At 65.7% G+C, this 55986-nt stretch carries 55 protein-coding genes (1 of these 55 only partly in view); 27 read left to right on the plus strand and 28 right to left on the minus strand.

The window, feature by feature from the left end; genetic code table 11:
• Positions 1-403: 403 nt before the first annotated feature.
• Complete coding sequence (locus tag ACV095_RS10090; protein ID WP_478223371.1) at positions 404-865, minus strand: GatB/YqeY domain-containing protein; 462 nt, start codon at positions 863-865, stop codon at positions 404-406.
• A gap of 298 nt (positions 866-1163) precedes the next feature.
• Between ACV095_RS10090 and ACV095_RS10095 the strand changes: the two genes are divergently transcribed.
• Together ACV095_RS10095 and ACV095_RS10100 are read left to right on the plus strand one after the other, a co-directional pair.
• Positions 1164-2762: a phospholipase D family protein gene (locus tag ACV095_RS10095; protein ID WP_478223440.1), complete on the plus strand. Its 1599-nt coding sequence runs from the start codon at positions 1164-1166 to the stop codon at positions 2760-2762.
• Positions 2763-2811: 49 nt separating this feature from the next.
• Positions 2812-3837: an NADPH:quinone reductase gene (locus ACV095_RS10100; RefSeq protein WP_478223441.1), complete on the plus strand. Its 1026-nt coding sequence runs from the start codon at positions 2812-2814 to the stop codon at positions 3835-3837.
• Between the two features lie 14 nt (positions 3838-3851).
• On the opposite strand, the gene ACV095_RS10105 is transcribed toward ACV095_RS10100, so the two are convergent.
• The 4 genes from ACV095_RS10105 to ACV095_RS10120 form a co-directional block, all read right to left on the minus strand.
• Positions 3852-4043 (minus strand): three-helix bundle dimerization domain-containing protein, encoded by a 192-nt coding sequence (locus ACV095_RS10105; RefSeq protein WP_018771136.1) that lies wholly within the window; start codon positions 4041-4043, stop codon positions 3852-3854.
• A gap of 152 nt (positions 4044-4195) precedes the next feature.
• A complete protein-coding gene (locus ACV095_RS10110) occupies positions 4196-4420 on the minus strand; it encodes a hypothetical protein (RefSeq protein ID WP_018771137.1) in 225 nt (74 codons plus the stop codon).
• Positions 4421-4494: 74 nt separating this feature from the next.
• Positions 4495-5466, minus strand: a complete 972-nt coding sequence (locus tag ACV095_RS10115) for a glycosyltransferase family 9 protein (RefSeq protein ID WP_478223372.1) — start codon at positions 5464-5466, stop codon at positions 4495-4497.
• Positions 5463-6605, minus strand: coding sequence for a glycosyltransferase family 9 protein (locus ACV095_RS10120; RefSeq protein ID WP_478223373.1), 1143 nt, complete (start codon positions 6603-6605; stop codon positions 5463-5465). Before ACV095_RS10120 ends, ACV095_RS10115 begins: the two co-directional genes overlap by 4 nt.
• Positions 6606-6809: 204 nt before the next feature.
• Between ACV095_RS10120 and ACV095_RS10125 the strand changes: the two genes are divergently transcribed.
• The 5 genes from ACV095_RS10125 to ACV095_RS10145 all read left to right on the plus strand — a co-directional run bounded on the left by ACV095_RS10125 (position 6810) and on the right by ACV095_RS10145 (position 11388).
• Positions 6810-7112 carry a DUF4193 domain-containing protein gene (locus tag ACV095_RS10125; protein WP_018761323.1) on the plus strand — a complete coding sequence of 101 codons (303 nt, stop codon included), beginning with the start codon at positions 6810-6812 and terminating at the stop codon, positions 7110-7112.
• Positions 7113-7262: 150 nt separating this feature from the next.
• A complete protein-coding gene (locus tag ACV095_RS10130) occupies positions 7263-8015 on the plus strand; it encodes a M50 family metallopeptidase (protein ID WP_478223374.1) in 753 nt (250 codons plus the stop codon).
• A 20-nt stretch (positions 8016-8035) separates the two neighbouring features.
• On the plus strand, positions 8036-9088 hold the full coding sequence (locus ACV095_RS10135) for a glutathione S-transferase family protein (RefSeq protein WP_478223375.1): 1053 nt from the start codon (positions 8036-8038) through the stop codon (positions 9086-9088).
• A gap of 44 nt (positions 9089-9132) precedes the next feature.
• Positions 9133-10242 carry a serine hydrolase domain-containing protein gene (locus ACV095_RS10140; RefSeq protein WP_478223376.1) on the plus strand — a complete coding sequence of 370 codons (1110 nt, stop codon included), beginning with the start codon at positions 9133-9135 and terminating at the stop codon, positions 10240-10242.
• Between the two features lie 93 nt (positions 10243-10335).
• A complete protein-coding gene (locus ACV095_RS10145; RefSeq protein WP_018771143.1) occupies positions 10336-11388 on the plus strand; it encodes an FUSC family protein in 1053 nt (350 codons plus the stop codon).
• A 24-nt stretch (positions 11389-11412) separates the two neighbouring features.
• Here ACV095_RS10145 and ACV095_RS10150 read toward each other — a convergent pair whose 3' ends face one another.
• Genes ACV095_RS10150 through ACV095_RS10160 form a run of 3 tightly spaced genes read right to left on the minus strand, consistent with a single transcriptional unit; the run spans position 11413 to position 15025 of the window.
• Entirely contained in the window at positions 11413-12324 is a 912-nt protein-coding gene (locus ACV095_RS10150) for a MaoC family dehydratase (RefSeq protein ID WP_018771144.1), read from the minus strand.
• Complete coding sequence (locus ACV095_RS10155) at positions 12321-13661, minus strand: 3-oxoacyl-ACP reductase (protein WP_478223377.1); 1341 nt, start codon at positions 13659-13661, stop codon at positions 12321-12323. The genes ACV095_RS10150 and ACV095_RS10155 overlap by 4 nt, the downstream gene beginning before the upstream one ends.
• 8 nt (positions 13662-13669) lie before the next feature.
• Entirely contained in the window at positions 13670-15025 is a 1356-nt protein-coding gene (locus ACV095_RS10160; protein WP_018771146.1) for an acetyl-CoA C-acetyltransferase, read from the minus strand.
• Between the two features lie 19 nt (positions 15026-15044).
• Here ACV095_RS10160 and ACV095_RS10165 point away from each other — a divergent pair, with 19 nt between their 5' ends.
• Positions 15045-15815: a TetR family transcriptional regulator gene (locus ACV095_RS10165; RefSeq protein WP_196804786.1), complete on the plus strand. Its 771-nt coding sequence runs from the start codon at positions 15045-15047 to the stop codon at positions 15813-15815.
• A gap of 1 nt (position 15816) precedes the next feature.
• The gene (locus ACV095_RS10170) at positions 15817-17931 is read left to right on the plus strand and encodes an acyl-CoA dehydrogenase family protein (protein WP_478223378.1); all 2115 of its coding nucleotides are present in this window, start codon (positions 15817-15819) and stop codon (positions 17929-17931) included.
• Positions 17932-18035: 104 nt separating this feature from the next.
• Here the strand turns inward: ACV095_RS10170 and glgA are convergent, their stop codons facing one another.
• A complete protein-coding gene (gene glgA / locus ACV095_RS10175) occupies positions 18036-19241 on the minus strand; it encodes a glycogen synthase (protein ID WP_043425351.1) in 1206 nt (401 codons plus the stop codon).
• A gap of 102 nt (positions 19242-19343) precedes the next feature.
• Between glgA and glgC the strand changes: the two genes are divergently transcribed.
• The 3 genes from glgC (at position 19344) to ACV095_RS10190 (ending at position 22780) form a co-directional block, all read left to right on the plus strand.
• Entirely contained in the window at positions 19344-20753 is a 1410-nt protein-coding gene (gene glgC / locus ACV095_RS10180; protein ID WP_018771150.1) for a glucose-1-phosphate adenylyltransferase, read from the plus strand.
• A gap of 86 nt (positions 20754-20839) precedes the next feature.
• On the plus strand, positions 20840-22291 hold the full coding sequence (locus ACV095_RS10185; protein WP_478223379.1) for an SDR family NAD(P)-dependent oxidoreductase: 1452 nt from the start codon (positions 20840-20842) through the stop codon (positions 22289-22291).
• Positions 22292-22309: 18 nt separating this feature from the next.
• Entirely contained in the window at positions 22310-22780 is a 471-nt protein-coding gene (locus ACV095_RS10190; RefSeq protein ID WP_478223380.1) for a pyridoxamine 5'-phosphate oxidase family protein, read from the plus strand.
• Between the two features lie 51 nt (positions 22781-22831).
• Here the strand turns inward: ACV095_RS10190 and ACV095_RS10195 are convergent, their stop codons facing one another.
• The 3 genes from ACV095_RS10195 to ACV095_RS10205 are packed head-to-tail and all read right to left on the minus strand — an operon-like array spanning position 22832 to position 26223.
• Positions 22832-23683, minus strand: coding sequence for a transglutaminase family protein (locus tag ACV095_RS10195; protein WP_018771153.1), 852 nt, complete (start codon positions 23681-23683; stop codon positions 22832-22834).
• Positions 23680-24606 (minus strand): alpha-E domain-containing protein, encoded by a 927-nt coding sequence (locus tag ACV095_RS10200; protein WP_013600945.1) that lies wholly within the window; start codon positions 24604-24606, stop codon positions 23680-23682. Before ACV095_RS10200 ends, ACV095_RS10195 begins: the two co-directional genes overlap by 4 nt.
• A gap of 60 nt (positions 24607-24666) precedes the next feature.
• Positions 24667-26223, minus strand: coding sequence for a circularly permuted type 2 ATP-grasp protein (locus ACV095_RS10205; protein WP_056390300.1), 1557 nt, complete (start codon positions 26221-26223; stop codon positions 24667-24669).
• A gap of 113 nt (positions 26224-26336) precedes the next feature.
• Between ACV095_RS10205 and ACV095_RS10210 the strand changes: the two genes are divergently transcribed.
• Together ACV095_RS10210 and pepN are read left to right on the plus strand one after the other, a co-directional pair.
• The gene (locus ACV095_RS10210) at positions 26337-27392 is read left to right on the plus strand and encodes a YeiH family protein (RefSeq protein ID WP_223995085.1); all 1056 of its coding nucleotides are present in this window, start codon (positions 26337-26339) and stop codon (positions 27390-27392) included.
• Positions 27393-27425: 33 nt separating this feature from the next.
• Entirely contained in the window at positions 27426-30044 is a 2619-nt protein-coding gene (gene pepN, locus ACV095_RS10215) for an aminopeptidase N (protein WP_478223381.1), read from the plus strand.
• Positions 30045-30154: 110 nt separating this feature from the next.
• Here the strand turns inward: pepN and ACV095_RS10220 are convergent, their stop codons facing one another.
• The 6 genes from ACV095_RS10220 to ACV095_RS10245 form a co-directional block, all read right to left on the minus strand.
• Complete coding sequence (locus ACV095_RS10220; protein WP_018771157.1) at positions 30155-31252, minus strand: lipoate-protein ligase LplAB; 1098 nt, start codon at positions 31250-31252, stop codon at positions 30155-30157.
• A gap of 97 nt (positions 31253-31349) precedes the next feature.
• Complete coding sequence (locus ACV095_RS10225) at positions 31350-31607, minus strand: type B 50S ribosomal protein L31 (protein WP_018771158.1); 258 nt, start codon at positions 31605-31607, stop codon at positions 31350-31352.
• Between the two features lie 167 nt (positions 31608-31774).
• Positions 31775-32581, minus strand: coding sequence for a TrmH family RNA methyltransferase (locus ACV095_RS10230; RefSeq protein ID WP_478223382.1), 807 nt, complete (start codon positions 32579-32581; stop codon positions 31775-31777).
• Positions 32582-32588: 7 nt separating this feature from the next.
• On the minus strand, positions 32589-33374 hold the full coding sequence (locus ACV095_RS10235; RefSeq protein ID WP_056390288.1) for a sulfite exporter TauE/SafE family protein: 786 nt from the start codon (positions 33372-33374) through the stop codon (positions 32589-32591).
• A 21-nt stretch (positions 33375-33395) separates the two neighbouring features.
• Positions 33396-34181 carry an ABC transporter ATP-binding protein gene (locus ACV095_RS10240; RefSeq protein WP_268003135.1) on the minus strand — a complete coding sequence of 262 codons (786 nt, stop codon included), beginning with the start codon at positions 34179-34181 and terminating at the stop codon, positions 33396-33398.
• A 91-nt stretch (positions 34182-34272) separates the two neighbouring features.
• Complete coding sequence (locus ACV095_RS10245; protein ID WP_478223383.1) at positions 34273-34935, minus strand: hypothetical protein; 663 nt, start codon at positions 34933-34935, stop codon at positions 34273-34275.
• Between the two features lie 136 nt (positions 34936-35071).
• On the opposite strand from ACV095_RS10245, the gene serB reads away from it, so the two are divergent.
• Positions 35072-35965, plus strand: coding sequence for a phosphoserine phosphatase SerB (serB, locus tag ACV095_RS10250; protein WP_478223384.1), 894 nt, complete (start codon positions 35072-35074; stop codon positions 35963-35965).
• 73 nt (positions 35966-36038) lie between these two features.
• Here serB and ACV095_RS10255 read toward each other — a convergent pair whose 3' ends face one another.
• Together ACV095_RS10255 and ACV095_RS10260 are read right to left on the minus strand one after the other, a co-directional pair.
• Positions 36039-36803 carry an SDR family oxidoreductase gene (locus ACV095_RS10255; RefSeq protein WP_018771164.1) on the minus strand — a complete coding sequence of 255 codons (765 nt, stop codon included), beginning with the start codon at positions 36801-36803 and terminating at the stop codon, positions 36039-36041.
• A 141-nt stretch (positions 36804-36944) separates the two neighbouring features.
• On the minus strand, positions 36945-37670 hold the full coding sequence (locus ACV095_RS10260; protein ID WP_018771165.1) for a beta-ketoacyl-ACP reductase: 726 nt from the start codon (positions 37668-37670) through the stop codon (positions 36945-36947).
• Between the two features lie 151 nt (positions 37671-37821).
• On the opposite strand from ACV095_RS10260, the gene ACV095_RS10265 reads away from it, so the two are divergent.
• Genes ACV095_RS10265 through ACV095_RS10280 form a run of 4 tightly spaced genes read left to right on the plus strand, consistent with a single transcriptional unit; the run spans position 37822 to position 39872 of the window.
• The gene (locus ACV095_RS10265) at positions 37822-38253 is read left to right on the plus strand and encodes a DUF3099 domain-containing protein (protein ID WP_018771166.1); all 432 of its coding nucleotides are present in this window, start codon (positions 37822-37824) and stop codon (positions 38251-38253) included.
• Positions 38250-38513: a hypothetical protein gene (locus ACV095_RS10270; RefSeq protein WP_134164754.1), complete on the plus strand. Its 264-nt coding sequence runs from the start codon at positions 38250-38252 to the stop codon at positions 38511-38513. The genes ACV095_RS10265 and ACV095_RS10270 overlap by 4 nt, the downstream gene beginning before the upstream one ends.
• Positions 38514-39392 (plus strand): SURF1 family cytochrome oxidase biogenesis protein, encoded by an 879-nt coding sequence (locus tag ACV095_RS10275; protein ID WP_018771168.1) that lies wholly within the window; start codon positions 38514-38516, stop codon positions 39390-39392.
• A 3-nt stretch (positions 39393-39395) separates the two neighbouring features.
• Positions 39396-39872: a YbaK/EbsC family protein gene (locus ACV095_RS10280; RefSeq protein ID WP_268003128.1), complete on the plus strand. Its 477-nt coding sequence runs from the start codon at positions 39396-39398 to the stop codon at positions 39870-39872.
• Here the strand turns inward: ACV095_RS10280 and ACV095_RS10285 are convergent.
• Positions 39869-41467 carry an ABC-F family ATP-binding cassette domain-containing protein gene (locus ACV095_RS10285; protein ID WP_056390270.1) on the minus strand — a complete coding sequence of 533 codons (1599 nt, stop codon included), beginning with the start codon at positions 41465-41467 and terminating at the stop codon, positions 39869-39871. The two genes, ACV095_RS10280 and ACV095_RS10285, sit on opposite strands and share 4 nt — an antisense overlap.
• 212 nt (positions 41468-41679) lie before the next feature.
• Between ACV095_RS10285 and ACV095_RS10290 the strand changes: the two genes are divergently transcribed.
• The gene (locus tag ACV095_RS10290; protein ID WP_018771171.1) at positions 41680-42744 is read left to right on the plus strand and encodes a spore photoproduct lyase family protein; all 1065 of its coding nucleotides are present in this window, start codon (positions 41680-41682) and stop codon (positions 42742-42744) included.
• Positions 42745-42772: 28 nt separating this feature from the next.
• Here the strand turns inward: ACV095_RS10290 and ACV095_RS10295 are convergent, their stop codons facing one another.
• The 3 genes from ACV095_RS10295 to ACV095_RS10305 all read right to left on the minus strand — a co-directional run bounded on the left by ACV095_RS10295 (position 42773) and on the right by ACV095_RS10305 (position 46617).
• Entirely contained in the window at positions 42773-43786 is a 1014-nt protein-coding gene (locus ACV095_RS10295) for a DUF808 domain-containing protein (protein WP_268003127.1), read from the minus strand.
• Positions 43787-43876: 90 nt separating this feature from the next.
• Positions 43877-44314: a VOC family protein gene (locus tag ACV095_RS10300; protein WP_134164756.1), complete on the minus strand. Its 438-nt coding sequence runs from the start codon at positions 44312-44314 to the stop codon at positions 43877-43879.
• 65 nt (positions 44315-44379) lie between these two features.
• Positions 44380-46617 (minus strand): Ig-like domain-containing protein, encoded by a 2238-nt coding sequence (locus ACV095_RS10305; protein WP_478223385.1) that lies wholly within the window; start codon positions 46615-46617, stop codon positions 44380-44382.
• Between the two features lie 486 nt (positions 46618-47103).
• On the opposite strand from ACV095_RS10305, the gene ACV095_RS10310 reads away from it, so the two are divergent.
• Positions 47104-47667: a dihydrofolate reductase family protein gene (locus ACV095_RS10310; protein ID WP_018771175.1), complete on the plus strand. Its 564-nt coding sequence runs from the start codon at positions 47104-47106 to the stop codon at positions 47665-47667.
• Positions 47668-47940: 273 nt separating this feature from the next.
• Here the strand turns inward: ACV095_RS10310 and ACV095_RS10315 are convergent, their stop codons facing one another.
• Together ACV095_RS10315 and ACV095_RS10320 are read right to left on the minus strand one after the other, a co-directional pair.
• On the minus strand, positions 47941-48231 hold the full coding sequence (locus tag ACV095_RS10315) for an antibiotic biosynthesis monooxygenase family protein (RefSeq protein ID WP_478223386.1): 291 nt from the start codon (positions 48229-48231) through the stop codon (positions 47941-47943).
• A 37-nt stretch (positions 48232-48268) separates the two neighbouring features.
• Positions 48269-48748 carry a GNAT family N-acetyltransferase gene (locus tag ACV095_RS10320; protein WP_018771177.1) on the minus strand — a complete coding sequence of 160 codons (480 nt, stop codon included), beginning with the start codon at positions 48746-48748 and terminating at the stop codon, positions 48269-48271.
• A gap of 394 nt (positions 48749-49142) precedes the next feature.
• Here ACV095_RS10320 and ACV095_RS10325 point away from each other — a divergent pair, with 394 nt between their 5' ends.
• Positions 49143-49559, plus strand: a complete 417-nt coding sequence (locus ACV095_RS10325) for a hypothetical protein (RefSeq protein WP_134166166.1) — start codon at positions 49143-49145, stop codon at positions 49557-49559.
• Between the two features lie 55 nt (positions 49560-49614).
• On the opposite strand, the gene ACV095_RS10330 is transcribed toward ACV095_RS10325, so the two are convergent.
• Positions 49615-50451, minus strand: coding sequence for an IS30 family transposase (locus ACV095_RS10330; RefSeq protein ID WP_478223387.1), 837 nt, complete (start codon positions 50449-50451; stop codon positions 49615-49617).
• Between the two features lie 116 nt (positions 50452-50567).
• On the opposite strand from ACV095_RS10330, the gene istA reads away from it, so the two are divergent.
• The gene (gene istA / locus ACV095_RS10335; RefSeq protein ID WP_223993174.1) at positions 50568-52100 is read left to right on the plus strand and encodes an IS21 family transposase; all 1533 of its coding nucleotides are present in this window, start codon (positions 50568-50570) and stop codon (positions 52098-52100) included.
• The gene (istB, locus tag ACV095_RS10340) at positions 52097-52885 is read left to right on the plus strand and encodes an IS21-like element helper ATPase IstB (RefSeq protein WP_223917527.1); all 789 of its coding nucleotides are present in this window, start codon (positions 52097-52099) and stop codon (positions 52883-52885) included. The genes istA and istB overlap by 4 nt, the downstream gene beginning before the upstream one ends.
• A gap of 94 nt (positions 52886-52979) precedes the next feature.
• Here the strand turns inward: istB and ACV095_RS10345 are convergent, their stop codons facing one another.
• On the minus strand, positions 52980-53996 hold the full coding sequence (locus ACV095_RS10345) for a helix-turn-helix domain-containing protein (RefSeq protein ID WP_478223388.1): 1017 nt from the start codon (positions 53994-53996) through the stop codon (positions 52980-52982).
• 553 nt (positions 53997-54549) lie between these two features.
• Between ACV095_RS10345 and ACV095_RS10350 the strand changes: the two genes are divergently transcribed.
• The 3 genes in view from ACV095_RS10350 to ACV095_RS10360 are tightly spaced (at most 11 nt apart) and all read left to right on the plus strand, a layout consistent with a single transcriptional unit that may run on beyond the window.
• Positions 54550-55194 carry a biotin transporter BioY gene (locus ACV095_RS10350; protein ID WP_478223389.1) on the plus strand — a complete coding sequence of 215 codons (645 nt, stop codon included), beginning with the start codon at positions 54550-54552 and terminating at the stop codon, positions 55192-55194.
• 11 nt (positions 55195-55205) lie between these two features.
• A complete protein-coding gene (locus ACV095_RS10355) occupies positions 55206-55937 on the plus strand; it encodes an energy-coupling factor ABC transporter ATP-binding protein (protein ID WP_478223390.1) in 732 nt (243 codons plus the stop codon).
• A protein-coding gene (locus ACV095_RS10360) for an energy-coupling factor transporter transmembrane component T family protein (protein ID WP_056390257.1) crosses the window boundary here: on the plus strand, positions 55934-55986 show its start. Its footprint extends 571 nt past the window's final position; the window shows 53 of its 624 coding nt (coding positions 1-53); its start codon is at positions 55934-55936; the stop codon falls past the right edge of the window. Before ACV095_RS10355 ends, ACV095_RS10360 begins: the two co-directional genes overlap by 4 nt.

Raw genomic sequence — 55986 nt, forward strand, 5'->3', positions numbered from 1 at the left:
CCGTAAACACCCTGGTCTTCGGACCGGGGTGTTTTTCTTTGCCCTGTTTCCGGGCCGGAGCTTCGGGCCGAAGGCGTTTGCCGCACTGACCGCGCAGGGGCGTTCCGGAAGTTATAACCGCGGCGGCTACTGCGTGCCAGTCTTGAGCGAAACTTGCGGCCAACGTGGGCTGTCATTTAGGAACGGGTTTTACCGTTAAGGACAAGATCCTGCCGCTGGGGCAGGGTCTTAGACATGGGGACAGGGCCGGCGGCCATGGCATCTCTGAGACCGGATGCCGCCCCCCAACCGCCGCCGGCCCATACCCCCTGCAGGGCGTCAGGCGCGCGCTGTAACCCAACGCGGCGCCCGATGACTTTCCAGGGACGGCAGGCCGTTCGGGGAAACGCCCAGGGGAATGCCATCACGCCAAACGGGCCTTCACGATCTCGCCGATGGCCTTGCCGTCGAAGCGGCCGCCGATTTTGGGGGTTACTAATTTCATCACTGTGCCCATGGAGCGCATCGTCAGTTCGGTTCCGTCCGCCTTCAGGCCGGCGATAACCTCGTCCACTATGGCTTCGGCTTCCTGGCGGGTCAGCGCTTTGGGCAGGTAGGCCTCAATGACCTCAGCCTCGGCGATCTCTGCCTGCGCCCGGTCATCGTGACCGGCCGCCGAATACGTGGCGGCGGTGTCCCGGCGCTTGGCCGCTTCCTTTTGCAGCAGCGCCGTGACCTGCAGGTCGTCGAGCTCGACCGGCGTTTTGCCGGACTTCTCCCGCGTTTCGATTTCGCCCAGGACGTTGCGCACAGTGGTCAGGCCCAGCTTGTTGCCGGCCTTCATGTGGACGATGACATCGCCCTTCAGTTTTTCCTTCAGTGACATGGACCTGACTCATTCCTTCGTTGGTTATGGAGCTGGTTGGTGATTGAGCTGTAGGTACGGCGTGGCTCTTGGAGCAGCCTTATCCCGCCCTGCGCATGGCGCCGGTGCTTGCCGCCGCCGAGTGGACTGCAGCAGGGAGGATCTTGCCCAAGCCTATTCCCGACGTGGCAGTGGAGCGTTGCTGGTTTCAATCTGTCTGGAGCCGTCTGCACGGGGCGGAGGTAAACGCACGGGCGTAGGTTAGTTTGGAAACGCAGTGGCCTGCCCCGGGCCCCGGAAGGAGCGCCACGTGGACAGCATGGTTGGCAAGTGGTTTCTGAATCAGGCTGAGCGGGGAAACCCTGCCTCCGACGTCCAAGGGGCTGGTACGGAATCCGGCCCCTGGTCTGAAGGAAACCTGGTACGTCCCCTGATTCATGGAGCAACATACTTCTCCAGGCTGCATGAGGAGCTGTCTGCGCTGCAGGCGGGAGACCAGGTATGGTTCACCGACTGGCGTGGCGATGCCGATGAGCAGTTGGAGGCGAACGGTACGACCATTGGCGCGAAGCTCGCCGGGCTGGCCCGGTCCGGCGTGGAGGTACGGGGCCTCGTCTGGAGATCCCATGGTGAGCGCGTGTCGGCCCCTATCAGTGGCCGCTCCAACGAACTTCTCAGCCGGAAGATCAACGACTCCGGCGGGGAGGCACTGTTGGATCAGCGCGTCCGCCTCTTCGGCTCGCACCATCAGAAACTGGTGGTCATCCGCCGGCGTACCGATCCTTCCCTCGATGTGGCGTTCGTGGGGGGACTGGACCTCTCACACAGCCGCCGTGATGACGCCGGCCATGCGGGAGACCCCCAGGCAGTGGAGATGGATTCCCGTTACGGGCAGAGGCCCCCATGGCACGACGCCGCACTTGAGCTGCGCGGCCCGGTCGTTGCAGATGTGCTGGCCGTATTCGCTGAACGGTGGAACGATCCCCACCCGCTGGACCGGCGGACCCCGTACCGGATGCTGTTGCAGCGCCTGGCCCGGATGCCCAGGCACCCCAAGCCGCTCCCCGAGTCCGCTCCTCCCCCACCTCCGGCAGGCCCGCACGCCGTGCAGCTGCTGCGCACTTACGGCCTGAAGCATCCGCCATTCCCCTTCGCCCCACACGGAGAACGGACCATAGCGAAGGCTTATGCAAAGGCGTTCGCCCAGGCCCGTTCGCTCATCTACATCGAGGACCAGTATCTGTGGTCAACAGAGGTGGCAGCGGGGATCGCAGCCGCCCTGCAACACAACCCCGGGCTGAACGTGATCATCGTGGTTCCCAGGTACCCCGACACTGATGGCTTTCTCAGTGGACCGCCCAAGCGCTTGGGGCAACTGCGCGCCATCGGCATGCTCCGCCGGGCCGCGCCGGACAGGGTGGGCATATTCGACCTGGAAAACAGCCAGGGAACCCCGATTTACGTCCACGCCAAGATCTGCATCATCGACGACACCTGGTTCACCTGCGGATCAGACAACTTGAACCGGCGCTCCTGGACCACTGACAGTGAGCTCACCTGCGCCGTGATGGACGCATCCGCCGACGGCATGCTGCCTGCAGGCTCCGGCACCCTGCCCACCCGGCCACTCGCCACGGAGCTGAGGCTCCAGCTCTGGGCCGAACACCTGGGCCTGGAGCTGGACGACCCACAGCTCCAGGCCACCACCGCAGGACTGGAGCTGTGGAACAGCACCGCCGATGCCCTGGACCAGTGGCACCGGGCCGGCCGCAGTACGCCCCGACCGCCAGGGCAGGTGCGCCACCATGCCACGCAACCCGTCCGGCCACTCCATCGCCTCTGGGCGGATCCGGTCTACCGCTTCATCGTCGATCCGGACGGCCGCCCCCGGGGTCTCCGCGGCACGGACCGCTTCTAGCGGTTAGGTTGGAGCGGTAAGGGATGAGCATCCGGACATGGGAGAAGACGTGAAGGCAATCGTGTACCAGGCAACGGGTCCCTCCTCGGTGCTGCAGCTCCAGGACAGGCCATTGACGGAGCCAGGTCCCGGTGAGGTCCGGGTCCGGCTGGTGGTGTCCGGCGTGAACCCCACGGACTGGAAGTCTCGTGCCGGAACGGGTGGCAGGAAACTGGACGTCACCAAGGTTCCCAACCAGGACGGAGCCGGCGTTATCGACCAAGTGGGCGCAGAGGTGGCGGGTTTCAGCCACGGCGACCGTGTCTGGCTCTGGGACGTGGCGTGGGGCAGCAACGAAGGTACGGCGCAGGAGTACGTCGTGGTGCCGGCCCACAAAGTTGTGGCACTTCCCGACGCCGAATCCTTTGACACCGGCGCCTCGCTCGGGATTCCGGCCCTCACGGCCCACCGTGCCCTGACATCGAATGAGGACGGTCCGGCCACGCTCTCGCCCGGCGCCCTGGCGGGTCGAACCGTGCTGGTCACCGGCGGTGCAGGCGCCGTGGGCCATGCTGCCATCCAGCTGGCGCGGTGGGCCGGTGCTACCGTCATCACAACCGTCAGCGGAGAACGGAAAGCCGAACTCGCCCGCCGCGCAGGCGCCGGGACGGTCATCAACTATCGGAAGGACGACGTCGTCCGCGCCGTTCAGGAGGCAGCGCCCGGTGGGGTGGACATCATCGTGGACGTCAACGCGCCGGCGAACATCGATGCCGACCTGCACGTTCTCAAGCCTGGCGGGACCATCTCGATTTACGCGGCCAACCCCGGAGAATCGCTCACGGTTCCGATCCGCGAAAGCATGACCAAGAACGTCCGCTACCAATTCATCCTCACCTACACGGTCACGGACGGGCAGAAAGAGAAGGCAGTAGCCGGCGTTGCCGAGGCACTCGCAGCAGGTGCCCTTCGGGTAGGCGAGGAACATGGGCTGCCTCTTACCCGGTTCACCCTTGAGGACACTGCGGCGGCCCACGATGCCGTGGAGCAGGGAACCATCGGAAAAGTGCTTATCGACGTCGCGCCGGCACCCTGAAAAGCCCCTGCGCCTTACCTGGCCAGGCGGTCCCTGGCAGCATGTTCAACCAGGACCGGTACGAACGCGCGGACCCTGCCTGCATCCAGCAGGCTGTGCTCCTGCTGCACCACATCCTCGATGCGTTCGCGGGGCAGTGCGGGAAACCTTGCCGCAAGCCGGTCCACCACGTCAGTCAGTGCCCGCAACTCTTCGCTTACTCCCATCGGGAAAGTGTCAGGGTTCCGAAGAAGCCCGTCAAGACTTGACTGGCAGGCAGCAGCGCAACACCGTCAACGGACGACGGCGGGCGCCAGGCCGGGTGCGGTATGCCGGCCGGGTGCTCCACGCCGATGCACCCGGGCACGTCCCGCCGTCGTCAATGCGGGTGCAGCCTACGCGAGTGCCGGTCCCGTCCTTGGGGATGGGAACCCGCCGCGACGGGGCGATACTCGATCCGCCGCTTCTCCGTCCGGAGGTCGCGCCGTTCCTGCCGGCGCGCCTTCCTTTCGGGGCGGTCAATGGCAGACAGGATGGTCAGCGCCACGATGACCCACAACAACGCCGTCCCCAACACCAAGGCAATTTCCAGCTCAGTGCTCATGCACACAATTTTAGGCCCCCGGGACCCAAGCCGACCCCTGCAGACCCACACTATGGGTCGCAAATCCGCAGCGCTTACAGCAGGCCCAGCTCCCTGACCGCAGCCATGACGTCGGGCACCTGGATTGCCAGCAGCGCGGGGTCCGGCTGCGCCGCGAACGTGTCCCCGCGCCGCAGCTCCGTGCGGGTCAGGACCACATGGGGCCCAGGGGGCGGACCCCAGATTTCGGGTGGGGCCGGACCAAAAAGCACCACGGAAGGAGTGCCGTAAGCGGATGCCAGGTGGGCGGCGCCCGTGTCGGCGGAAACCACCAGGCGTGCGGCGGCGATGGTGGCCGCGAACTCTCCGAGGCCCAGGACGCCGGCCAAGACGGTGGTCCCCGGGAGCCCCGCAAGGCGGCACACTTCGTCAGCGCGTTCCCTCTCCCCTGCGCCGCCGGTGAAAACCACCTGGTGGCCGGCTTCCGCGAGGGCCGCTGCCACCGCCGCGAAGCGGTCCGCCGGCCACAGCCTGCTGCCATAGGCGGCCCCGACATGCAGGACTGTCGCACCGGGGACGGGGCTGGGGACGTGCGGCGTATTCAGCTTTACGTCCAGTGGATCCGCCTCGATGCCATGCCACTCCAGGAGCTTTACCCAGCGTTCGCGTTCGTGCAGTTCCGGCCGCCACGGCGGGCCGTCCCGGTGGGCGCTTCGGTGGCCAACCGTATGCCTGGCTTTCAGCGCCTCAATCCTTCCCTGGCTCTCCGGGCCGCTGCCGTGCAGGTTGACGGCAACGTCCACTACGCCGGGTTCCATCGCCAGCGGCTCGTCCAGCCCATGCGTAGGGAACAGCTCATAACCGCCCACCAGCCCCAAAGCTTCTGCCAGCCATCCCTGCGCCGCATAGCGCAGCCGGTGTTCGGGAAACGCCCGCCGGATACCCTTCAGGGCAGGTACGGCCACCAGCAGGTCGCCAAGCTTCAGGGCGCGCAGGACCAGTAATTCCGGTTTGCCGTCAGCGGGAAGCGGATCGGTGGCAACGCCCGCCGTCCCGGTGCCGCTCATGCGTCCTGCTTTGCGTAGGCCGTGGCGGTGAGGCTGCGGACATCCTCGTACACCTCCGGCACCCCGATGCCCGCTACCGCAGAATCGTCATGGGCGCAGCGGGGTGCCGTCCAGCCAACCTGGGTCACGTCTATCCCGCACGTGGGGCATGCTGTCACCCAGGAGGCATGCACGCGGTGCAGGCTCCTGCCCAGCGCTCCGGCGTTGATCACGTTCCCGGCCCAAAAGATGCCGACCGTGGGAACGCCCAGGGCCTGGGCAAGGTGCCGTGGACCGCTGTCGTTTGCCACCACAACGCCGGCTTCCGCCAGCAGGGCCACAAGCCCTGCCATGTCCAGTGCGCCGGCTGCGGAATCGACGGCCGCCGATCCGGCCCGGGCCGCGATCGCCTCCGCGAGGTCCTGCTCGCTGCTGTCACCGATAATGACCACCCGCGAGCCGTCCGCTGCGCAGGCAGCGGCAAGTTCGGCGAACTTGTCAGCAGGCCAACGACGGCGGGGGTCGGTGGCGCCGGGATGGATCACCACCAGCGGCTGGCCGGCGGCGCCGTCTAGGGCTTCGTGTGCGGCTCCCCCGCCGGCGGGCGCCAGCCGGGCTTCGAGATCGACCGGGAAGGCACCAGCGAACCCGGCCACTTCCAAAGCCCTGAGTGGTTCGTGCTGGTAGTAAAGGTAGGGGACGGTGCGCTCGAGGCTGGCTGCATCGGCAGTCCGTGTCCCGACGGTATGACGGGCGCCGAGCCTTAGCAGGAAGGGGTTTGAATAGCGGCCGCCGCCATGAAGCTGGACAGCCAGGTCGAAGGTGCGGCCCCGCATGTCCGTAAAGAAACGGTCCAGTTCAGCTGCCTCTTCCTGCCCAGGCCTGACTCCTTCGGCGAAAGGCAGGACCACCACCTCATCCACGGGGCTTTTCACCGCCTCCAGCAGCGCCTTGTGGATTGGTGTTCCCAGCAACGTGATGGTTGATCCCGGATAAGCCACCTTCAGTGCTGCCATGGCCGGGATGGCGAAAATCAGGTCGCCCAATCCTCCGCCGCGCAGGATGACAATCCTGGACACGTCGGTGAACTTCTCCAGCACAGGACCGACGCCCACGCCGATTTGTCCTGCACCGCCGAACTCTGCGGTGAGTTGTTCCACACACTGCCCCTTCCGTCATGCAGGGGGACCAGTACCCTGTCCCCCCACTGCCCACGCGGCCGCAATGCGCTCCTGGAACGTGCGGCTGCTCCTTAGGACCTTTACCCAATAGGCGGCGGATTCACGCTCACTGTTGGGGAATACCCTCCCGATGCTGTACGTTTCATACCCGACAGCCAATCAAAGAAAAGAGAAGCACCTAAAGTGGCAACCGATTACGATGAACTGCGTTCCGACGTGAAGGAATCGCAGGACAACTCACTCGAGCAGCTCCAGTCAGCAAATGCTCCCGACGCCCGCAGTGTTGTGCAGGAGTTGGACGAGGCTGACGGACTGGACGGCGCCGGCGTCCCTGGCGGCGAATTCGTCGCTGAGGAGCTCGTAGTCCAGGTCATCCCGCAGGCTGAGGATGAGTTCACCTGCTATTCCTGCTTCCTGGTCCGCCACCGGTCCCAGATCGCCCGTCAAAAAGACGGCCACAGCTACTGCACTGAGTGCGAAGGCTAGTCGGGAACCTTTCGGGCAGCGATTCGCACGTCCCACCAACGCCGAAGGCACGCCGCAACGGGCGTGCCTTTCGACTTTAAGCCTTCGCCCAGCTGGGGTGCGTAGCGTTGGAGTAGGACATTTACGACGCCAACCGGCAGCCAGGAGGCAATGTTGGACAGCTCCGCGAGCTTGTGGAACACCTTCAGTGCGGCGTTCGCGCAGGCAAACGTACCCAACGTCACCTGGATCGAGATGCTGTTGTCCGTGGCGGCAGCCGTCGGTCTGTCCATACCCCGCCGCAGCTGGCGCTACTTCGGGCTCCTCGCTACCACCACCCATGAGCTGGGTCACGCGTTCGCGGCCTTGACGTCCGGTCAGCGGCTGTCGGGAATCCGCCTCAGGCTTGACCATTCCGGAACCACCACCACTTACAGCAGGAGCCGGCTTGCAGCAGCATGGTCCTGCTTCTGGGGATATCCGGTACCGGCTATGGTCGGTGCCGCTTTCGTCTGCTGCGGCCTTGGCGGGTGGGGCCCGGCTGCCATGGCCGTGAGCCTGTTGGTCCTGGCCGCGTCGCTGATCTTCCTCCGCAACCTTGCCGGTTTCATCATCACTGCCGCCGCCATCGCCGGCGCGGCTGCCCTTACCTTCCTTGCACCGGCGCCAGTCGTGGGGCATGTGGCCGTCATCTTCGGTCTTGCACTCCTGGTGGCTGCTGTGCGTGACCTGCTCAAACTCACGAACGTCCACATCCGGCGTCGCGGAAGCCTTGGCAGCTCCGACGCCTACCTTCTGTACCGCGCCACCTCCGTCCCCTCCGGAGTCTGGATTGCTTTGTTCACCCTCCTGGTTGCCGGAGCGTGGCTGGTTGCCTGGCAGCCCGTCTCGGCGATCCTGGCGGAAGGTGCCTGGATCGGTTAGCCGGCACATAGGCTTGTGGCATGAGCCAGGAAACGCACAGCACCCGTGGAGCCTATGTGACCGGCGGCACGGAGTTCACCCGGGACACCAATTACATCGAGGACCGGATCACCAGGGATGCCTCCCCAGGCAGCAAGGGCGAACCGGGGTGGCCGGTGGAAGCCGGGCGCTACCGCCTCATCGCCGCCCGTGCCTGCCCGTGGGCAAACCGCACCGTCGTTGTCCGCAGGCTGCTGGGCCTGGAAGAAGCGATTTCCCTGGGCCAGCCCGGCCCTACCCACGACGCTCGCTCCTGGACGTTCGACCTGGATCCCGGCGGAGTGGACCCCGTCCTCGGCATAGAGCGCCTCCAGGGGGCCTACTTCAAACGGTTCCCCGGCTATCCGCGGGGAATTACCGTACCTGCCATCGTGGATGTACGCAGCGGTGAAGTCGTGACCAACAACTTCCCCCAGATCACCCTCGACTTCTCGACCGAGTGGACGGAGTTCCACCGGGCAGGAGCGCCGCTGCTCTACCCTGGACACCTCCGCGACGAAATCGACCAGGTAAACAAGCGCGTCTTCACGGAGGTCAACAACGGCGTCTACCGCTGCGGTTTCGCGGGTTCCCAGGAAGCCTATGAATCAGCTTACGACCGGCTGTGGACTGCGCTGGACTGGCTTGAAGACCGCCTGTCCCGGCAGCGCTATCTGGTGGGCGACACCATCACCGAGGCGGATGTGCGCCTGTTCACCACGCTTGCCAGGTTCGACCCCGTGTACCACGGCCACTTCAAGTGCAACCGGCAGAAACTCAGTGAGATGCCGCATCTGTGGGGCTATGCACGGGACCTGTTCCAGACGCCGGGTTTCGGGGACACTATCGACTTCGTGCAAATCAAGCAGCACTACTACATCGTGCACGAGGACATTAATCCCACGGGCATTGTTCCGGCCGGTCCGGACCTGGGCGGTTGGCTGCAGGACCACGGCAGGGAATCGCTGGGGGGCCGGCCGTTTGGAGACGGCACGCCGCCCGGGCCGGTCCGGCCAGGCGAAGAGGTTGCGCCGGGACACGGCGCGTTGCGCTAAGCAAACCTCGGGCAGGAAATCGCTTTCCTGCCTACACTGAGGGCATGCAGACATCTCTTGGTTCCGTGGCACCAGGGTACGAAAACGTCCTGGCCCTGTTTGAGTCGTTCCTCGCTGAGGACTCCCGGTACAGCGCACAACTCGCCTGCTACCACAACGGGATGCCGGTGGTGCGCCTGACGGGCGGCCCCGACATGGCTTCGGAAACCGTGACCGGGGCCTATTCCTGCTCCAAGGGCGTTGCCGCCATGGTCATCGCCCTGATGGTCCAGGATGGCGTCCTTGACCTGGATAGGGCAATGGTCCATTACTGGCCGGAATTCGGTGGCCACGGAAAGGACAGGCTGCTGGTCCGGGAAGCGCTGTCGCATCAGGCAGGACTGATGGGCGTTGAGGGGGGATTCCGCCTGGATGAATTCACCACGTCCGCGGCCGCGGCGCGCCTTGCCGCTGCCGCTCCCGCCTGGGAGCCCGGGCGGCAGTTCGGCTACCACGCCCTGACCATCGGAATCCTTATGGAGGAGTTGTGCCGCCGCGTCGCGGGCGAGTCGCTGCAGGCCATCTACGACCGCAGGATCCGGCAGCCGCAGGACGTGGATTTCTTCCTGGGGCTCCCGGAGGAGCTGGAGCCACGGTACAGGGACGTCCTCTATGAAGAAGATCCCGGCCAGGGCTGGGTTGATCCACTCAGCCTCGAAGGCATGAACAGCAATGCGCCGGTCAGCACCGTCATGGAACTGCCGAACATCCGCGCCGTCCGGGCGGCCGGAATGTCCGCCGCCGGCGGTGTGGGCTCCGCTGAGGGCCTGGCGCGGTTGTACGCCGCTGCGACCACAGGCGTCGACGGGGACAAACCGTTCCTGGCGGCCCGGACGGTGGAGGCCATGACCCGGGAACAGGTGTGGGGCCTGGACCGCTCTTCCGGCCTGGACAACGCGTTTGCGGTCGTCTTCATGAAGCCCCACCCTTCCCGGAACTTTGGCAGCCACCGGGCCTTTGGACACGAGGGTGCCAACGCGGCGCTCGGTTTTGCGGATCCGGCCTACGGGCTTGGCTTTGGCTACATTCCACGCCGCCAGGAGGAGGGCCGGACGCCGGGAAGGGCGCATCGCCTGGCCGCCGAAGTGCGGCGTTCCGCAGCCGGCTTGTCCTGACGGGCGCCCGGCCCTACTGTGGTCCGGATGGGCAACACTCAAGCACGACCGGATGCACGGTGGGCTCGGGGGACCCAACTTCTCAAACAATCGGTGGCGGGGCTCTCCGCTGCCTTTGCGGCGCAGCGCCTGCAGTTGGCTGCCAAAGCCGCGCTTGCCGCGGGCCTGGCGTTCGCCATCGCTCCGCTAATGCCGGGCGCGGCCTCGCACTATGCGTACTATGCGCCGCTGGGGGCCCTGGTGGCCATGTACCACAACGTCGCGGGCTCAGTGAAGCAGGGGGCGCAGGCCCTCGCCGGGCTGGCAATGGGAATCGGCCTTGCTTTCATTCTGGTCAGCCTTGCCCAACCCTCCCCGTTGACGGTGGCCCTGTTCATGGGGGTCGGCGTGCTCCTGGGCGGCTTGCCGGGTATCGGTTCGGGCCGTGACTGGATTCCGACGGCGGCCCTGCTGGTCCTGCTGGTGGGCGGAAGCAACGCGGACGATTTCTCCTTTGGCTACCTGGTCCAGATGGGTGCGGGCGTGGGCGTGGGGATCGCAGTCAATTTTCTGATCTTCCCGCCGCTGCACTTTGATGCAGCGGCTTCAAGCCTCGATGATCTTCGCCTCGCCCTTGGGCGGCAACTTACGGACATGGGGGCGGCGATTACCGAGAAGTGGCCTCCGGAGCACGAGGACTGGGCGCGCCGGTCGGACGAACTGGCCGAAGCAGCTCGATCGGTGCGGCATCTGGTCAAGGAAGCCGATGCCAGCCGCCGCGCCAATCCCAGGCGGAAGCTGCACCCCAGGGACGTGGACAGGGACTACCGCGACCTGCGGGAACTGGAGCGGGTCACTTTCCACATCCAGGACATGACGGACGTGCTCTCGGACGTCATCTGGGAAAGCGACGCCCCCTACGATATCCCCCTGCAGGACAGTGAACCGCTTGCTGCCGCCATCACGGCCACCGGAGAGCTGCTGGCGTCCTACAGCGAAGCTGACGAACAGACCCAGAAACACCGCTTCGCCGCCGCGAAAGAGGCGGTGGACGCCTGCATGGCGGCCGCTGCAGGCAGGGAGGCAACCCAAGGCACCGTCCCTGCCTCCGAATCGGTCCTCCTCAGCCTCCACCGGATCCTGCGGGCAGTCCGCCCGCAGGACTAGTCCTGGCGCCGGGAACCGGGCTGGCTAGAGCGCGGCAACCGTCCCGCTGAAATGGCGGCGCCCGGAGCGGGGGCTCCAGGCGACAAAGCGCGAGTGTTTCCATGCCCCTGATCCGCTTTGTTCGGTGGCGATTTCCAGGGCAACCCGGGAGGGCAGGAACACCGGAGCCTCGAACTCCACGTCCCACGTGAAGGAGTCACCGCGGGCAGGGCCGACATCTGCGAGCGCACGCGAGGCCAAGTACATCCCGTGTGCTATCGAACGCCGCATGCCCAGCGCTTTTGCCGACAGCACGCTCAGGTGGATCGGGTTGAAATCCCCGGATACCGCGGCGTAGGCCCGCCCCGTGTCAACGCCCAGGTGCCACAGGGCCGTCGGGTCCGGCGGCGTGAAATCGGCCTTCGGTGGCAGCGCAGTAGGTTTGTCGATTCCGGGCAGGAACACGCCCTTGGCCAGGTAAGTGGAGACGCCCCGCCAATGCACATCCGGCGAGCCGGCAGGGCGCACTTCCGCTACCACGTCCACCTGCGTGCCGGAACGGTGCCCACGGAGGTTTTGCACCCAAGCGGTCATGTCCAGAACGTCCGTGAAGACCAATGGGGACCTTTGTTCGACGCTGTTGTGCAGGTGGATCATGCCCAGCAGGGGCAGCGGGAAGTCGTCGCGGTTAAGGACGCTCATGGCCAGCGGGAATGCGATCGCGTGGATGAAACCGGCAGGCAGGACATCGCTTGCCGTCTCACCGATCAGGTGCTGGTAGGCCGTGAGGTTTTCCACCCCCACCACCACCCCCCTGACTTCATGGCTCTCGGCCGGGAGGACGGCGGAGTCATGTGTGCCCAGGAGCCTGCGCCGTGCCGCCTGGGCGGCGGCGTTGACGTAGAGCTTGGACAAGGACGGCATCTCGGCCAGGATCACCGGCTGTGCGAGCGTCATGCCCCCACCAGGTTTTGCCCGCACACCCGCAGCACCTCCCCGTTGATTCCGCCTGCGGCGTCGCTGGCGAGGAACGCTATGGTCTCGGCGACGTCGGAGGGCAGGCCGCCCTGCTGGAGTGAGTTCAACCGTCGTGCCACTTCACGGACGGCGAAGGGGATGCGCGCGGTCATGTCGGTTTCGATGAATCCGGGTGCCACCGCATTGATGGTGCCGCTCCGGGACGCGAGCAGCGGGGCGCTGGCACGGACCATTCCCACAACTCCCCCCTTGGATGCGGCGTAGTTGGTTTGTCCCCGGTTCCCGGCGATGCCGCTGGTGGAGGCAACAGAAACGATACGCGGCGAAGACCGGAAGTGTTCTGAGGCCATCAGGGCCTCGTTGATCCGGAGTTGGGCGGCGATATTGATGTTGATGACCAGGTTCCACCGCGCCTGGTCCATGTTGGCCAGCAGCTTGTCCCGCGTAACCCCGGCATTGTGCACCACGATGTCCAGACGTCCGTACCGCTGTATGGCGTGGTCGATGATCCGCCGGCCCGCGTCCGCTGCGGTGATGTCGAGCTGCAATGCCGTCGCGCGTACCTCATTGGCTACGGCCGCCAGCTGGTCTCCCGCTGCCGGAATGTCCACCAGGACCAGCGTGGCACCATCGCGGTGCAGCGTCCGGGCAATCTGCGCGCCGATGCCGCGGGCTGCGCCGGTAACTACTGCCACTTTTCCTGCAAGTGGCTCTTTCGGGTCGGCGGGCAGTGCGCCGTCCTCCGTTGAAACCGTGAGGAACTGTCCGTCCACGAACGCTGAACGGCCGGAGAGGAAGAACGTGATGGCACCGAGCGTGCTGGGGCTGGTGGAAGTGGTGCCATCAGCGAGGAGCACACCATTTCCGGTTGCTCCGGCACGCAGTTCCTTGGCAAGGGATCGCAGGAAGCCATCCACCCCCTGGCGTGCTGCTGCAGCGTCGGGAGTGGCAGCTTCCGCCGCCGGGCGGGACAAGGTGATGATCCGGCCCCCGGCCCGCAGGTCGCGGAGGGAACCCGCGGCCGCCAACACAGGCTTTTCCAGGTCCGCCGGGTGCCCGAGCTCATCGAGGACCAGGATGATGGCACCCAGTTTTTCGGCCGGAACGGCGTGCCGCCTGACATCGAGGTCCCAGGACAGCAGCTCGGCGGCAAGTTTGTCCGCGCCGGGGGTGTCGCCCAGGACAACGACAGGCCCGGTCACCAGGGGCTGCCCCGGCTCGTAGCGGCGCAGGACAGCGGGCTGCGGAAGGCCGAGTTTCTTTGCGAGGTTGCGGCCTACGCCGCTGTTGACCAGTTGTGCATATGTGTCAGCCATGCCGTCCCCTACAGAGATTCCAGGATCGCGACGACGCCCTGGCCGCCGGCTGCGCAGACGGACACCAGGCCGCGCGAAGGACGACCTGTGGACGCCGACTTAGCGTGGAGCATCTTGGCAAGCGTGCCGACAATGCGGCCGCCGGTCGCCGCAAACGGGTGGCCCGCTGCCAGCGAGGACCCGTTGACGTTCAGGCGCGAGCGGTCGATGCTGCCAAGAGCACCGTCCAGGCCGAGGCGGGTACGGCCGAATTCCTCGTCCTCCCACGCGGCCAGGGTGCTGAGGACAGTGGCGGCGAATGCTTCGTGGATTTCGAAGAAGTCGAAGTCCGCCAGCGTAAGGCCTTGGCGGGCAAGGAGCCTGGGCACAGCGAACACGGGGGCCATCAGCAGCCCGTCCTTGCCGTGGACAAAGTCCACGGCCGCAGCTTCAGCGTCCACCACTGCTGCCAGCTTCGGCAGGTCGCGGGCATCTGCCCACTCGTCGGACGCCAGCAGCACTGTGGAGGCACCATCGGTCAGTGGGGTCGAGTTTCCTGCCGTCATGGTTGCATCTGCCCCGAGGTTCCGGCCAAACACCGGCTTCAGGGACGCAAGCTTTTCCAGCGATGTATCGGCCCGCAGGTTGGCGTCCCGCGTCAGTCCGCGGTAGGGGGTCATGAGGTCATCGAAGAAGCCGGACTCGTAGGCGGCAGCCAGATTGTGGTGGCTGTTCAGCGCCAGTTCGTCCTGGGCTTCGCGGGAGATCTTCCATTGTGCCGTTGTGAGGGCCTGGTGTTCACCCATGCTCAGGCCGGTGCGGGGTTCTGCCGTGCCCGGGGCCAGCGGTGCCAGGTCCTTGGGCCGGAGGCGGCTCAGGATCTGCAGGCGCTGGGGAAGTGTCTTGGCGCGGTGAAGGTCCAGGATGACCTCGCGCAGCCCTTCGCTGACTACCACCGGCGCGTCGGAGGCTGAGTCCACGCCACCGGCAATGGCCGAGTCGATCTGCCCGAGCTTGATCTTGTTCGCCAGGCCCACCACCGTTTCAAGTCCCGTGGCGCAGGCCTGCTGGAGATCGTAGACCGGGGTCTCGGCGGAAAGTGCCGAGCCCAGCACGGCCTCCCGGGTGAGGTTGAAATCCCTGGAGTGCTTGAGTACGGCGCCGGCGGCCACCTGGCCCATCCGTTCGTCCTGGAGCCCAAAGCGTGCGATCAGTCCGTCCAGGGCAGCTGTAAGCATGTCCTGGTTGGAGGATTTTGCATAAGCGCCGCCGGCACGGGCGAACGGGATCCGGTTGGCCCCTACGATCACTGCCCTCCTGGTTGCCGGGACCCCGGCCGCGATTGATCCGTCGGGTGTGGGGGTGGACTGTCCGTCTGTGGACATGGATGGCTCCTCTGGTCACATGTGGTTACCGATACCCAGCGTACCTGATACGCTGGGTATCGTGAACTTTCAGGACACGCGCTTTCCAGCGACGGTTGAGCTGCCGTCTTCCGCCAGCTCTGACGGCCGTTCGGCGCGCTGGCAGAGCCACCGGGAGGAACGGCGCCGCGAACTCATCAAGCAGGCCCGCCGCGCTGTGCACGCACTGGGCAGCGACGCCTCCATGGAGGACATTGCAACGGCGGCAGGAACCTCGAAGTCGGTCTTTTACCGGTATTTCGGGGACAAGGCCGGACTGCAGCAGGCCGTGGGCGAAGTGGTCCTCAGCCAGATGCAGCACCGCATCCAGGAAGCAGCGCAAAGCGCTGTGACCCCCCGGGAAGGTTTACTGGCCATGGTCTCGGCCTACCTGCAAATGGCGGACACCAGTCCCAACGTGTACACGTTCGTCACGAGCTATGCCCCCGGCGACCCCGCCAACCCGCCGCACCCGTCGGCGGCAGGCGGCCCGCTGGGCCACTTCTTTGACGCAATTGCGGACATGATCGCCACCCCCATGCGGTCGCACCTGGGCGACGACAGGGAAACCGTCATCGGCTACTGGCCCAAGGCGGCAATCGGCCTGGTGCGGAACGCCGGCGAACAATGGCTCAGCACTCCGGACTCCCCCTCCAAACCAAGCCAGGAGACCATGGCGCGCCAGATAACCGCCTGGCTGTGCGTGGGCATAGCCCCCGAACTCACTCCCGCCCCACCGACCACCAAGTTATCCGCCAAAGAAGGACTGTGACATGACTGACGTAGTGGACCGCCCCGCCCGCAAGGGGCTTCGCCCCGCGGCGACCCCTGCAGCCAAACCCGCAGGCAGCAGCCCTGCCCCCGCCGTCGACGTCGAGGCACTGGGCCGGCAGCTCCTGGGCAAGTGGGCCGACGTGCGGCTCCAGGCAAGGGACCTGGCCGCCATGCCGGAACTGCACAAGACCGAGGGCCTGACGCACACCGAACACCGCGCCCGCGTGTTCGACCAGCTCAAATACCTTGTGGACAATGAAGCCGTGCACCGCGCCTTCCCGGCGGCACTGGGCGGTTCCGACGACCACGGCGGAAACATCGCCGGGTTCGAGGAGCTGGTGGTGGCTGACCCGTCCCTGCAGATCAAAGCCGGCGTCCAGTGGGGACTCTTTGGATCCGCGGTGATGCACCTGGGCACCGCAGACCACCACGCCAAATGGCTGCCGGGAATCATGAACCTCGAAATCCCCGGCTGCTTCGCCATGACAGAGACGGGCCATGGTTCGGACGTGGCCAGCATTGCCACCACCGCAACCTATGACCCCGCCGCCGGGGAATTCATCATCCACACCCCCTTCCGCGCCGCCTGGAAGGACTACATCGGCAACGCCGCCATCGATGGCCTGGGCGCCGTGGTGTTCGCCCAGCTGGTTACCCGCGGGGTTAACCACGGGGTGCATGCCTTCTACGTTGACCTGAGGGACCCCGCCACCAGGGAATTCCTGCCCGGGATCGGCGGGGAGGACGACGGCATCAAGGGCGGCCTGAACGGAATCGACAACGGCCGGCTGCACTTCACCAACGTCCGCATCCCGCGGACGAACCTCCTGAACCGGTACGGCAACGTCGATGCCGACGGGACCTACACGTCGCCCATCGCCAGCCCCGGCCGGCGCTTCTTCACCATGCTGGGAACGCTGGTGCAGGGCCGGGTGTCACTGGACGGTGCCGCCGTCGCAGCGTCCAAAGTGGCCCTGAAAGCAGCCATCCAGTACGCCACCGAACGCCGCCAGTTCAACGCCTCGTCGCACACGGAGGAAGAGGTCCTGCTCGACTACCAGCGGCACCAGCGGCGCCTCTTCACCCGGCTTGCCACCACTTACGCGGCCGGCTTTGCCCACGAGCAGCTCCTGCAGAAGTTCGACGATGTCTTCTCCGGTGCCCACGATACCGACGCGGACCGACAGGACCTGGAAACCCTGGCCGCAGCGCTGAAGCCGCTGAGCACCTGGCACGCCCTGGACACCTTGCAGGAATGCCGGGAAGCCTGCGGCGGCGCCGGCTTCCTGATTGAGAACCGGTTCGCATCACTGCGCGCCGACCTGGACGTGTATGCCACCTTCGAGGGCGACAACACGGTGTTGCTCCAACTGGTGGCCAAGCGTCTGCTGGCCGACTACGCCAAGGAATTCCGCAGCGTGGACTTCGGCGTGCTGGCCCGGTACGTGGTGAACCAGGCTGCCGGCGCAGCTGTCCACCGCACCGGACTGCGCCAGGTGGCCCAGTTCGTGGCCGACACCGGTTCGGTCCAAAAGGCTGCCATCGCGCTGCGGGACGAGGAAGGCCAGCGCGCCCTCCTTACCGACAGGGTGCAGACCATGGTGGCCGAGGCCGCGGCTGCTTTGAAGGGCAGCAAACGGCTGCCGCAGGACCAGGGCGCCGCCTTGTTCAACCGGCACCAGAACGAACTTATTGATGCCGCCCAGGCGCACGCCGAACTGCTGCAGTGGGAGGCGTTCACGGACGCCCTGCAGCAGGTGGACGACCCCGGAACCAGGAAGGTGCTGACCTGGCTGCGGGACCTATTCGGCCTGTCCCTGATCGAGAAGAACCTGGCCTGGTACCTCATGAACGGCCGGCTCTCCATGCAGCGGGCACGCACCGTGGGCGGGTACATCAACCGGCTGCTGGAGAGGATCCGGCCCCATGCCCTGGACCTGGTGGACGCCTTCGGGTACGGCGGGGATCACGTGCGGGCGGCCATCGCAACGGGCGCCGAGAAAACCCGGCAGGACGAGGCCCGGGCCTACTTCCGTAATGAAAGGGCAAGCGGGCAGTCGCCCGTGGACGAGAAAGTCCTGATTGCCAGGACGGCAGCGGCCCGGAAGGCCTGATCAGCCGCCGGCGCGCAGGCCCGGAAAGCACGACGGCGCCGCTCCCCCTGGCTGGGGAGCGGCGCCGTCGTTGTTGCCGTCCTTAAGCGTCCGTGGCGGTACGCTCAGCGGGCCGCAGGCAGCACCGAGCGGTAGACCTCAAGGGTGGTCTCCGTGATGGACTCCCAGGAGAAGTGCTTTTCGGCGCGCTCCCGGCCTGCCTCTCCCATTGCGCGGGCCCGTGCGGGATCGGATACCACCTCGGTGAGGGCCTCAGCGAACTCCTTGACGAACTTTTCAGGATCCAGGGGCGTGCCGGTGCCGTCGGTCACCTGCTCCAGGTCCACCAGGAGTCCGGTCCGGCCGTGCTCAACCACCTCGGGGATACCGCCCGTGGCGCTGGCCACCACGGCTGCCCCGCAGGCCATGGCTTCGAGGTTGACGATGCCCAGCGGTTCATAGATGGACGGGCACGCGAAGGCGGTGGCATGGCTGAGCACCTGGATCAGCTCATGGCGCGGCAGCATCCGTTCGATCAGGACAACGCCTGTGCGCTGCTTCTGCAGCTCTTCGATGAGCGCTGCGGTTTCGGCTGCCAGTTCGGGGGTGTCGGCGGCGCCGAGGCACAGGACCAACTGGACATCGGCGGGAAGCTTCGCCGCCGCCCGCAGGAGGTAGGGGACGCCCTTCTGCCGTGTGTTTCTTCCCACAAAGACGACGCTTGGCTTGGCGGGGTCGATGCCCAGGGCGCGGACGGCGTCGTCGTTTTCATCACGCTGCCAAAGCTCCACGTCGATGCCGTTGTGGACCACGCGGACCTTTGTGGGATCCACGTTGGGGTAGCTGCGCAGGATGTCCTGGCGCATGCCCTCGGAGACGGCGATGATCGCCGCAGCCGCTTCATAGGCCGTCTTTTCCACCCAGGAGGACAGGGCGTAGCCGCCGCCGAGCTGCTCAGCCTTCCAGGGCCGCAGCGGCTCAAGGCTGTGCGCGCTGAGAACGTGCGGGATACCGTGCAGCAGGGAGGCCAGGTGCCCGGCCATGTTGGCGTACCAGGTGTGCGAATGGACCAGGTCCGCGCCTTGGACGTCGGGCACGATTCGCAGGTCCACGCCCAGGGTCTGCACCGCTGCGTTCGCCCCGCCCAGGTCCTCCGGGACCTGGTAGGACGTCACGGTCGCGCCATGGTAGTCGGCGTCGCGGGGAGCCCCAAAAGCACGAACCTGCAGGTCAACGTGCTTGCTAAGCACCCTGCTCAATTCGGCTACATGCACCCCGGCGCCACCGTAGATCTCCGGCGGGAACTCTTTAGTCACAATGTCTATTCGCACAAGACCCAAGGTAGTCCTTCACGCATAACTGTTCTAGTGTGAAGGAGTCCGGGCCTACCGGACTGTCTTGGGGAGTTACGAAGGCGTACAGGAGCGACCATCATGCCGTTAACGAAAAAAGTCCTGGCCATTGTCCTCGCAGGTGGCGAGGGAAACAGGCTGATGCCATTGACGGCAGACCGGGCAAAGCCCGCCGTGCCCTTCGCCGGCAGCTACCGCCTCATCGACTTCGCGCTGTCCAACTTGGTCAATTCCCGCTACCTCCAGATCGTGGTGCTGACGCAGTACAAGTCGCACAGCCTCGACCGGCACATCTCCGAGACGTGGCGGATGTCCACCCAGCTGGGCAACTACATCGCTTCGGTTCCCGCCCAGCAGCGCGTAGGCAAGAGCTGGTTCCTGGGCAGCGCCAACGCCATCTACCAGTCCCTGAACCTCATCCACGACGCCAACCCGGACATTGTTGTGGTGGTGGGCGCCGACCACGTGTACCGCATGGACTTCGCCCAGATGGTGGCACAGCACGTGAACAGCGGTGCCAAGGCAACGGTGGCGGCAGTGCGGCAGCCGCTGCACATGGCCGACCAGTTCGGCGTCATCGAAGTGGACCAGAACGATCCCCAGAAGATCGCCGCCTTCGTTGAGAAGCCGTCCTCCACGCCCGGCCTGGCTGCCGATCCTTCACAGTTCCTGGCCTCCATGGGCAACTACGTGTTCGACGCCGATGCCCTGGTGGCTGCGCTGCACGTGGACGCTGAGCGCCTGGACACCAAGCACGACATGGGCGGGGACATCATTCCCTACTTCGTCAACCGCGGCGAGGCCGGCGTTTACGACTTCACGCTCAACGACATCCCCGGCTCCACCGAACGCGACCGCACCTACTGGCGCGACGTTGGCACCATCGACTCCTTCTACGACGCCCACATGGACCTCATCTCCCCGCTGCCGGTGTTCAATCTCTACAACTCCGAATGGCCCATCTACACGCGGCAAAGCATTTCCCCGCCGGCCAAGTTCGTCCGCGGCAAGAACAACACCGTGGGCACGGCGCTGGATTCGATCGTCTCCAGCGGCGTGGTGATCTCCGGCGGCGTGGTGGAAGGCTCCGTGCTGTCCAACGACGTATACGTGGCCACCAGCGGCAGGGTCATCGACTCGGTACTGATGGACAAGGTCCAGGTGGGCGAAGGGGCAGTGATCAACCGGGCCATCCTGGACAAGAACGTCAAGGTGCCAGCTGGTGCCGCCATCGGACTGGATCCGGACCTTGACCGCGCCCGCGGCTTCAAAGTCACCGATTCCGGCATCACTGTCCTTGCCAAGGGCCAGGAAGTCCCTGAGCCGGGCGAAGAGGAACGCCGGCTCGCTGCACGGCACCTCAGCCAGCTGCCCAACGCCGTGAAGGCCGCCACGGACCAGTACCCGAACATGCGCGAGGCCGCGGACAAGGTGGCTGACACGCACGCCGCCGCGGCCGCGGAAGCCGCGCCCGGCGCCAGGGTTTCCTGACCCCGGGCCCTCCCCAAAGGCATCCTGCAGGCCGGGACACCGCTGATGGTGTCCCGGCCTGCGGCGTACGCTGTAAAATTTCCCCAATGAGCTCCCCCGATCTGACCCCTGAGGACATCCAGGCCTGCCTCAAGGTCCTGAACACCATCCACGCCTATGACGAGGAGCACCCGGACTACATCTCGGTACGCCGCGCTACCGGAAAGATGTTCAAGGCCGTCAAGCGCCACCGCAGGGTCACCAAGCGCGACTCGATCGCCGACGCCGACCGGGCCGTCATTGCCCAGACGGCCACCGCCGCACCGGACCGGATCGATGACGAGACCCGCGGCAACAAGCTGGCGCCCTCAGCCACCGGCAAGATTGCGGGCCACCTCATCCGGTCCCGCCCCTGCTACATCTGCAAGCAGCACTACACGCAGGTGGACGCCTTCTACCACCAGCTCTGCCCCGAATGCGCTGCCTTCAGCCACAGCAAGCGCGACGCCCGGACCGACCTGACCGGCCGCCGCGCCCTGCTGACCGGGGGCCGCGCCAAGATCGGGATGTACATCGCCCTCCGGCTGCTGCGCGACGGGGCGCACACCACCATCACCACCCGCTTCCCCAAGGATGCGGCCCGGCGCTTCGCCGCCACGGAAGACAGCGGCGAATGGCTGCACCGGCTCCGGATCGTGGGCATCGACCTGCGCGATCCTGCCCAGGTCATGGCACTGACCGACTCCCTCAACGAGGCCGGTCCACTGGACATCATCATCAACAACGCCGCCCAGACCGTGCGCCGCTCCGGCAACGCCTACAAGCCGCTGGTGGACGCCGAGGACGAGCCGCTGCCCGCGGCGCTTGAAGCGGCCAACGGCGGCCCCGAACTGCTGACCTTCGGCCATGCCCATGACAAGCACCCGCTGGCGCTTGCAGGCAGCGTCACCGAACATCCGGTCCTGGCCGGCGACGCCATCACATCACTGGCATTGTCCACCGGATCCGCGTCGCTGGAGCGGATCGCTTCGGGGACCGCCATCGACGCCGGCGGCCTGGTCCCGGACCTTGCCACCATCAACAGCTGGACCCAGGTGGTGGACGAAGTGGATCCCCTCGAGATGCTCGAGGTGCAGCTCTGCAACGTCACCGCGCCGTTCCTGTTGGTCAGCCGCCTGCGCGGGGCCATGAAGCGCTCCTCCGCACGGCGGAAGTACATCGTGAACGTCTCAGCCATGGAGGGCCAGTTCTCCCGCGCCTACAAGGGCCCGGGACATCCGCACACCAACATGGCCAAAGCCGCGCTGAACATGATGACCCGCACCAGCGCCCGGGAGATGCTGGACACCGACGGCATCCTGATGACGGCGGTGGACACCGGCTGGATCACGGACGAACGTCCCCACTTCACCAAGGTCCGGCTCATGGAGGAAGGCTTCCACGCACCCCTGGACCTGGTAGACGGCGCGGCCCGCGTTTACGATCCAATCGTCATGGGCGAAAAGGGCGAGGACCAGTACGGTGTCTTCCTGAAGGATTACAAGCCCAGCCCTTGGTGAAGGGCGTATGCTCACCGCATGAGCAACGAGTCATCTACCCAAGTGCAGAACCTCGAACACCATGAATGCTGGGCCCTGTTGCGTACCGTGTCCGTGGGCAGGCTGGCAGTACTGGTTGAGGGACGCCCGGACATCTTCCCGGTGAACTACACGGTGGACGGCGGCACGCTGGTCTTCCGGACCGGCCAGGGAACCAAACTCTCGGCGGCGACCGGCGACGATGCCGCAGTAGCCGTGGAGGCGGACGGTGTGGACGCCGACACGGGCCTGGCATGGAGCGTGGTGATCAAGGGCAACGCCGCCCTGGTCAAGAGCACCGAGGAGGTGCTGGAGACCTCCCGCCTGTACCTCTTCCCGTGGCAGTCGGGGCGGAAGGACGCATTCGTGCGCATCACCCCGGACTCGGTCACGGGCCGCCGCTTCAAGGTCACTGATCCGATGACATGGTGGACCCAGATCAGCAGCACCGCCAGGACGGCGCCGGAATAGAGCCGGCGGCCCGGGTTCCCCGGCGATGGAAGCCGGGGAACCTGACGTGGCTCAGGCGAGCTGCGTGATCTCCACGCTGACTTTCAAGGCGGACCCGCCGCCTCCGGACAGGATGCCCTTGAGCGGTGGCACGTCCCGGTAATCCCGTCCGCGGGCCACCGTGACGTGGAAGTCGCCGGCGGGTTTGTGGTTGGTGGGATCCCAGCTGCGCCAGTCACCGTCCCACCATTCCAGCCACGCGTGCGACTGCCCGGCCACGGTCTCGCCGATGCCGGCGCTGGACCGCGGGTGCAGGTAGCCGGACACATAGCGGGCCGGAATGCCGCAGCTTCGCAGGGCACCGATGGCCAGGTGCGCCAGGTCCTGGCACACGCCCTGGCGCTGGCCCCAGGCTTCCTCCGCATTGGTGGTGACGGCGGTGGAGCCGGACATGTACGTCATCTCCCCCCGCATCCAGGCAAAGACGGCCATGGCGGCCTCGTGCGGGTTTTTCCCGGCCACGACGTCCGGGATGATGCCCAGCACTTCGTCGCCCGGCCCGCTCAGCCGGGACTGCGGCAGCCAGTCGCTGAACGCGTCCAGCGTCTCCGGGGAGGCAAGGACGTCCCAGCCCACGATGTCCGCTTCAGCCGGGATCTTCTCGGCACGGTGGACTTCCACCGTGATGTTGGAGACCACCTCGAGGTTCTCGTGCGGCATCTGCATGTCGAACGCGGTCACCCTGGTCCCCCAGTAGTCGCGGTACGTGCTCACCGCAGCCTGGGACGGGGACACCTTCACCACGGACTCCAGGACCACCTGCTGCGAATCCGTCAGCGGCGTCATCCGGGCCTCGTTGTAGGACAGGGTCACCCGTTTGTTGTACTTGTAGGCCGTCCTGTGGACGATGCTCAACCGGGTCATGACACTTCTCCCACCCAGGCAAGTTCGTCCGCCTGATTGAAGTACTTACGGGAAATGGCATCCGAGGCCTGGGACACTGCCTTCTGTACACGCTCCATGTGCTCGGGCAGTTCGGACATGAGGTCATCCGTCCGGTGGAACTCAAGGAAGGTCCGGGCCTGCCCCACGATGCGGCGGGCGTCGTTGATGAAGCCCACCCGCTGCGCGGACGGGTCCAGCTTGGCCAGGCACTCGTCGGCGTCCCGCAGCGCGTAGACGATGGAGCGGGGGAACAGCCGGTCCAGCAGCAGGAACTCCGCGGCGTGCTGGTCCCCGAATGCCGCCCGGCGGGTGCGCAGGAAGGATTCATAGGCACCGGCGCAGCGCAGCATGTTGACCCAGGACATGCCGGCGGAGAGCACGTCGCGGGTGGACAGCATCCTGGCCGTCATGTCCGCGCGTTCCAGCGAACGGCCCAGGACCAGGAAGAGCCAGCTTTCGTCATGGCTCACTGTGGTGTCGGCAAGGCCGCTGACCATGGCGGTGCGCTCCAGGGTCCAGTTGCAGAAGCGGTAGGTGCCCACCACGTCCTTGCGGTGCTGGCTCAAGCCGTAATAGGTGGTGTTCAGGCTCTCCCAGAGGCCCGAGGACACGGTTTCGCGGGCACGGCGGGCATTCTCACGGGCAGCACCCAGGGAGCCGGCGATGGACGTGGCGCTGGTCTTGTCGTAGGCCAGGGCATGGAGCAGTTCCGGCAGGCCGAAGTCCTCGCTCTGCGGCCGGGCACCCATGACCGCCAGCAGTTCCTGGGCCACGCTCTTGCGCTCCTCCATGGGGAGGTGGTTCAGGCGTTCCAGGTGAACGTCAAGGATGCGGGCGGTTCCGTCCGCCCGTTCGACATAGCGGCCGATCCAAAACAGGGACTCGGCAATACGGCTAAGCATTCGCGGCTACCTCCAGCGTGCCCGGAACAGTGAACGGGAAATGCCCGGCGGCGGCGCGGCTCACTGCTGCTGCTCCGACTGGCGGTCGCGCCAGTTGCTTTCCACCGGCCACACGGAGACCCGTTCACGGACCGTGACGGACTGCCGGGGCACGGTTTCCACCGGCATCTGGGGTGAATCGGCCAGGACCCAGGTGTCCTTGGATCCGCCGCCCTGGCTGGAGTTGACGATCAGGGACCCTTCCTTCAGTGCCACGCGGGTCAGGCCGCCCGGGAGCACCCAGACGTTGTCGCCGTCGTTCACGGCAAAGGGCCGCAGGTCCACGTGCCGCGGGCCGAATTTGTCCCCGCCCAGGGTGGGAACGGTGGAGAGCTGCAGTACCGGCTGGGCAATCCAGCCGCGGGGGTCCGCGATGATCCGCTGCCGGAGGGCGTCCAGTTCGTCCTTGGAGGCATCCGGACCGATGACCAGGCCCTTGCCGCCGGAACCGTCAACGGGCTTGACCACCAGCTCCGCGAGGTTGTCCAGGGTGTACTCCCTGGCCTCCTTTTCCTCCAGGCGGAAGGTGTCCACGTTGGCGATGATGGGTTCCTCGCTGAGGTAGTAGCGGATCAGGTCAGGCACGTAACTGTAAACCAGTTTGTCGTCGGCCACGCCATTGCCCACCGCGTTGGCGATGGTAACGCCGCCGGCGCGGGCGGCATTCACCAGTCCGGGGCAGCCGAGCATGGAATCGGAGCGGAACTGGAGCGGGTCAAGGAAGTCGTCGTCGATCCGCTTGTAGATGACATCCACGCGCTGTTCACCGGCCGTGGTGCGCATGTAGACGCGGTTTCCGCGGCAGATCAGGTCGCGGCCCTCCACCAGCTCAACGCCCATCAGGCCGGCCAGGAGGGTGTGTTCGAAGTAGGCGCTGTTGAACACCCCGGGCGTCAGGACGACGACGGTGGGATCGTCCACGCCCGCGGGTGCGGTCTTGCGCAGGGCGGAGAGCAGGCGGCGCGGGTATTCCTCGACGGGCCGGATGAGCTGCTGGCCGAAGGCCTCGGGCAGGCCCTTGGCCATGGCACGCCGGTTCTCCAGCACGTAGCTGACGCCGGAAGGGACGCGGACATTGTCCTCCAGGACCCGGAAAGTGCCCGCGGCATCGCGGACCACGTCGATGCCGGAGATGTGGACCCGGACCCCGCCTGCCGGCTCGAAGCCGTGGACCTGCCGGTGGAAGTGGGCGCTGGTGGTCACCAGCTGGCGCGGGATCACGCCATCGGACACCACGGTCATCTTGTCGTAGACGTCGTTCAGGAAAGCTTCCAGGGCGCGGACGCGCTGGGCAACGCCCTTTTCCAGCACGTCCCATTCGGCCGCCGGGATGACCCGGGGAACGATGTCCAGCGGAAAGGGCCGCTCCTCGCCCGCGTAGTCGAACGTCACCCCGCGGTCCAGGAAGGTGCGGGCCATGGAGTCGGCGCGTGCGCTGACGTCCGCCAGGGAGAGCTTCCGGAGCGCGTCCGCCACCTGCCCGTACGAGTCCCTGGCCTGCTGCCCCGGGGCGAACATCTCGTCGTAGGCTCCGGTGCGGCCTGCGGCCTCGGAATAATCCTGGAATAGGTCTGACATGTCCAATAGCCAACCATCTTTTTGTTTCGAATTCATTACTGCCATCCATTCTGGCGTGTTGGCGCCAATGGCCCGGTTCGTACTTTACGGGCACTGTCGGGCACAGTAGGTGAGTGCCAGTCAGCAGAAGCCTTCCAGCGCCGGGCCACGGCGGTTCCGGACCCGGGATTGCCCGGCTGGTTCCGGGTCTGCTGACCGCCGCTGCCGCCGTCGCGGCGGCGTTCCTGGTGCATGGGCTGCTGCCGGCCCTTCCTGCCATGACCCTGGCCGTGGTCCTCGGCGTGCTCGCCGCCAACCTGCCCGGTGCCGGCGGCTGGACGGCGGGCCGGGCCCGCCCGGGACTGGACTTCGCCGGCAAGCACCTGATGCGCGGTGGAATCGTACTCCTTGGACTGAAGGTCAGTGTCATGGACGTCCTGGGCCTGGGGTGGCTGGCACTGGTCCTGATCGTGGGCGTCGTGGCCGCCAGTTTCGGCGGGACGTACGCGATCTCGCGCCTGTTCCGCCTCCCGCCCGTGACGTCACTGCTGGTGGCCACCGGATTCTCCATCTGCGGTGCCTCCGCCATTGGCGCCATAGCCGCGGTCCGGCGCATCCGGCATGTGGAAACCGTCCTGCCCGTGGCCCTGGTCACCCTTTGCGGGACGCTGGCCATCGGCGTCCTGCCCCTCCTCGCCCAGCCCCTGGGACTCACGGCCACAGTCTTCGGGGCGTGGACCGGCGCGTCGGTCCACGACGTGGGCCAGGTGGTGGCCACGGCGCAAACCGCAGGTACCGCTGCCCTGGCGGTCGCCGTCGTCGTTAAGCTCACCCGCGTGCTGCTGCTGGCGCCCGTCGCCGCCCTGGCGGGTGCGCATCACCGCAACGGCGTGCGGGCCTTGGGCGCCGAGGGCGTGACAGCGGAAATGCCTCCGCTGGTGCCGCTGTTCGTGGTGGGCTTTGTTGCCATGGTGGGCCTGCGCTCCACGGGCTGGCTGTCCGGCGGCTGGCTGGACCTCGGGGCCACGCTGCAGGACATCCTGTTGGGTGCGGCCCTGTTTGGCCTTGGCTCTGCGGTGCGGATCCGCACCCTGCTCCACACCGGCGGGCAGGCACTCCTGGCGGCCCTCGCGTCCTGGCTCCTGATCGCCGTGTTGGGCCTGGGTGCCGCCTTCCTGATCGCCGGCTGAGCCAATGAATCAGCACCGTGATTAGATAGCCGGGTGTCACATGAGAATCTGCAGCGCCGTGAAGCCGCTGAACGTTCAGCACTTGTCCGCACCACCAGTTACGACATCTCCCTGGATGTGCGGCAGGCAGCGGATCCGGCGGTCCCCGGGTACACCAGCCGCAGCGTCATCACCTTCACCGCAAACCCCGGTGCCACCACGTTCCTGGATTTCATCGGCAGCGACGTGCACAGCGTGTTCCTCAACGGCAAGGGGTTGCGGGTGGACGACGTGGTGGACGGCGCACGGATCCGGCTGGACAACCTGCGGGCCGAAAACCAGGTCACGGTCACCGGAACAGCGCTGTACAGCCGCTCCGGCGAAGGCATGCACCGGTTCGTGGACCCCGCGGACGGCCAGTGCTACCTGTACACGCAGTACGAGCCCGCCGATGCCCGCCGGGTCTTCGCGAACTTCGAACAGCCCGACCTGAAGGCAACCTTCACCTTCCATGTGATGGCCCCTGCCGGGTGGCACGTTGCCTCCAACGGCGCCGAGGCCAACCGCACCCTGCTGACCAGCGATCCGGCCAGCGCGTGCTGGGACTTCGCCACCACCCTGCCCATGTCCACGTACATCACCACGGTCCTGGCCGGTCCGTATTTCAAGGCCGAGGACCGCTGGCAGGCCACGCTCGACGACGGCACCAGCCTGGACGTCCCGCTCGCCCTCTACTGCCGCGCGTCCATGGCGGACTCCTTCGACACCGCGCAGCTCTTCAGCCTGACCAAGAAGGGCCTCGACTTCTTCAACCGACTCTTCGACTTTCCCTACCCCTGGGGCAAGTACGACCAGGCGTTCGTCCCCGAATACAACCTCGGCGCCATGGAGAACCCGGGGCTCGTCACCTTCACGGAGAGCTACGTGTTCACGTCGCGGGCCACGGACGCCCAGTACCAGGCGCGGGCTAACACGCTCATGCACGAGATGGCGCACATGTGGTTCGGCGACCTGGTGACCATGCAGTGGTGGGATGACCTGTGGCTGAAGGAATCCTTTGCCGACTACATGGGAACGCTCGGTGTTGACCGGGCCACGGACTGGGACACGGCCTGGGTCAACTTCGCCAACAAACGCAAGGCATGGGCCTACGTGCAGGACCAGCTCCCCACCACCCATCCCATCGTGGCGGACATCCCGGACCTTGAGGCTGCCAAACAGAACTTCGACGGGATCACCTACGCCAAGGGCGCCTCGGTCCTCAAGCAGCTGGTGGCCTACGTCGGCTTCGACGCCTTCATCGCCGGGTCGCGGGAGTACTTCCGGAAGCACGCCTACGGCAACACATCCCTGGCCGACCTCCTCGCGGCCCTGGCTGCCGCCTCGGGGCGGGACCTGTCCGAATGGGCCCGGCAGTGGCTGCAGACCTCCGGAATTTCCCGCTTGTCCCTGGACCTCGGATCCGCCGGCGGGAAGGACGACGACGGCGTGCCGGGCCGGGTGGCCATCGTCCAGGAAGCAGTGGACCCGGTGACGGGACGTGAGGAGCTGCGCCCCCACCGCCTCCGGGTGGGCTCCTACGATTTTGACCCCGACGGCGCACTGGTGCGGACCGGAAGCATCGAAACGGACGTGGCCGGCGCGCGGACCGTGCTCCCCCAGCTCGCCGGGCAGCCGCGGCCGGCACTCCTGCTGGTCAATGACGAGGACCTGACGTACGCCAAGGTGCGGCTTGATCCGGTGTCGGAAGCCACGGTCCGTGCATCCCTGGACCGGATCAAGGACCCCATGGCCCGCGCCCTCTGCTGGACTGCACTGTGGAATTCCGCCCGCGACGGCGAAAGCCCGGCGAGCCAATATGTTGACGCCGTGGCCGCCTTCGGTCCGGCTGAGACGGGCATCGGGGTGCTGCTGAACATCCTGGACAATGCAACTACCGCCGTCGAACGCTACACCCCGGCGGACACCCGTGACAGTGTTCGTGCTTCCTTCCTGGCGGCAGCCATAGCGGAGCTGGACCGGGCGGTCCCGGGCTCCGACGCGCAGCTTGCCTGGGCGCGTACCCTTGCTACCCTCAGCCGGCACGATGCAGCAGCGCTCCCCCGGCACCTCGCCCTGCTGGACGGCACGTTCCCCGTGGAGGGCCTGGCGGTGGACGCCGAGCTGCGCTGGCAGCTCTGGCATGCGCTGGCCGCCAACGGGCAGGCCAGCGCGGCCGGGCTCGACGCCGAGCTGGCGCGGGACACCACGGCCTCAGGCCGGGCCGGACACGCAACTGCCATGGCATCCCGCCCCGACCCGGAGGTCAAGGCAGCGGCCTGGGAGGCCGCGGTCCAGGGGAGTGAGCTCTCCAACCAGCTCCTCACCGCCACCATCACCGGCTTCACCACCGCGCCGCCGGCCTTGTTGGAGCTGTACGTGGAGCCGTACTTCGACTGCCTGCGCACTGTCTGGGATGAGCGCAGCATCGAAATCGCCAGCCGGATTGTCCGCGGACTCTATCCCGCAGCGCAGGACCTGGCGGCGGGCACACGCCCCGAAGACCACCCGGTGGTCCGCCGGACGGACGACTGGCTGGCCGCCAACCCCGACGCACCGCACGCCCTGCGCCGGATCATCATCGAGCAGCGCAGCCACCTGCTGCGGGCACTCACCGCGCAGGCCGCCGGGTAATCTGAGCGCTAACGGCGGTGCCAATGGACCCGCCTTGCGCAGTGAAGGCCGGGGCCGGTGCGCACGGGCAGTCCCCGCGCATCGAACCCTAAGGCCAGGGCGCTGCCCGGTTACGGGACCCGGTGGAGCCATTCCCTGGTACCGAACTTGGCGGCCACCCGTTCCTCGGCGGCCGCCAGTTCGTGTCCCGCCAGCTCTGACGGCGTTGCCCCGTAACGCTCGCTGAAGACCGCCATCATCGCCTCGATGATCGCCGTGCGTGCCAGGCCCGTCTGGCGCCGCAGCGGGTCCACCCGCTTCTTGGCGCTGCGGGTGCCCTTGTCGGAGAGCTTCTCCTTGCCGATCCGCAGGACCTCCACCATTTTGTCGGCGTCGATGTCATAGCTCATGGTGACATGGTGGAGCATGCCGCCATTGGCCAGGCGCTTCTGTGCGGCGCCGCCGATTTTTCCCTGGTCCGTGGCAATGTCATTAAGCGGGATGTAGAAGGCGTTGATGCCAAGCCGTTCCAGTGCGGCCATGACCCACGCGTCCAGGAAGGGGTAGGAGTCGGCGAAGCTGAGCCCGTCCACCAGGGTCTGCGGCAGGTAGAGCGAATACGTGATGCAGTTGCCGGCCTCCATGAACATCGCTCCCCCGCCGCTGATCCGGCGGACCACGTTGATGCCATGCCTGGCGACGCCGTCGGGGTCCACCTCGTTCTGCACGGACTGGAAACTGCCGATGACCACGGACGGCTCCTGCCAGTCCCAGAACCGCAGCGTGGGCGTGCGAGCCCCCGCGCCGACGGCCTCGGTGAGCACCTCGTCCAGGGCAACGTTGATTTCGGTGGGAAGCACGGTAGGCGCAATGACGTTCCACTCGTGGTCTCCCCAGGAGGTTGCCTTGGCCAGGGCACGGCGGACGGTGACGGCAACGGCGTCCGCGGAGAAGCCGAACAGCACGGCTCCGGCCGGCAGTGCGGCCGTGACGGCGGCTGCGAGGTCCTTGGCGGGCGTGGTGTCCGGCAGGCCGGTCAGTGCGCGGTTAATGTCCTCCAGTGCCTCGTCCGGCTCCAGGAAAAAGTCCCCGCTGACGGAGACGCCGGACAAGGCACCGTCCACCACGGCCAGGTCAACCACCACGAGCTTGCCGCCCGGAACCTTGTACTCGCCGTGCAGGCGCTGGTTGCTGGCGGCATCATGGGCAGGAATATGCGGCTCGGTCATGCTTTCCATCCTGCCCCAGAAAACGGGTGCACGGTTAAAAGCGGAATGCCCGCGCCGTTGCCGGTGCGGGCATTCCATCAGACCTTGGGGAAGAAGTTTACTTCTTGCCGCCGAAGCCCTTGAAGCGAGCGTTGAAGCGCTCGACGCGGCCTGCAGAGTCCATGATGCGCTGCTTGCCCGTGTAGAACGGGTGGGACTCGGAAGAGATTTCGACGTCGATGACCGGGTAGGTGTTGCCGTCTTCCCACTCGATGGTCTTGTTGGAAGACACGGTGGAGCGGGTCAGGAACTTGGTGCCGGAGGCCAGGTCGTTGAAGACAACAGCTTCATACTTCGGGTGTGTATCAGACTTCATAATGGGACCTTTGTTCGCGCAGCTGGATTTTGCCAGCTGCCAGGTATGAATGGGATGGCTGGGATCTGTTGCATCAGCCGAAGCTGAAAAAGCAGGACAACCAGCTATCCATCATAGCGGATGCGGGAGGGGCTGACGAACCGGTTCACCTGCGGCTTCGCCTACCCCTACCGCGCCCGGAGCTCCCAGAACGCCACGGCCGAGGCGGCAGCAACATTGAGGGAATCCACACCGTTGCGCATGGGGATTTTGACGGCGAGGTCGACGGCGGCGAGGGTCTGGGGGCTCATGCCGGCGCCTTCGGTGCCAAGCACCAGGGCGAGCCTGTCCACGTTGCGCGAGGCGACGGCGTCGACGTCCTCCGCGTCCGGCGTCAGCTCCAGTGCGGCAACCGTGAAGCCGTGGTCCTTGAGCACCTGGAGGTCGCCCGGCCAGTCCTGCAGGCGCGCCCAGGGAACCTGGAACACCGTGCCCATGCTGACCCTGACGCTGCGCCGGTACAGCGGGTCCCCGCACCGGGGTGAGACCAGGACGGCGTCGATGTCCAGCGCCGCGGCAGAACGGAAGATGGCGCCCACATTGGTGTGGTCCACGATGTCCTCCAGCACGGCCACGCGCCGCGCTCCGGCCAGGAGATCCGGCAGCGGCACCGGCGCAGGGCGCTGCATGGCCGCCATGGCGCCGCGGTGCAGGTGGAAACCCGTGATTTCCTCCAGCAGGGCTGCCGAGCCAATGAAGGCCGGGACGTCGGGATATGCCTTGAAGACGTCGCCGAGGTCCGCCATCCACTTCTCCGCCAGGAAGAAGGAGCGCGGCTGGTGGCCCGCAGCCAGCGCCCTGCGAAGGACCCGCGACGACTCGGCGATGTACATTCCCTCGGCGGGTTCGCGGAGCTTGCGGAGGTGTACGTCCGTCAGGGTGGTGTAGTCGCTGACCCGCGGGTCATCGGCAGAGTCGAGGTAGTGGAAGGTCACCGGGTGATTATTTCAGCAGGTTGGCGGTCATGACGGCCAGCGCCACGATGCCCAGGCTGAAGATCACCGCGCGGAGGACGCGCGGCGAAAGCTTCCGGCCTACCTTCGAGCCCAGCAGGCCGCCGATGGTGGAGCTGACCGCAATGAGCAGCACCACCAGCCAGTTGATCCGGTCGAAGGCGAACAGCAGGTAGGAGATGGCCGCCACCATGTTGACGCCGAGCACCAGGATGTTCTTCATGGCGTTGGCGTTCTGGATGGTGCCGGTGAGGAAGACACCAAGGATTCCGACCAGCAGGATTCCCTGGGCAGCCACGAAGTAGCCGCCGTACACGCCGGCAAGGTACACCAGCACTATGAGGAGGATCCCGTGGCGCTTGTCCCGGACGGCGTGCTCCGGGTTGGCCTCGCGGTTGCGCACCCAGTCCTGGAGCCGCGGCTGGAACACCACCATCAGCAGCGCCAGGACCAGGAGGACCGGCGCAACGTAGTGGAACACCTTCTCCGGCAGGTGCAGCAGCAGCCAGGCGCCGGAGACGCCGCCCAGGACCGATGCCGGCAGCAGGCGCAGCACCTGCCGTCCCCGGCCGGCCAGCTCGCGCCGGTACCCGAAGGCGCCGGCAGCGGTCCCCGCCACCAGGCCCATGGCATTGCTCATGGAGGCCACCACCGGGGCCACGCCCAGGGCGATGAGCACCGGGAAGGTGACCAGGGTGCCGGACCCGACCACCGCGTTGATGGTGCCCGCCCACAGGCCGGCGATGAACACAATGATGCTGCTGAAGAGTTCCACGGTAGTTGGCGCAGGCCGGCTCTAGCGGCGGGCTGTGGCGGTGTAGCGCCCGGCGTTTTCGGTCACCGACAGCGGCAGGCCGAAGGTGGTGCTCAGGTGCTCTTCGGTCAGCACCTTGGTGATGGGACCGGCGGCCACCACGCCGCCGTCACGCAGCAGCATGGCGTGCGTGAAACCCGGAGGGACTTCCTCGAGGTGGTGCGTGACCAGGACCATGGCCGGCGCGGCCTCGTCGCTGGCGAGTTCGCCCAGCTTGTGGACCAGCTCTTCGCGGCCGCCCAGGTCCAGGCCGGCGCCCGGCTCGTCCAGGAGGAGCAGTTCGGGGTCCGTCATGAGGGCCCGGGCGATCTGGACGCGCTTGCGCTCGCCTTCGGACAGGGTGGCGAAGGTCCTGTTGAGGAGCGGCCCCATGCCCCAGTCGTTCAGCAGTCGGAACGCGCGGCGTTCGTCGTCGCGCTCGTAGCCTTCGCGCCAGCGGCCGGTGACGCCGTAGGCCGCGGTGACCACCACGTTCAGGACGTTCTCCTGTTCGGGGATCTGGGTGGCGAGGGCTGCGGACGAGAGGCCGATGCGCGGGCGGAGTTCGAAGACGTCGACGCGGCCCAGGACTTCGTCGAGGATGCCCGCGGTGCCGCTGCTCGGGTGGAGCCGGGCCGCCGCGATCTGGAGGAGGGTGGTTTTGCCGGCGCCGTTGGGGCCCAGGATGACCCATCGTTCGCCTTCATTGACCTGCCAGTCAACCTTGTCCAGCAGGGTTTTCTTACCTCGGACAACGCTGACGGAGTCCAGTTCCAGAACATCACTCATAGGAGTAGACACTAGGACAAAAAACAAGATGACTGATAACCGGTGTGAAGGCCCCCTAAGTGGCAGTCTCCGGCTGGCGCCGGCTTTGCCCTCAACCGCCGTCCTGGGCTCCGGCCGCCGGCACAGTTCCGGAACGCAGCCTGCCGCCCAGGTACTGCCCTGCCCTGTAATACCAGTAGGGCCAGGCCAGCCACGCTGCGCCCGCCGCCGCTGCCCCGGCCGCCATCAGTGCCGTCCGCAGCCACGCCGGCCGCTCCACGGAGAAGCCTGCTGCAGCCAAGGCAAATCCAAACAGCATTCCACCGCCGATGGCGCGCCCCAATCCGGACAGGCTGCGCGGATAGTCCTCCACCCTGCGCAGCCGGGCGTGGATGGCCAGGAACCACGCGCCCTGCAGGGTGATGGACGCGACGGAAACAGCGGTGGAAGTGTTGAAATCAAGCAATCTCAGGACAAGCAGTGCGGAACTGGCAGCACCTGCAGCGCAGGCTGAAACCGTGAGCCAGGTCATTGGCTCCGTCCACACCGCACGGGGCGCCCTTCGGTGGACTTGAAGGATGACCGGAATGGCCAGCACGTTGAACGCAGCGCCGGTGGCGTCGTTGATGGTGCCGAATACGTAAGGGCCGCCCCGGGGGACCTCGACGGCGTACATGGCCCCCAGGGTCACCGCGCCCAGGGCTCCGGCGGCTGCCGCGGCGTAGGCGCACACTGCTGCGGTCCTGTCGCCGGGAATCGTGGTTGGCTGGTCCATCTGTGTCTCCTGGTGTCAGGACGCGTCCGTCGGAAACCCAGCCACGATTATGGTAGGCCCGGCAGCAGTGCCGGCGCTATCCGCCTGTCCGCAACGAATTCCGGTCGTCCGGTCGGCGCTGGCTAAGATTGCAGGCATGACTTCGAACGTGACTGCGGTCAGCTATGGCCTCAATGTGACCCCCACCGGGCTGGAGGAGCTGCGTTCCGTCCTTGCATCGCACGGCGCCCAGGTGGTGTCCGAATCGTCTCCGGCGGACGACCGGTACCAGGTCCGCATCCTCGAACTGGCCCTTCCGGACGTGACCGCGGCGGCGCTCGCCGCCCTGCGCCGGTCCGTGGCGGACGCCGCGACCGGAGATTTCGACACGGCGCTTGTTCCAGCCGGTCTTCGGGCCGCTGCCCGGAAGCTGCTGATCATGGATGTGGATTCCACCCTGATCCAGCAGGAGGTCATCGAACTCCTGGCCGCCTACGCCGGCAAACGCGAGGAAGTCGCGGCTGTCACGGAAGCTGCCATGCGCGGCGAACTGGACTTCGCCCAGAGCCTGCACGCCCGGGTGGCGGTGCTCGCGGGGCTGCCGGCCGACGTCGTCCATTCCGTGCGCCACGAAGTGAAGCTCAGCGAAGGCGCCGGGGAGTTGGTGGCGGCGTTCAAGGCGGCCGGCCACGTTGTGGCCGTGGTCTCCGGCGGGTTCAACCAGATCCTTGAGCCGATTGCCGCCGACCTGGGCCTGGACTACTGGCAGGCCAATGAACTTGAAATCGTTGACGGCGTGCTGACCGGCAGGGTGCTGGGCGCGGTGGTGGACAGGGCCGCCAAGGAGAAGTACCTGCGGGAGTGGGCCGCGGCGGAGGACATCGCCCTGGAGCACACCGTGGCTGTAGGCGACGGCGCCAACGACCTGGACATGCTCGGCGCTGCGGGGATCGGGGTGGCGTTCAACGCCAAGCCTGCCGTGCGCGCCGTGGCCGACGCAGCCCTGAACATGCCGTACCTGGACGCCGTCCGCCACGTGGCCGGCGTCTGACCCTGCTGGCGCCTTAAATGGCTGTGGCTCCCGCCGCCGAATTGCCCGGCAGCGGGAGCCACGTTCCTGGTACCTAGCTGGAAGGCTGCTGGGCGCCCTTGCCGAAGTAGTCGGCTCCGCCGGCGTACTCGGTGTGGCCGGATTCGACGTCGGCCGTTGCCATGCCGGCCACCACCTGGGCGAACTCCTCCACGGAATACAGTTTCCCGGCTTCCGCGCGGCGGGCCTCAATGGCGCCCGGGGTGGAGCGGTCCAGGAGCGTGGCGGTGACGGTGCCTTCGATCATGTCGCCGGACACCACCACCAGGGAGATGCCCTTCTCCGCCAGGTTGGGGATCAGGCCGCGCAGGGCATCCTCGCCGGCGCGCTTGCTGCGGGCCACGGGCTCATAGGCCGGCATGGTGGGGACGGTGTTGATGAAGTGGGCCTGGTGGCTGGTGACGAACACCACGCGGGAACCTTCCTTCATCAGGGGCACTGCAGCGTTGAGCATGTTCACCTGGGCGTCGCGGTTGAGCTTCAGGGCGTAGTCCTCCCCCATGCCGGTTTCCATGCCGCCGGAGGCGTTCAGCACCAGGATGTCCAGCGATCCGAAGTTCTCCATGGCGGCACTGGCGAGGGCCTGCACGCCCTCCTGCGTGGTGAGGTCGGCGCCGACGGCGACAGCGCGTCCGCCGGCGGCTTCAATTCCCTGCACCACCTTGTTGGCGCGGGGCGCCTTCTGGCGGTAGTTGACCACGACGGCGGCCCCCTCCGAGGCGAGGATCTTTGCTACGTCGGCGCCGATGCCCCGCGATGATCCCGTGACGATGGCCGTCTTGTTGTCCAGCAGTCCCATTCGAGCTTCCTTTGTTCAAAACATCTAAATCGTTGTGGTCTGCAGTCCATCATGCCAGCGGCTGTTGCCGATATCCCTTGTGCGGCTCCGACAAATAAGCGCCGCCCGGCTAGTTTCCTGCAGGGGCAAGGTCCGGACGAGTCAGTGGCCCATGCCCAGGCCGCCGTCCACGGGGATGACCGCGCCGGAGATGTAGGCGGCCTCGTCGCTGGCGATCCACCGGACCACGTTGGCCACCTCGGACGCTTCGGCAAAGCGCCCGGCGGGGATGCTGGCCAGGTAGTCCTTCTGGGTGGCTTCGGGGAGCTCGGCGGTCATGTCGGTGTTGATGAAGCCGGGAGCGACCACGTTGGCCGTGATGCCGCGGGAGCCGAGTTCGCGGGTGAGGGACCGGGCGATGCCCACCAGGCCGGCTTTGGAGGCGGAGTAGTTGATCTGGCCCGGGGCGCCGTAGAGCCCGGAGACGGACGAGATCAGGACCACGCGGCCCTTGCGAAGCCGGATCATGCCCTTGGAGGCACGCTTGATGACACGGAAGGCGCCGGTCAGGTTGGTGTCGATGACGGAGGTGAAGTCGTCCTCGCTCATGCGCAGGAGCAGGGTGTCCTTGGTGATCCCGGCGTTGGCCACCAGCACTTCCACCGGGCCGTGGGCAGCCTCCACTTCTTTGAACGCTGCGTCAACGGAAGCCTCATCGGTGACGTCCGCCTTGACCCCGAGAATGCCGTCAGGCAGCTGGGTTTCGCTGCGGTAGGTCACCGCCACCTTGTCACCGTTGGCCAGGAACGCCTGGGCGATGGCCAAGCCGATGCCGCGGTTGCCGCCTGTGATCAGGACGCTGCGGGGCGCGGAAGCTGTTTCAGTCATAGAGGGGCTCCGGATTCTGCGGCAGGCTGCGCCGCGGTAGCGGGTGTGGTTTGGACTGCCTCCGATCTTAGCGGCAGGCCCGCTGCGGGTTTGGGCAGCACTGCCGATGGTGCGAGAATTGAGGGAAGCCTTTGGAGCGTGATCATTCACCGTGACCCTTGAAAACCATGCGGGACATTCCGCGCCCGAAGAACCGGGCCGGTTCTCCGGCGACACCGAGGTCCACAGCATTACCGACGCTGCCGGCGCGCACTCTGAGGACATGCGCCAGCGGATGATCAAGTACGCCCTGGCGATGGGGATCCGCATGGTGTGCCTGATCCTGATCTTCGTGGTGGACGGCTGGTTCAAGATCATTGCCGTGGCGGGCGCGGTGTTCCTGCCCTGGATTGCGGTGGTCATCGCCAACGGGAGCGACAAGGCTGAGGCCCACAGCGATTTGCTGCTGGATTCCGCTCCCCTGGCCGAGATTGAAAGCCCGGTTCTCCCGGATACGGAAGACCAGCCGGGAAGCGCTGTGCTCCAGGGCGAACTGGTGAAGGATGAGGAGCCCGGGCCCGGGGAGGAGCGGCAGGCATCATGAGCATTTTCGATTTTGCAGCAGGATCGGACCTGGCATCCGAAACGGCCGCCATCTGCTCACGGAAGGCTTGCAGGGCCCAGGCGTCCTGGCAGCTCCTCTGGAACAATCCCAGGATTCATGCGCCTGAACGCCGCAAGATTTGGCTGGCCTGCGCAGACCACCGGGACTGGCTGGAGGACTACCTGCAGACGCGGGGGCTCTGGAAGGAAACGCTTCCCCTGCGCCCAGGCGACGACGGTTCACCCGAGCAGGACATCTGAATGTACCGCTTCCTCTTTTCCAGCAAATGGCTGGGCTATCTCCTGCTGGCCGCGATCTTTGCCACCGCATGCGTCTTCCTGGGCCGCTGGCAGATGGACCGCCGCGCCGAGACGCTGGCCGAGATCAACCGCGTTGTCAGCAACTACTCGGCCACACCCATCCCCTTCACGCAGGCACGGGACCAGTTCAACCAGCTGGACCCGGCCAAGGAGTGGACCCAGGTTGAGCTGAAGGGCTCCTACGATGCCGCCGGCCAGCGGATTGTCCGCAACCGCCCGCTCAACGGGCAGCCGGGGTACGAGGTGGTGGTCCCCTTCCGCCTGGCCACCGGCGAAACCGTCGTTATCGACCGCGGCTGGCTGCCCATCGGAAACAAGAACCCGGGCAGCCCGGATTCGGTGCCGGCACCCCCGTCCGGTGAGGTCACCGCCGTCGTCCGCCTGAAGCACGGCGAGCCGGAACTTCAGCGCGGGGCGCCCGAAGGCCAGCTCGCATCGATCGACCTGCCCACGTACGCCGCGCAGCTGGGCTATCCCCTGCTCACGGGGGCCTACGGCCAGCTTGCGTCGGAGACGCCGCCGTCCGCCGACATGCCCGTCGCGTTCCCCAAGCCGTCCACGGACGAGGGCACACACTTGTCCTATTCACTGCAGTGGTTCGCCTTCGGCGTGCTCATGTTCGTCGGCTTCGGTTACGCGGCCCGGCAGCAGGCCCGCAATGCAGCGATCGACGCCGAGGAGGAGGAAGAGGCTCTGCCGGACGGCGCCGTGCATTCAGCCGTCCCCGCCTCCCGCCGCCGGCCGGCCCCGCCGCGCAAGCGCAAGAGGGCCACGGCGGAGGAGGAAGAAGACGCCCTCCTGGACGCACAGGGGTACTGAGGCATGACCACGGACGACGGCGGCCCTGTCGCCTTGGTGCGGGCGGCCTTGGTGGGTGCCGGAGTCGGCGACACGGTGCGGACCTTTGAAGCCGGGGTGCCGACGGCGGCGGCGGCTGCAAAAGCTCTGGAGTGCGATCTGGCGGCCATCACCAACAGCCTGGTCTTCGACCTCAACGGTGAGCCGCTGCTGATCCTCGCAAGCGGTGCCGCGCGCGTCGATACAAAGCTCGTGGCCGGGCAATTGGCCCAGGGCCGGATCCGGCGCGCCTCCCCTGCCTTCGTCCTGGAACATACCGGCCAGGAGGTAGGCGGGGTAGCCCCGGTCGGCCACCCGAAGCGAATCAGGACCCTGCTGGACTTGAGCCTCCAGGAGCACGAAACCCTCTGGGCCGGAGCAGGGGACCACCAGTCAATGTTCAGCATCACCTACGCCCAGCTCCGGAGGATCACCGGCGCCCTGGAGCTGAAGGTGCGCTAGGCCAGGGTGATCAGGTCCAGGTAGTCCTCGTTCCAGAGGTCTTCGACGCCATCGGGAAGCATGACCACGCGTTCGGGGTTCAGGGCTTCAACAGCGCCCTCGTCGTGGCTGACCAGGACGACGGCGCCGGTGTAGTTGCGCAGGGCGCCGAGGATTTCGGCGCGGCTGGCGGGGTCCAGGTTGTTGGTGGGTTCGTCGAGGAGGAGGACGTTGGCGCTGGAGGCCACGATGGTGGCCAGGGCCAGGCGCGTCTTCTCGCCGCCGGAGAGCACGCCTGCCGGCTTGTCGACGTCGTCGCCGGAGAAGAGGAAGGAACCGAGGATGCCGCGCACCTCGGCGTCCTTCATGTCCGGCGCAGCGGAACGCATGTTCTCAAGCACCGTGCGGTCGTGGTCCAGGGTTTCGTGTTCCTGCGCGTAGTAGCCCACCTTCAGCCCGTGGCCCGGGATGACTTCGCCGGTATCAGGGGTGTCCACCCCCGCGAGCATGCGCAGCAGCGTGGTCTTGCCGGCGCCGTTGAGGCCCAGGATGACCACCTTGGAACCTCGGTCGATGGCCAGGTCCACGTCGGTGAAGATCTCCAGCGAGCCGTAGGACTTGCTGAGACCGTCGGCGGTAAGCGGGGTCTTGCCGCAGGGTGACGGGTCCGGGAACCGGAGGGCTGCTACGCGGTCCTGCTCGCGGACGGCTTCCAGTCCGCTGAGCAGCCGCTCGGCGCGCTTGGCCATGTTCTGTGCGGCCACGGCCTTGGTGGCCTTCGCACGCATCTTGTTGGCCTGGTCCATGAGGACCTGTGCCTTCTTCTCTGCGTTGGCCCGTTCACGCTTCCGGGCACGCTCGTCCGTCTCCCGCTGCAGCAGGTACCGCTTCCAGTCCATGTTGTAGAAATCGATCTGGGCACGGTTGGCGTCCAGCAGGAACACTTTGTTGACGGTTGCTTCCAGCAGGTCGGTGTCGTGGCTGATGACGATCAGGCCGCCCTGGTGGTTTTTCAGGAAGTCACGCAGCCAGGCGATGGAATCGGCGTCCAGGTGGTTCGTGGGTTCGTCCAGGAGCATGGTTTCGGCATCGGAATAGAGGATGCGTGCGAGCTCCACGCGGCGCCGCTGGCCACCGGAAAGTGTTTTGAGCGGCTGGTTCAGCAGGCGGTCAGGGAGTGCCAGGTTGGAACAGATGGAGGCAGCTTCGGCCTCGGCGGCATAACCGCCGGCCGCGAGGAATTCGGACTCCAGCCGGTCGTACCGGTTCATGGCCTTGCGCTGGACGTCGGCGTCGTCGCTTGCCATTTCGTCATGCGCCTTGCGGAGTTTCCCGACCACGATGTCCAGGCCGCGGGCGGAGAGGATCCGGTCCCGTGCCAGCTGCTCCATGTCAGGGGTGCGCGGGTCCTGGGGCAGGTAGCCAATTTCACCGCTGCGGGTCACCTTGCCGGCCGCGGGAAGGCCTTCGCCCGCAAGGACACGCGTCAGCGTGGTCTTGCCGGCACCGTTCCGGCCCACCAGGCCGATCTTGTCACCTTTATCGATGCGGAAGCTCACCTGGTCCATCAGGAGCCGGGCACCGGCACGCAGTTCAAGATCCTGGACAGTAATCACAGCAGGTAAGGCCTTTCACAACAGGGAACGCCCTGGTCCGCGCACGTACTACGTAAGGGACGCTGGGGCAGCGTGGCCGGAGAACGGCACAGTCCAGTCTACCGTCCGCCGGAGCAGTGCACTTTCCGCGGGAACCTGCTGCGGGCAATTGCTGCTGATGCCGTGGGCGTCACCGCGGCCTGCGGCCCCGGAGTGTCGGAGAGAATGAGGTCATGGAATTCGATCGGCTGCTCCAGATCCGGCGCATCTACGCCCAGCCCGCCGCGTTGGAGCTGCCCCGGGGACAGGAGATCGTGGCACGCTGGCCGGATGCCGACGTCGTACTGGTCGAAAACCATTGGAACATTCCGGACGTGCATGGTGACGAAACCAACGTCCCGCGCTGGTCCCGGATCAAGACAGAAGCGCTGGTCCTTGGCGTCAAGAAGTCGCTGGCCGTCAAGCCCAATGGGCGGTCAGCAGACTTCATCGCACCCTCCACAGCCAACGGCTGCGCCATGGCCTGCGCCTACTGCTACGTGCCGCGCCACAAGGGCTACAGCAATCCGGTCACGGTCTTCGCCAACATTGGCCAGATCGCCGGAGCCATTGAGCGGCACGCCGTTCGCCAGGGGATCAAGCTGGAGCCCAACCAGTGCGACCCGGAACTCTGGGTCTACGACATCGGCGAAAACAGTGACTGCTCGGTCGATGCACTGATCAGCGACAACGTGGAGGAGCTTGTCACGCTTTTCCGCGAACTGCCCAATGCGAAGCTGTCCTTTGCCACCAAGTTCGTCAACCCGGCAATGCTGGACTGGGAGCACGGCGGGCACACCCGGATCCGCTTTTCGCTGATGCCCGCGGACCTGGCGAAGTCCATTGACGTCCGGACGTCGCCGGTGGCGGAGCGGATGGCCGCCATCAACGACTTTGTTGAGGCCGGCTACCAGGTGCATGTGAACTTCTCCCCCGTCATCATCACCGACACCTGGCTCTCGGACTGGGAGCAGCTGCTGCGCCAACTCGATTCGACCCTGACGCCGGCGGCCAAGGAGCAGCTGGCCGCGGAAGTCATTTTCCTGACGCACAATGACCAGCTGCACCAGGTCAACCTGGGCTGGCATCCGCAGGCTGAAGACGTCCTGTGGCGTCCCGATCTCCAGGAAGCCAAGGTCTCGTCGAACGGTTTCAGCAACGTCCGGTACCGGGCGCGGGCGAAGGCGGGGTACGTCCGGCAGCTCACCACACTGATGGGGAAGTTAACTCCCTACTGCCGCATCCGCTACGCGTTCTAGGGTTCGCTCCCGAGGTACGCGCTGTCCGTCAGGCGTCATGCTTCTCCGGGCCAGGGGCCTCGGCCCGGATCGTTTCCGCGTGCTCGTCGTGGCCGCCCTTGGCCTTGCCGAACGGCAATACTTTCAGCAGCGGTCCTACGACTGCCAGGATTACCAGGCCCCAGGCGAGACCGATAACTGCCGAGCACAGGGTGTCGACCAGCCAAGCCAGGAAGCCGCCCACAACCGCAACCCCGGCCACCGGGTGCTCGAGTGCATGGATCAGGTCATAGGGTGCATGCCAGCCGAGGTCGTGTGCCCCCTGCACCATGATGTGCCCGCCCACCCACAGCATGGCGATTGTTCCCACCAAGGTAATGGTGGTCAGCACGGCGGGCATGCCCCTCACCAGCAGATGCCCAAGGCGCTTGGCGCGGGGAGAGTCCTTGGCAGCCAGATGGACCCCGATGTCGTCCATCTTGACGATGAGTGCCACCGCGCCATAGACAAGCACCGTGATGGCGAACGCGACCATGACCAGGATGAACGCGCGGACCCAGATGGACTCGGCGGCAACCTCGTTCATGGAGATGACCATGATTTCGCAGGACAGGATGAAGTCCGTGGTGATGGCGCCCTTGACCACCTTGGCCTCTGCGTCGTGCCCGCGGTCCACCGCCGGAGCATCCCCGTCCTCTTCGTGGCCGCCGCGGAGTTTGTGCCAGACCTTTTCTGCGCCCTCGTAGCAGAGGTAGGTGCCGCCCAGCATGAGGATGAACGGGATGATTCCCGGGACGAACGCGCTGATGAGCAGCAGGGCCGGGAGGATGATCAGGAGCTTGTTCCGGATGGAGCCCCAAAAGATCTTCTTGATCATCGGCAGTTCACGGGACGGGTCCGAGCCCGACACATACTGCGGGGTGACGGCGGCGTCGTCGATCACGACGCCCGCGGCCTTGGCCCCGGCCTTGGCGGCGCCGGCCGCGACGTCGTCCACCGAGGCGGCCGCAATCCGGGCCAGGGCCGCAACGTCATCGAGCAGGGCAACCAGGCCGCCGCTCACAGTTGGCCTCCGCGCAGCACGGTAACGGACCGATGGGTATTGAGGGCTGGGTGCGAGAAGGGCATGTTGGGAGTATATTGCAGCGGGCGCTCAGCCCTTCTTCAGTTCCTCGGCGAGCATTACGATGATGCCGCTGGGCCCCCGGACGTAGGTCAGCTTGTAGACGTCTTCGTAGGTGGCCACACCGCGCAGGGGGTGGCAGCCGTGCTTCGCCGCGATTTCAAGTGCTGCGTCGATGTCCTCCACTGAGAATGCGACGCGGTGCATGCCGATCTCGTTGGGCAACGTGGGTGGAGTCTCGATCGCCGCGGGGTGGATGTACTCGAAGAGCTCAAGGCGGCCGTGTCCGTCCGGGGTTTGGAGCATGGCGATTTTGGCGTGGTTCCCGTCAAGGCCCACGGCGGTGTCCGCCCACTCTCCACTGACCGTCTGCCGGCCCAGGACGGTGAGTCCGAGATCGGTAAAGAACGCGATGGCCGCGTCAAGGTCGCGGACGGCTATGCCGACGTTTTCCAGCTTGATGGGCATGGCCAGACATTACCAAGTCGCAGGGGGTTTCAGGACAACAACCGGACAATGTACCGGTCCAGTCGCTAAAACCATGAGATGTAGGACCGGGTCGGGCTCCAGTGAATAACGCCGCCCTGGTAGTTCTGGGCCACGCTTCCGTCATTGCCCGTCGCGTATTCGTTACTGGTGGGGTATCCGAGGCGGCCGGATTCAAACCCTGTGGAGGCCCAGATTGAACGGATGCCGCCAACGGAGATGTGGGCCCCTGTTGCCGGCGACCAGATGATGGCGCCGCCCTGGTAGTTCTGGTACACCCCGCCGTCCCTGAGCCCGCCCACTTCGTCGGTGACCGGGTATCCCAGCCCGCCGTTTTCAAACCCCGTGGCCGCCCAAAGACTGCGGATCGCCCCCACCGAGATGTGGGCCCCTGTTGCCGGCGACCAGATGATGGCGCCGCCCTGGTAGTTCTGGTACACCCCGCCGTCCCTGAGCCCGCCCACTTCGTCGGTGACCGGGTATCCCAGCCCGCCGTTTTCAAACCCCGTGGCCGCCCAAAGACTGCGGATCGCCCCCACCGAGATGTGGGCCCCTGTTGCCGGCGAGTAGAGGATGCATCCGCGTTCAAAACACTGGTATCCGCCGTTGTCCTTCAGGCCGTAGATCTCCGGGGTGGTGGCTGCTCCCAGCCCACCGTTGAGTGACGCCGCCTTCACCGCAATGGGAGTCTGCGCGGGTGCGGGCGCAGCCGTGGTGAAGGTCCACGTCCTGTCCGATGCCAGGGGATTGCCTGCTGCATCCTTTACCCCGGCCACGCCGCCCGTGATGGTTGCCGTGTACGTCGAACCGGCCGCCAGGTCGGCACTGGGGTTCAATGTGGCCACTTTGTCTGTGCTGTTGTACGACACGGCGGCCGGCACCGTCGTCGTCCCCGTCTTCAAGGTGAACGTGTTCGCTGTAATCGTCGAGGCAGTCATGGCCTCCGAGAACGTCCCGGTCACGTTCGCCGCCACTGCCACACCCGTGGCACCGGCAGCGGGAGACGTCGCCGTCACGGTGGGGGCTGCCGTATCAGTGCTGCCGCCGCCGGTCGGATCGTAGTAGTGCCAGTACCGGCTGGTCGCATTCGCATCCGCAAGCACCAGCAGGCCGCTGTTCGCCGTGCCACGGTCGGCACTGTTGAGGTTTTGTTTGGTCGAGGTCACGTTGTGCACATATTGGTCGGCGTCCACGATGCGGGCTGTCTTGGTGGTGGTGAAGCTGATCTTGTCCAGCGGCGTGGACTTCTCGTAGATCGCGCCTCCCGTACTGGTGCAGACACCGGCATCCGTCGTGCCGCTAGGTTTCGGATAGGTGGCGAAAGTACGCAGCCGCTGGGTGCTCTCGTCAATCATCACGATCACGCGGTTGGGACACTCCGCCACGGTTGCGATCGTGTGCGCCGACCACGTGGTTCCACTGAGTGCCAGGAGCTGTATCAGGGGCTGGGATGCTGACGTGTAGGACGTCTTGATAGCGGCGAAAACCCTGCCACCCGAGGAGTCCAGCCACTTCAGATTCATATGGTCATCGCTGCTGCTCTGGCCCGAAACTGCCGCAACGGGAGTGCTCCAGGACGTGGTCGAGGCGCCGTCGACGTGGTAGCTCCAGTACATGCCATCGGTGGAGTCGCCGACCTGCCGGCTCCACATGACGCCCATCTTCCCGTCGAACGCGATAACGGCCGACGTGTCATCCACGGAGACGTTGCTCATCGATGCCGGATGCTGGAAGGGGGTTCCCCACGTTTTGCCGTCCGTGGCGGTCACGTTGAGGTAGATCCTGTTTCCCTGCTGCCACGTGGCCCAGACCCTGCCAGTGGTGTCCTTATCGATGGTCAGGACCTCAACTTTGGAGTTGTTGATCTGGGTGGAACTCAGCAGGCTGTACTTTTTGGTGCTCGAGTCATAGCTGTAGCGGCGCAATGTTGTGGGGTAGTTGGGCTCAGCCGGCAGCTCGTCGTTAACGAACCGGTAGCTGGCCACATACAGCGTCTTCCCGTCCCACAACACGTCGTGGTGGGTGCTTGGGCGGGGATCAGTTGCCACACCCGTATCCACCCAGGAACCCGTCGCGGCATTGAACCTGAAGATGTGGAAATCCGACGTGGCCGAACTCCACAGGTTGCCCCACCAGGAGCCGTCGGTGAACCACAGCGAACTGGTGGCCCGCTTGGTGCCCGTGGGACTGTCCGTTCCTGTATGCGATGGACCTTCAACGCCAACATCACCGGTGGCAGCCGACGCCGGGACCGGCACTGCCAGAGCAGCCAGCACAACCAACATCGCTGTCAGGAGGCCGCAAGCCAAGCGATCAAGTCCTAGCAATTGGAAAAGCGCGGCCCTCCTGGAACTACTGCCACGCTCGCCCCTGTGGAAAAACGGACTATAAATCAATTTAGCTCCCCGGAGTCCAATGCCACCGCCAATTATCAGTTCGTTCAGTGTCATTGCTGGGGGCATCCGAAACAATCCCGGGCTCCCCCTAATCCCTGCCCCTACACGGCAAAAGGAACGTATTCTTCGGGTTTCCACAGCAGTTCCACATTGTTATTGCATAGACTTCGATTTTGTGGAGGCCTGCTAAAAAGCATTTTCAGCACGAAGCCATTTACGTCTGAATTGACAGTTCTGCTGGATGTTTGCAGCGGTGTATGGACTACCGCTGGTGATCCGTTCCGGCACTTCCTATCGCCTGCGGAGCGCACACGGGTCCACCTCCGTCAACCGCCGGTCTGTACAGCGAATACCGAACGACGGGAGACTATCGCCATGCGCAACCTCACCTTCGCCATGAACATGAGCGTGGATGGCTACATTGCCGCGCCCGGGGACAACCTCGGCTGGGGCGTACCGAGCGACGAGCTGTTTCAATGGTGGTCGGACCGGGTTGCGGTGACCGGGCTGGCGCTGTACGGGCGCAAACTGTGGGAGACCATGAGCTCCCACTGGCCGACTGCCGACCAGCAGCCTGGCGCCACGCCGGCGCAGATCGAGTTCGCCCACCGCTGGCGGGAGATGCCGAAGGCAGTGTTCTCCTCGACTATCAGCACGGTCGGCTGGAACACCCGCCTGGTCACCGGCGACGCGGTCACCGAAATCACCCGGCTCAAGGCCGGCGACGGCGGCGCCATGGACATCAGCGGTGCCACACTCGCCGGGGCGGCCATGCGGGCCGGGCTGATCGACGACTACGTGCTCGTCACCCACCCGGTCCTGGTGGGCGGCGGCACGCCGTTCTTCACCGCCCTGGACAACTGGGTAAACCTGAGCCTGGTGGAGACCCGGCCGTTTCCCGACGGCGTGTTGCTGACCAGGTACGAGACCAGGCGCTGAATACCCGACGTCGGGTCAGCATGGCCCCGGGCCAACCAAGAATCTCGCTGCACTCTGTTATGAGGCGATGGACGTTCGTGCAGGATCGTGTTCTTCACCAAAGGCGACCGTCCGGGTATGGATCCGACTGAGGGGCAGCGGCCCATTCAATTGGGCCCATTCGGTGCCTCGAAGGCCTCTGCACCTCGAAACACCGGGACTCTTACTTACCCGAGTCATGAGACAGATCCAGACGGACCAGGAGACGAGTTTGGCTGTCCGCAAGGGGATCGGCTACCGCACCGTTGTGAAGTGCTCAACGACCGGGAACGGGTCGTAGAAATGGTGCAGCAGGCCCTTCCATTGCTCGTAGTCGGCGGACCCACGGAAGCCGTCGGTGTGAGCTTCCATCGAATCCCACTCAACGAGGAGAAGGTACACGTTTGGGGACTCGATCGACCGCGAAATCGAAAGACTGCGGAACCCCGGCTGCCTGCTGATCAGAGGTCGCGCCACCCGGAATGCCTCTTGGAAATCCGACTCGCTGCCGGTACGGACGGGGAGGATCGCGTGCTCCAGAATCACTCGCTCAGCTTCTCACAGCCGTCCGGTTGACGATCCCTTACGGGGACAGGATGTAGCGTCGTTCCGGCCGGCCCGGCGAGTTGCGAACCTTAACGTCGGACGTTGGAATCCAGCCGGCACTTTCGTAGGAGGCGATGGCTCTCGTGTTGTCAGCGATAACCCAAAGCTCCATAGAAATCTGCACGTCCAGCGAGTGGCGTCGGACATGATCAAGGAGTTGGCGCGCAAGACCGTTGCCCCAGGCTTCCGGGTCAACTGCTAGATAGAGCACTTCCAAAACATCCAGTCGAGGAACGACGATCGAGAACGCCATCGCGCGATCACCAGTACGGGCCATTAGTAGCAGCGCCCCGTCAAGGGCAAGCGCTGATTCAATACCCGGCAGTTTGTCGTCGACCGCTGGAATTACGGGGAGTTGATCCCGCAGAGCGGTAGCGCGAGCCCAGATTCCGGCCGCGTCCCGTGCGGACGCGCTTCCCTGCTCCGCACGAACGTCTGGAAGTGGTGTTAGGTTCATTAGTCGATCCTGTCACGACGACGAGCAGGGATATCTCAGTGCGCATTGGCTCAGCCTGGGGAAGTGACGATGTACCGCCCGTAAGCCGGTGGCCGAGCGCGCGGCCACGCAAGATTCTTCCCTCGGCACCGTTGCTGGCCTCCCTATGCACGTTTACCCCGCACGATGATTGCACGGTGAAGGTGCGGCGGATTCAAGTGGTCGACGCAACAACGGGCTACTTTCGGGCTCTGTCGCCCTGTGGTTGAAGTCTACGAGAGTACGAAGGGGAGCTATAGAACGGCCCCCTGGATAGGCTGCGCAAAGAGGTTATCCCTCATTAGAAAGATCGCCTGTAGATTCGGTACCGGGACGTCCAAAGAACACGTCCTTCCGCAATGAAGGGGGCGTTGTCGTGGGCCTTGATGGTTACAAGGGAAAACCAATCGTGGAGATAACTGAGCACTGGCGATCGCCCTTAGGTGCCAGCGCCGCCATCGAAGCCATTGCGGGATCGTTCGCTAAGTCACGCGCGAAGGTTGAAATCGACGGCGGAGCGGTACGTATCCGTGCTGGCTCTAATTGGTTTTATAGGATCCTCGGAAACCTCCTTTCAGGCGAGAAAGTTCTTCCAGTTGCCCTGGAGGTTACGGCGACAGCAATCGATGACGGGTGCAAGCTTCAGGCACGCGCTTTTGACACTTTCGGGTGGCGTTTGACGGACCGAACTTTTTTCGGCGCAGAACAGTCTTTTAGGAATCGCCTTGAAGATCTACTGAAGAGTGCTGCCACTGCAGGCCACGTTGTGAACCGGAGGATAGGGGCAGACTGACGGGACGCGAGAGAGGCGTCGCCAGTCGGCAGCTGGAGGCTCTTGGCGCGGGAGCCTATCCGTCCGTCGAGAATTGAAAGATTGCTGCCGGAGTGAGGTAGCCGAGGCTTTTGCGTGGCCTGCTGTTCAGCTCGACGCAGACCTGTTTGACGTGGACCTCTGAATGGACGGAGAGATCCGTACCCTTTGGGAAGTATTGGCGCGCGAGGCCATTAAAGTTCTCATTCGCGCCGCGTTGCCAGGGGCTGGACCGCTCCGCGAAGTAGATCCGCAGTCCGGTAGCGGCCGCTAATTCCTGATGACGGGCCATTTCCACGCCTTGGTCCCAAGTCAGTGTCTGCTTCAGGTGAGCCGGCAAGCCTGAGAAGGCAGCGATGATCGCTTGGTTGGTCTGCGCTGCGGTGTGTCCGTGCGGAAGGTTGATGATGATTCCGTAGTGGGTCTTTCGTTCCCGTAAGGTGACCATAGCGGATGCGGAACCAACCCCCACGATGAGGTCACCTTCCCAGTGGCCGGCCTCTTCTTTGGCATCAACCTCTGGCGGTCTTTCGTGAATCATCGTCATGTTCTTCACGACGGAACCATGACCTGATCCTGTCCGCCAGCGGTGCTTACGAATCTTTCGCCCTGTGCGCAGGCGTGGCTTGCCAGCCGTTCTTAGCCCGCCATGATCGCCGAACAATAGTGCTTGGTAGATTGTCTCCGGACAGAGCCGCAGCGCTGGTTCAGCGGGAAATTCCAGCGCCAACCACCCGCAGATCTGCTCCGGCGACCAGTGACTGGTTAGCTTTGTTTGCACCAGTGCGTGCATGTAAGCGGCCATGAAAAACTGCCCATAGGCGGCCACGAAATTGCCCACTGACGGCCAGTAGAACTGCCCACTGGTGGCCATGAGATCTGCCCACTTCCTCAACTGTTCCTGCCGCGTCTTCAGCGGCGGGGGCCTCTCCCCGGGATTTGATGACGGTGTCTAGTCGCACCAAATGTCGTCCCAGGAAGAGGCCCTGTATGAAGCATGACGGAGAAATCATGGAAATTCTTGCTGCCTATGATCTGACCGGATCGTTGCGCGCCACCGCGGAGCTCACGGGCTGCTCGCACCACACTGTAGCCAGGCACGTCGCCGCGCGGGACGCCGGCCGGCCAATTGCAGAACCGGCGCCCCGGCCCAGGGTCACGGACGCTTACCTGCCTAAGATCGAGGAATGGGTAGAGGCGTCCAAGGGCCGGATCCGCGCCGACAAGGCCCACGAAAAGCTGCTCGCCCTAGGCTATGAGGGGTCCGAGCGGTCTACGCGCCGGGCGATCGCGCAGGTCAAGGCCGCGTGGCGGCTCGGACACACCCGTGTGCACCGGCCGTGGATCACCGAGCCTGGGATGTGGCTGCAGTACGACTTCGGCGACGGGCCACGGATCGGCGGCGTAAAAACCATTCTGTTCGTTGCCTGGCTGGCGTTCTCAAGGTTCCGGATCGTGATCCCGTTGCGGGACCGGACCGCGCCGAGCGTGTTCGCAGCCCTCGACCGGTGCTTCCGGATCCTGGGCGGGGCACCAACGTATGTCCTGACCGATAACGAGAAAACCGTGACAACGGCCCATGTCGCAGGGGTTCCGGTGCGGAACCAGCAGACCCTGGACTTCGCCCGGCACTACGGGGTCACCGTGCTGACCTGCCAGCCCGCGGACCCTGCAACGAAAGGCGGAGTCGAAGCGTCGGTGAAACTGGCCAAAGCCGACCTCGTGCCCACCGACACGAACCTGAGGCCCGGTTACGCTTCCTTTGCCGAGCTGGAGGCCGCCTGCGAGGCGTTCATGGACGAGGTCAACAACCGCGAACACCGGGCCACCCGACGTAAACCCGCAATGGTTTTGGCGGAGGAAGCGGCCCGGCTGCACCGGATCCCGGAGACCGCGCACACGGTCGCGTTCGGGCTGGCCCGTATAGTCCCGGAGAACACCCCGATGGTCTCCTTCGAGAACGCCCAGTACTCGGTGCCGTCGCATTTGCTCGGCGCGAAGGTGTTCGTCCGCTCCCACGGCACCGGCCCTGACGAACAGGTCATCATCGTCCACCACGGCCCGACCGGCCCGGTCGAAGTCGCCCGCCACGGCCGGGCAAGGCCCGGCAGTCCCGCGGTCATCGAGGAGCACTTCCCAGGGACCAGTACCAGAACCCCGGGCGACTACGCCGTGAAGGCACGCACCGCCGGTGAAGCCGAGTTCCTGGCCATCGGCGCCGGCGCCAAGACCTGGCTCGTGGAAGCCGCGGCTGCAGGAACAGGCCGGATGAACATGAAAATGGCCGAGGCCGTGACCCTGGCCAAGATCGCCGGGACCGAGTCCGTGGACCGTGCCCTGGGAGACGCCGCGCTGCACGGCCGGTTCGCCCACGGCGACCTGCCCTCCATCCTGAACGCGAACATCCGCCGCACCACCACCCACGCCGCTAACGAAACCAGGTCCCTCACCCAAGGCACCAGCGCCTGGGCAGGCCTCGGCGCCGAGCCGTCCAGCGCCCCCGCAAAGGAGCAGAGCCGATGAGCCCGGTCACCACCACGAACACCACCGCCCCGGCCCTGCCGGCCGAACTGGAAGCGCTGATGCGGCAACTGAAGATGCCCCACGCCCGGGCACTGGCACCGGAGCTGATCGCGACCGCCCGCGCCCAGCGCTGGGAACCAACCGAGATCATCAAGGCACTGTTCACCGAAGAAGCCGCAGGCCGGGCCCGGTCCATGCTCGCCACCCGGCGCAAAGCAGCAGGCTTCCCGACCGGGAAGACCTTCGACGTCTGGGACCCCGCCGTCTCCTCCATCCCGGCGCCCACCCAGCAAGCCCTGCGCACCCTGGAATGGATCACCCGACGCGAGAACCTGGTCGTCTGCGGGCCCTCCGGCACCGGGAAAACGTTCTTCCTCGAAGCCCTCGGCCAGCAAGCCGTCGAAGCCGGGATGCGCGTTGCCTGGTTCAGACTCGAAGACCTCGGCGCCCTCATCCGCGCACACCGCACCGACGACAGCGTCACCAGGGCCGTGGCTAGAATCCTCCGCGCGGAACTCGTCGTGATCGATGACATCGGCCTTCTCCCGGTGGCCACCGACGCCGCCGAAGGACTCTACCGGGTCGTGGACGCCGCCTACGAGAAACGCTCCGTCGCGATCAGCTCGAACCTGCACCCCGCCGGCTTCGATGAACTGATGCCCAAAACCCTCGCCACGGCAACCGTGGACCGGCTCCTGCACCACGCCCACGTCTGCCAAACCAGCGGCGACTCCATCCGACTCACTCAAGCCCTCGCCGGGAAAGGAGTCACCGAACTGAACTAACAAACCCTCGACGATGGCCAATCCCACCGAAAACCCTCAGTGGGCAGATCTGTTGGCCATCACCGGGCAGATTTACTGGCCACCAGCGGGCCGATTAACTGGCCGCCCGTGGGCAGAAACCAAAGGCCATTGACACGTGCAGGCGTGGATTAGCGTGCAATTTCCGATCCCTCGGCCGACGTCGCTGGCTGCGCGCTTCGTGATCGGCGATATGGGGCAAGTAGCGCCCCCGGGGATCACGGTGCCGGTCAAGCTCCCGTTTGATGGTCGAGGCATGCCTCCCCAGCTCCCTGCCAATTTGCCGCAGAGAACATCCCAAGCGGAGCAGGTCCGCCATTTGAAGCCTCTCGCGCAGGCACAAGTACCTGCCCGATGGTGGTTTGAGGCTGGCCCGTGGCTGTTGCGCCCTCTGGTTCCGAAGCCTTGTCCCGATAACCCTGCTCACGCCCAACATCCTGCAGGCGGCAGCATTGGAAGCACCGGAGCCCACCAACTCCCAATATCGTGTCTCCCGTAACGCGCGTCGCTTTTGTGCTGGAGACAAAGGAGCTGCAACCCTCTCGGCAACGATCCTCGCGGTCCGAATCGCTTCCCGCTCGGCTTTCAGCAGACGTGCTTTTTCGGCTTCCAGTTCTTTTCTCCGTTGGGCTTCCCATCTAACGGTTGTCCCCGGGGACAGTCGTAACGCATCGACAACCTCTGCCAGCGGAAGTCCACTTCGCAGAGCGATGAAACGCCGGTAGACCCACCGGTACCCTGTCGTGTGCTTTACGCCTGCTGATGTTGCAGCAGCCAATACGCTCATGCCGGTGGAGTATGAGGACCAGAACGCTTCCTCAACAGCTGGGTCGACTTGGAAGTGATGGCGCCCGGAGCTTCTCAGGAAGCGTTCGTTCCATTTCTCGGCATTGCGTGACGTGAATCCCAGTTCGACCTGGGCAGCTACGTGGTCGAGGCCTTTGCTGCGGAATCGGAGGTACTCATCACGCAGCCACCGGTAACCCGTCTCCTTACCGACTCCGGTCACCCGTACTGATTCTCTGAAACTCTTGCCCTCCTTTATGAGAGCAAGAAACCTGACACCGGTGGGCGAATCGAACTGTTGATACATCGAAGGAACTCCCTGGATTGGGTGTTGCTTCGATCAACAGAATCAGGGGTGCCCTAACCGCTACACATCAAATCGTCTCAAAACCGGTGGTTTTCTGGACGGTTTCGAGACATCGGAGCAGGTGGGGGCATGAGGACCAAGGTACGCCGGCATAGCAGTGGGATGCGCGCCGGCCAGCTGCGCCTGCGGCGCCTACACGATTCGACGTGAGGCCGGTAGGACGGGGGCCACGCCCTGGCGCCGCCGGTGTCGTCACCTGCTCCTGGGGTTCTCCCCCGAGACCCAGAAGCCGGGAGACTCCCGCAACAAAGTCTGACAACCGTTCGGTGGAAGAGGTGCAGCCACCAGTGGATAGGAGCCTCGTCGGTACGATCAACAGTGGGGGCCTCACGCGCCGGAAGAAGCGACAAGACCCGTGACCGAGGGCTCTTTGTGCCCAGCCCGAGGCAGGCGCGGCCCGGTTTAGTAGATCCCCTACAAAATGGGCGGTGTTCCACCCCGGTAGCGTCGGCTGTACATTAGATTCCGCTTGTACAACCCCGACAGGACCACCATGAGCAATACCGAGACCACCCCCAAGAACAGCCCGCGGACGGAGCGCCGCCGCTGGAACGGCACTGACCTTGGGCTGATCGCCGTTTTTGCCGCCCTCGTGGCCGGCGCAGCCCTGGTGCCCGGACTGGCCCTGAACGGCTTCGGCGTCCCCATCACCTTCCAGACCCTGGCCGTCATGCTCACCGGACTGGTGCTGGGCCCCGCCCGCGGGTTCGCCGCCGTCGGGCTTTACACGCTCCTTGGCCTGGCCGGCCTGCCCATCTTCAGCCAGGGCCGCAGCGGCCTGGGCATCCTCGCCGGACCCTCGGCCGGCTACATCATCGCCTTCCCCATCGCCGCAGGCGTCGTGGGATGGCTGGCCACCGTGGTGATCAAACGCACCACCAAGGCCCGCGCCCTCTGGTTCTTCGTGGCTGCCACGGCCACGAGCATCGTGGTTGTGCACTCGCTGGGCATCCTGGGCATCGCGCTGAACTCCAAGGCCACCCTGGAGCAGGCCTTCCTGAGCGACCTGGTCTTCTACCCGGGCGACATCATCAAGAATGTCCTCGCCGCCGCGATCGCCGTCGCCCTTCACCGCGCCTTCCCCGACGTCCTGGTCCGCCGCGTGCGCCGGCGTACCGCCGCGTCCGAAAGCGCCTAGGACCTCCCGCCATGCCCGCAGTGACCTTTGACCAGGCGTCCGTCGCCGTCGAAACGGAGAACTCCGCACAGCCCAAAGTCCTCCTTGACGCGGTGACCCTCCGGCTGGAGGAGGCACGCGTGGGCGTCATCGGCGCCAACGGCTCGGGCAAGTCAACGCTGCTGCGCCTGGTCAACGGGCTCATCCAGCCCACCACCGGCACGGTGACGGTCGACGGCGACGATACAGTGCGTGCCGTGCGGAAAGTCAGGCGGAACGTCGGCTTCGTCTTCACCGATCCCCTCTCCCAGCTGGTGATGCCCACCGGCAGGGAGGATGTGGAGCTTTCCCTGCGCCGTTCCGTGAAAAACGGCCCCGAGCGGCGCCGCCAGGCCGGCCAGGCGCTCGAACGGCTGGGGCTCCTGCACCTGGCCGACCAGAGCATCTACGAGCTGTCCGGCGGTGAGCGCCAGCTCATGGCGCTCGCCGCCGTGCTCGCAGTGAACCCTGCGGTCCTGGTCCTGGATGAACCCTCCACCCTCCTTGACCTGCGCAACCGTGAGCTGCTCCGCCGGACGCTGGCCAACCTGGACCAGCAGATCATCATGTCCACCCATGACCTGGACCTGGCACTGGAAATGGACCGCGTCCTGGTCATCGAAGCAGGCCGCGTGGCATTCGACGGCGCCCCTGGCGAAGCCGTGGCAGCCTACCGTTCGTGGTGCCTGCAGGGGCTGAATCCGGCAGGCAGGGACGCTCCGTGAGGGGCCACGGATTCCTCCTGGCCAATTACGTGCCAGGCAACTCCCTTCT

The organism is Arthrobacter sp. JDC6, from assembly GCF_056484025.1.

Bases quoted from the DNA above. Each gene is read 5' to 3' on its own strand.
- ACV095_RS10090 (WP_478223371.1), bottom strand. From the start codon at position 865: ATGTCACTGAAGGAAAAACTGAAGGGCGATGTCATCGTCCACATGAAG.
- ACV095_RS10095 (WP_478223440.1), top strand. From the start codon at position 1,164: ATGGTTGGCAAGTGGTTTCTGAATCAGGCTGAGCGGGGAAACCCTGCC.
- ACV095_RS10105 (WP_018771136.1), bottom strand. From the start codon at position 4,043: ATGGGAGTAAGCGAAGAGTTGCGGGCACTGACTGACGTGGTGGACCGG.
- ACV095_RS10110 (WP_018771137.1), bottom strand. From the start codon at position 4,420: ATGAGCACTGAGCTGGAAATTGCCTTGGTGTTGGGGACGGCGTTGTTG.
- ACV095_RS10115 (WP_478223372.1), bottom strand. From the start codon at position 5,466: ATGAGCGGCACCGGGACGGCGGGCGTTGCCACCGATCCGCTTCCCGCT.
- ACV095_RS10130 (WP_478223374.1), top strand. From the start codon at position 7,263: ATGTTGGACAGCTCCGCGAGCTTGTGGAACACCTTCAGTGCGGCGTTC.
- ACV095_RS10135 (WP_478223375.1), top strand. From the start codon at position 8,036: ATGAGCCAGGAAACGCACAGCACCCGTGGAGCCTATGTGACCGGCGGC.
- ACV095_RS10140 (WP_478223376.1), top strand. From the start codon at position 9,133: ATGCAGACATCTCTTGGTTCCGTGGCACCAGGGTACGAAAACGTCCTG.
- ACV095_RS10150 (WP_018771144.1), bottom strand. From the start codon at position 12,324: ATGACGCTCGCACAGCCGGTGATCCTGGCCGAGATGCCGTCCTTGTCC.
- ACV095_RS10155 (WP_478223377.1), bottom strand. From the start codon at position 13,661: ATGGCTGACACATATGCACAACTGGTCAACAGCGGCGTAGGCCGCAAC.
- ACV095_RS10160 (WP_018771146.1), bottom strand. From the start codon at position 15,025: ATGTCCACAGACGGACAGTCCACCCCCACACCCGACGGATCAATCGCG.
- ACV095_RS10165 (WP_196804786.1), top strand. From the start codon at position 15,045: ATGTGGTTACCGATACCCAGCGTACCTGATACGCTGGGTATCGTGAAC.
- ACV095_RS10170 (WP_478223378.1), top strand. From the start codon at position 15,817: ATGACTGACGTAGTGGACCGCCCCGCCCGCAAGGGGCTTCGCCCCGCG.
- glgC (WP_018771150.1), top strand. From the start codon at position 19,344: ATGCCGTTAACGAAAAAAGTCCTGGCCATTGTCCTCGCAGGTGGCGAG.
- ACV095_RS10185 (WP_478223379.1), top strand. From the start codon at position 20,840: ATGAGCTCCCCCGATCTGACCCCTGAGGACATCCAGGCCTGCCTCAAG.
- ACV095_RS10190 (WP_478223380.1), top strand. From the start codon at position 22,310: ATGAGCAACGAGTCATCTACCCAAGTGCAGAACCTCGAACACCATGAA.
- ACV095_RS10195 (WP_018771153.1), bottom strand. From the start codon at position 23,683: ATGACCCGGTTGAGCATCGTCCACAGGACGGCCTACAAGTACAACAAA.
- ACV095_RS10200 (WP_013600945.1), bottom strand. From the start codon at position 24,606: ATGCTTAGCCGTATTGCCGAGTCCCTGTTTTGGATCGGCCGCTATGTC.
- ACV095_RS10205 (WP_056390300.1), bottom strand. From the start codon at position 26,223: ATGTCAGACCTATTCCAGGATTATTCCGAGGCCGCAGGCCGCACCGGA.
- ACV095_RS10220 (WP_018771157.1), bottom strand. From the start codon at position 31,252: ATGACCGAGCCGCATATTCCTGCCCATGATGCCGCCAGCAACCAGCGC.
- ACV095_RS10225 (WP_018771158.1), bottom strand. From the start codon at position 31,607: ATGAAGTCTGATACACACCCGAAGTATGAAGCTGTTGTCTTCAACGAC.
- ACV095_RS10240 (WP_268003135.1), bottom strand. From the start codon at position 34,181: ATGAGTGATGTTCTGGAACTGGACTCCGTCAGCGTTGTCCGAGGTAAG.
- ACV095_RS10245 (WP_478223383.1), bottom strand. From the start codon at position 34,935: ATGGACCAGCCAACCACGATTCCCGGCGACAGGACCGCAGCAGTGTGC.
- serB (WP_478223384.1), top strand. From the start codon at position 35,072: ATGACTTCGAACGTGACTGCGGTCAGCTATGGCCTCAATGTGACCCCC.
- ACV095_RS10255 (WP_018771164.1), bottom strand. From the start codon at position 36,803: ATGGGACTGCTGGACAACAAGACGGCCATCGTCACGGGATCATCGCGG.
- ACV095_RS10260 (WP_018771165.1), bottom strand. From the start codon at position 37,670: ATGACTGAAACAGCTTCCGCGCCCCGCAGCGTCCTGATCACAGGCGGC.
- ACV095_RS10270 (WP_134164754.1), top strand. From the start codon at position 38,250: ATGAGCATTTTCGATTTTGCAGCAGGATCGGACCTGGCATCCGAAACG.
- ACV095_RS10275 (WP_018771168.1), top strand. From the start codon at position 38,514: ATGTACCGCTTCCTCTTTTCCAGCAAATGGCTGGGCTATCTCCTGCTG.
- ACV095_RS10280 (WP_268003128.1), top strand. From the start codon at position 39,396: ATGACCACGGACGACGGCGGCCCTGTCGCCTTGGTGCGGGCGGCCTTG.
- ACV095_RS10290 (WP_018771171.1), top strand. From the start codon at position 41,680: ATGGAATTCGATCGGCTGCTCCAGATCCGGCGCATCTACGCCCAGCCC.
- ACV095_RS10300 (WP_134164756.1), bottom strand. From the start codon at position 44,314: ATGCCCATCAAGCTGGAAAACGTCGGCATAGCCGTCCGCGACCTTGAC.
- ACV095_RS10305 (WP_478223385.1), bottom strand. From the start codon at position 46,617: ATGTTGGTTGTGCTGGCTGCTCTGGCAGTGCCGGTCCCGGCGTCGGCT.
- ACV095_RS10310 (WP_018771175.1), top strand. From the start codon at position 47,104: ATGCGCAACCTCACCTTCGCCATGAACATGAGCGTGGATGGCTACATT.
- ACV095_RS10320 (WP_018771177.1), bottom strand. From the start codon at position 48,748: ATGAACCTAACACCACTTCCAGACGTTCGTGCGGAGCAGGGAAGCGCG.
- ACV095_RS10330 (WP_478223387.1), bottom strand. From the start codon at position 50,451: ATGGCCACCAGTGGGCAGTTCTACTGGCCGTCAGTGGGCAATTTCGTG.
- istA (WP_223993174.1), top strand. From the start codon at position 50,568: ATGAAGCATGACGGAGAAATCATGGAAATTCTTGCTGCCTATGATCTG.
- istB (WP_223917527.1), top strand. From the start codon at position 52,097: ATGAGCCCGGTCACCACCACGAACACCACCGCCCCGGCCCTGCCGGCC.
- ACV095_RS10345 (WP_478223388.1), bottom strand. From the start codon at position 53,996: ATGTATCAACAGTTCGATTCGCCCACCGGTGTCAGGTTTCTTGCTCTC.
- ACV095_RS10350 (WP_478223389.1), top strand. From the start codon at position 54,550: ATGAGCAATACCGAGACCACCCCCAAGAACAGCCCGCGGACGGAGCGC.
- ACV095_RS10355 (WP_478223390.1), top strand. From the start codon at position 55,206: ATGCCCGCAGTGACCTTTGACCAGGCGTCCGTCGCCGTCGAAACGGAG.